The 45,207-nt window shown below is 72.2% G+C and carries 42 protein-coding genes, 1 tRNA gene and 1 pseudogene; 8 read left to right on the top strand and 36 right to left on the bottom strand.

Translation table 11 applies throughout. The annotated features are described in order from the left end of the window. Both BGO91_RS00220 and BGO91_RS00215 read right to left on the bottom strand, forming a co-directional pair. Window positions 1–209: pseudogene (locus tag BGO91_RS00220) on the bottom strand (hypothetical protein); the annotation flags it as partial. 11 nt (window positions 210–220) lie between these two features. Beyond that, window positions 221–1,198: a C-terminal binding protein gene (locus tag BGO91_RS00215; RefSeq protein ID WP_290470880.1), complete on the bottom strand. Its 978-nt coding sequence runs from the start codon at window positions 1,196–1,198 to the stop codon at window positions 221–223. Between the two features lie 78 nt (window positions 1,199–1,276). Here BGO91_RS00215 and BGO91_RS00210 point away from each other — a divergent pair, with 78 nt between their 5' ends. Then, window positions 1,277–2,026 carry an SDR family oxidoreductase gene (locus BGO91_RS00210; RefSeq protein ID WP_290470879.1) on the top strand — a complete coding sequence of 250 codons (750 nt, stop codon included), beginning with the start codon at window positions 1,277–1,279 and terminating at the stop codon, window positions 2,024–2,026. Window positions 2,027–2,072: 46 nt separating this feature from the next. Then, on the top strand, window positions 2,073–2,408 hold the full coding sequence (locus tag BGO91_RS00205; protein ID WP_290470878.1) for an SgcJ/EcaC family oxidoreductase: 336 nt from the start codon (window positions 2,073–2,075) through the stop codon (window positions 2,406–2,408). 18 nt (window positions 2,409–2,426) lie between these two features. Here BGO91_RS00205 and BGO91_RS00200 read toward each other — a convergent pair whose 3' ends face one another. The 15 genes from BGO91_RS00200 to BGO91_RS00130 form a co-directional block, all read right to left on the bottom strand. Next, window positions 2,427–3,230, bottom strand: a complete 804-nt coding sequence (locus tag BGO91_RS00200) for an SDR family oxidoreductase (RefSeq protein WP_290470877.1) — start codon at window positions 3,228–3,230, stop codon at window positions 2,427–2,429. Then, window positions 3,227–4,309 carry an enolase C-terminal domain-like protein gene (locus tag BGO91_RS00195; RefSeq protein WP_290470876.1) on the bottom strand — a complete coding sequence of 361 codons (1,083 nt, stop codon included), beginning with the start codon at window positions 4,307–4,309 and terminating at the stop codon, window positions 3,227–3,229. Before BGO91_RS00195 ends, BGO91_RS00200 begins: the two co-directional genes overlap by 4 nt. Next, the gene (locus BGO91_RS00190; protein ID WP_290470875.1) at window positions 4,306–5,097 is read right to left on the bottom strand and encodes an SDR family NAD(P)-dependent oxidoreductase; all 792 of its coding nucleotides are present in this window, start codon (window positions 5,095–5,097) and stop codon (window positions 4,306–4,308) included. The genes BGO91_RS00195 and BGO91_RS00190 overlap by 4 nt, the downstream gene beginning before the upstream one ends. A 47-nt stretch (window positions 5,098–5,144) precedes the next feature. Beyond that, window positions 5,145–7,349: a peptidase C14 gene (locus BGO91_RS00185; protein ID WP_290470874.1), complete on the bottom strand. Its 2,205-nt coding sequence runs from the start codon at window positions 7,347–7,349 to the stop codon at window positions 5,145–5,147. 18 nt (window positions 7,350–7,367) lie between these two features. Continuing rightward, a complete protein-coding gene (locus BGO91_RS00180; protein ID WP_290470873.1) occupies window positions 7,368–9,539 on the bottom strand; it encodes a peptidase C14 in 2,172 nt (723 codons plus the stop codon). Further along, window positions 9,536–10,915, bottom strand: a complete 1,380-nt coding sequence (locus tag BGO91_RS00175; RefSeq protein WP_290470872.1) for a hypothetical protein — start codon at window positions 10,913–10,915, stop codon at window positions 9,536–9,538. Before BGO91_RS00175 ends, BGO91_RS00180 begins: the two co-directional genes overlap by 4 nt. A 43-nt stretch (window positions 10,916–10,958) precedes the next feature. Beyond that, window positions 10,959–11,882 (bottom strand): GNAT family N-acetyltransferase, encoded by a 924-nt coding sequence (locus BGO91_RS00170; RefSeq protein WP_290470871.1) that lies wholly within the window; start codon window positions 11,880–11,882, stop codon window positions 10,959–10,961. Beyond that, window positions 11,879–12,814 (bottom strand): hypothetical protein, encoded by a 936-nt coding sequence (locus BGO91_RS00165; RefSeq protein ID WP_290470870.1) that lies wholly within the window; start codon window positions 12,812–12,814, stop codon window positions 11,879–11,881. Before BGO91_RS00165 ends, BGO91_RS00170 begins: the two co-directional genes overlap by 4 nt. Further along, window positions 12,811–13,824: a hydroxyacid dehydrogenase gene (locus tag BGO91_RS00160; protein WP_290470869.1), complete on the bottom strand. Its 1,014-nt coding sequence runs from the start codon at window positions 13,822–13,824 to the stop codon at window positions 12,811–12,813. Before BGO91_RS00160 ends, BGO91_RS00165 begins: the two co-directional genes overlap by 4 nt. Beyond that, the gene (locus tag BGO91_RS00155) at window positions 13,824–14,861 is read right to left on the bottom strand and encodes a dihydrodipicolinate synthase family protein (RefSeq protein ID WP_290470868.1); all 1,038 of its coding nucleotides are present in this window, start codon (window positions 14,859–14,861) and stop codon (window positions 13,824–13,826) included. The genes BGO91_RS00160 and BGO91_RS00155 overlap by 1 nt, the downstream gene beginning before the upstream one ends. Next, window positions 14,861–15,883, bottom strand: coding sequence for an epimerase (locus tag BGO91_RS00150; RefSeq protein WP_290470867.1), 1,023 nt, complete (start codon window positions 15,881–15,883; stop codon window positions 14,861–14,863). The genes BGO91_RS00155 and BGO91_RS00150 overlap by 1 nt, the downstream gene beginning before the upstream one ends. Window positions 15,884–15,913: 30 nt before the next feature. After that, window positions 15,914–16,780, bottom strand: a complete 867-nt coding sequence (locus BGO91_RS00145; protein WP_290470866.1) for a carbohydrate ABC transporter permease — start codon at window positions 16,778–16,780, stop codon at window positions 15,914–15,916. After that, window positions 16,777–17,730, bottom strand: a complete 954-nt coding sequence (locus tag BGO91_RS00140; protein WP_290470865.1) for a carbohydrate ABC transporter permease — start codon at window positions 17,728–17,730, stop codon at window positions 16,777–16,779. Before BGO91_RS00140 ends, BGO91_RS00145 begins: the two co-directional genes overlap by 4 nt. A gap of 65 nt (window positions 17,731–17,795) precedes the next feature. Continuing rightward, window positions 17,796–19,040 (bottom strand): extracellular solute-binding protein, encoded by a 1,245-nt coding sequence (locus tag BGO91_RS00135; protein WP_290470864.1) that lies wholly within the window; start codon window positions 19,038–19,040, stop codon window positions 17,796–17,798. Between the two features lie 59 nt (window positions 19,041–19,099). Beyond that, complete coding sequence (locus BGO91_RS00130; protein WP_290470863.1) at window positions 19,100–20,374, bottom strand: Gfo/Idh/MocA family oxidoreductase; 1,275 nt, start codon at window positions 20,372–20,374, stop codon at window positions 19,100–19,102. 254 nt (window positions 20,375–20,628) lie between these two features. On the opposite strand from BGO91_RS00130, the gene BGO91_RS00125 reads away from it, so the two are divergent. Next, on the top strand, window positions 20,629–21,324 hold the full coding sequence (locus BGO91_RS00125) for a GntR family transcriptional regulator (protein WP_290470862.1): 696 nt from the start codon (window positions 20,629–20,631) through the stop codon (window positions 21,322–21,324). A gap of 25 nt (window positions 21,325–21,349) precedes the next feature. Here BGO91_RS00125 and BGO91_RS00120 read toward each other — a convergent pair whose 3' ends face one another. Beyond that, on the bottom strand, window positions 21,350–22,207 hold the full coding sequence (locus BGO91_RS00120; protein ID WP_290470861.1) for a siderophore-interacting protein: 858 nt from the start codon (window positions 22,205–22,207) through the stop codon (window positions 21,350–21,352). A 58-nt stretch (window positions 22,208–22,265) separates the two neighbouring features. Between BGO91_RS00120 and BGO91_RS00115 the strand changes: the two genes are divergently transcribed. Together BGO91_RS00115 and BGO91_RS00110 are read left to right on the top strand one after the other, a co-directional pair. Further along, a complete protein-coding gene (locus tag BGO91_RS00115) occupies window positions 22,266–23,192 on the top strand; it encodes a Ppx/GppA phosphatase family protein (protein ID WP_290470860.1) in 927 nt (308 codons plus the stop codon). A 169-nt stretch (window positions 23,193–23,361) separates the two neighbouring features. Continuing rightward, window positions 23,362–23,637, top strand: a complete 276-nt coding sequence (locus tag BGO91_RS00110; RefSeq protein ID WP_290470859.1) for a hypothetical protein — start codon at window positions 23,362–23,364, stop codon at window positions 23,635–23,637. A 33-nt stretch (window positions 23,638–23,670) separates the two neighbouring features. On the opposite strand, the gene BGO91_RS00105 is transcribed toward BGO91_RS00110, so the two are convergent. From BGO91_RS00105 to BGO91_RS00070, 8 genes are all read right to left on the bottom strand, one after another. Continuing rightward, complete coding sequence (locus BGO91_RS00105) at window positions 23,671–24,357, bottom strand: SDR family oxidoreductase (protein ID WP_290470858.1); 687 nt, start codon at window positions 24,355–24,357, stop codon at window positions 23,671–23,673. A 118-nt stretch (window positions 24,358–24,475) separates the two neighbouring features. After that, a complete protein-coding gene (locus BGO91_RS00100) occupies window positions 24,476–26,782 on the bottom strand; it encodes a cell wall-binding repeat-containing protein (protein WP_290470857.1) in 2,307 nt (768 codons plus the stop codon). A gap of 210 nt (window positions 26,783–26,992) precedes the next feature. Next, window positions 26,993–27,064, bottom strand: a tRNA-Gln gene (locus tag BGO91_RS00095). Between the two features lie 58 nt (window positions 27,065–27,122). After that, window positions 27,123–28,076 carry an NAD(P)/FAD-dependent oxidoreductase gene (locus BGO91_RS00090; RefSeq protein ID WP_290470856.1) on the bottom strand — a complete coding sequence of 318 codons (954 nt, stop codon included), beginning with the start codon at window positions 28,074–28,076 and terminating at the stop codon, window positions 27,123–27,125. 9 nt (window positions 28,077–28,085) lie between these two features. Then, window positions 28,086–29,603 (bottom strand): glutamate--tRNA ligase, encoded by a 1,518-nt coding sequence (gltX, locus tag BGO91_RS00085; protein ID WP_290470855.1) that lies wholly within the window; start codon window positions 29,601–29,603, stop codon window positions 28,086–28,088. 41 nt (window positions 29,604–29,644) lie between these two features. After that, a complete protein-coding gene (locus BGO91_RS00080; protein WP_290470854.1) occupies window positions 29,645–30,412 on the bottom strand; it encodes a fumarylacetoacetate hydrolase family protein in 768 nt (255 codons plus the stop codon). A 1-nt stretch (window position 30,413) separates the two neighbouring features. Further along, window positions 30,414–31,283 carry a ketopantoate reductase family protein gene (locus tag BGO91_RS00075; protein WP_290470853.1) on the bottom strand — a complete coding sequence of 290 codons (870 nt, stop codon included), beginning with the start codon at window positions 31,281–31,283 and terminating at the stop codon, window positions 30,414–30,416. After that, window positions 31,280–32,224 (bottom strand): LysR family transcriptional regulator, encoded by a 945-nt coding sequence (locus BGO91_RS00070; protein ID WP_290470852.1) that lies wholly within the window; start codon window positions 32,222–32,224, stop codon window positions 31,280–31,282. The genes BGO91_RS00075 and BGO91_RS00070 overlap by 4 nt, the downstream gene beginning before the upstream one ends. A gap of 81 nt (window positions 32,225–32,305) precedes the next feature. Between BGO91_RS00070 and BGO91_RS00065 the strand changes: the two genes are divergently transcribed. Continuing rightward, entirely contained in the window at window positions 32,306–33,346 is a 1,041-nt protein-coding gene (locus BGO91_RS00065) for an aminotransferase class V-fold PLP-dependent enzyme (protein WP_290470851.1), read from the top strand. Between the two features lie 133 nt (window positions 33,347–33,479). Here the strand turns inward: BGO91_RS00065 and BGO91_RS00060 are convergent, their stop codons facing one another. The 3 genes from BGO91_RS00060 to BGO91_RS00050 form a co-directional block, all read right to left on the bottom strand. After that, window positions 33,480–34,613 carry a branched-chain amino acid aminotransferase gene (locus BGO91_RS00060; protein WP_290470850.1) on the bottom strand — a complete coding sequence of 378 codons (1,134 nt, stop codon included), beginning with the start codon at window positions 34,611–34,613 and terminating at the stop codon, window positions 33,480–33,482. Between the two features lie 38 nt (window positions 34,614–34,651). Next, entirely contained in the window at window positions 34,652–35,707 is a 1,056-nt protein-coding gene (locus BGO91_RS00055; protein ID WP_290470849.1) for a 3-isopropylmalate dehydrogenase, read from the bottom strand. A gap of 73 nt (window positions 35,708–35,780) precedes the next feature. Further along, on the bottom strand, window positions 35,781–37,313 hold the full coding sequence (locus tag BGO91_RS00050) for an MFS transporter (RefSeq protein WP_290470848.1): 1,533 nt from the start codon (window positions 37,311–37,313) through the stop codon (window positions 35,781–35,783). A gap of 61 nt (window positions 37,314–37,374) precedes the next feature. Here BGO91_RS00050 and BGO91_RS00045 point away from each other — a divergent pair, with 61 nt between their 5' ends. After that, a complete protein-coding gene (locus tag BGO91_RS00045; protein WP_290470847.1) occupies window positions 37,375–37,926 on the top strand; it encodes a TetR/AcrR family transcriptional regulator in 552 nt (183 codons plus the stop codon). Between the two features lie 51 nt (window positions 37,927–37,977). On the opposite strand, the gene BGO91_RS00040 is transcribed toward BGO91_RS00045, so the two are convergent. The 3 genes from BGO91_RS00040 to serA all read right to left on the bottom strand — a co-directional run bounded on the left by BGO91_RS00040 (window position 37,978) and on the right by serA (window position 41,353). Next, window positions 37,978–39,225 (bottom strand): sigma-70 family RNA polymerase sigma factor, encoded by a 1,248-nt coding sequence (locus BGO91_RS00040; protein WP_290470846.1) that lies wholly within the window; start codon window positions 39,223–39,225, stop codon window positions 37,978–37,980. A 34-nt stretch (window positions 39,226–39,259) separates the two neighbouring features. Further along, the gene (locus BGO91_RS00035; RefSeq protein WP_290470845.1) at window positions 39,260–39,625 is read right to left on the bottom strand and encodes a YciI family protein; all 366 of its coding nucleotides are present in this window, start codon (window positions 39,623–39,625) and stop codon (window positions 39,260–39,262) included. A 135-nt stretch (window positions 39,626–39,760) separates the two neighbouring features. Further along, window positions 39,761–41,353 carry a phosphoglycerate dehydrogenase gene (serA, locus tag BGO91_RS00030; RefSeq protein ID WP_290470844.1) on the bottom strand — a complete coding sequence of 531 codons (1,593 nt, stop codon included), beginning with the start codon at window positions 41,351–41,353 and terminating at the stop codon, window positions 39,761–39,763. A 140-nt stretch (window positions 41,354–41,493) separates the two neighbouring features. Here serA and BGO91_RS00025 point away from each other — a divergent pair, with 140 nt between their 5' ends. Next, entirely contained in the window at window positions 41,494–41,883 is a 390-nt protein-coding gene (locus BGO91_RS00025; protein WP_290470843.1) for a DoxX family membrane protein, read from the top strand. 10 nt (window positions 41,884–41,893) lie between these two features. On the opposite strand, the gene BGO91_RS00020 is transcribed toward BGO91_RS00025, so the two are convergent. From BGO91_RS00020 to BGO91_RS00005, 4 genes are all read right to left on the bottom strand, one after another. Then, window positions 41,894–42,631 carry a copper homeostasis protein CutC gene (locus BGO91_RS00020; protein ID WP_290470842.1) on the bottom strand — a complete coding sequence of 246 codons (738 nt, stop codon included), beginning with the start codon at window positions 42,629–42,631 and terminating at the stop codon, window positions 41,894–41,896. 113 nt (window positions 42,632–42,744) lie between these two features. After that, a complete protein-coding gene (gene ilvC / locus BGO91_RS00015) occupies window positions 42,745–43,773 on the bottom strand; it encodes a ketol-acid reductoisomerase (RefSeq protein ID WP_290470841.1) in 1,029 nt (342 codons plus the stop codon). 72 nt (window positions 43,774–43,845) lie between these two features. Next, a complete protein-coding gene (ilvN, locus tag BGO91_RS00010; protein WP_021762446.1) occupies window positions 43,846–44,358 on the bottom strand; it encodes an acetolactate synthase small subunit in 513 nt (170 codons plus the stop codon). Window positions 44,359–44,363: 5 nt separating this feature from the next. Then, window positions 44,364–45,207, bottom strand: an 844-nt coding sequence (locus tag BGO91_RS00005) for a thiamine pyrophosphate-dependent enzyme (RefSeq protein WP_290470840.1), incomplete at its 5' end; no start/stop codon positions are given.

Genomic DNA, 45,207 nt, shown 5'->3' with positions numbered 1-45,207 from the left:
ACCGGGGGTCCGATGCGCAGGGCATCGGCCCCCGGCCCGGCCTCGGTCAGTTCGCCCGCCGCGAGGGCGGCCGCGGTGCGCGCGACGCCGTCGGAGGCGAAGAATGCCGGGTCGATGTCCGGGGCGACGGGGTCGAGCTCGTAGAGCCGGCCGTCGGCGCGGACGAACGGACGTTCGGCCCCCGCGGGGCCGAGGCGCAGGAATCGCATCGGAGGTCCTCTCAGTCGGCCGCGGCGGCGACCCGGTTGACGATCGCCGGGACGGCGCGGCCGGCCCAGTGGTCGATGATGTTGTCGGCGGCGTGCAACGGCAGGTCGACGAGCGCCTCCGGCGAGTACCAGGCGGCGTGGGGGGTGAGCAGCACGCTGTCGATCGCGCGCAGCCGGCTCGACGCCGGCAGCGGCTCGTTCTCGAACACGTCGATCGCGGCGCCGGCCAGGCGGCCGGCCTCGAGCGCGCCGGCGAGCGCCTCCTCGTCGACGAGCGGTCCGCGGCAGGTGTTGACGATCACGGCGTTCGGCTTCATCGTCGCGATCGCGGCGCTGTCGACCAGGTGCCGTGTGGCGTCGGTGAGCGGCGCGTGGAGGGTGAGCACGTCCGCGCGCGCGACGGCCTCGGCCAGCGGGGCCGGTTCGAGACCGTCGGCCAGGATGTCGGCGTCGGGCACCATCGGGTCGGCGACGACGACGTGGAAGCCGAGGGCGGCGCAGCGGCGCGCGACGAGCGACCCGATCCGGCCGTACCCGACGACGGAGACCGTGGTCGCCGACGGGCGGAAGCCCATCGGGCGCGCATCCACGGCCGACCATTCCCCGGCGCGCACGGCGCGATCGTAGGAGACGAGCCCGCGGCCGAGGGCGAGGATCATGGCCAGCGTGTGGGTCGCCACCTCGTCGAGGCAGTAGGCGGGGGTGTTGGCCACGAGGATGCCGCGCTCGGTCGCCGCCGCGACGTCGATCATGTCGTAGCCGATCCCGAGCCGGCTGATGAAGCGCAGGTTCGGGAGACGGTCGAGCAACTCCCCCGTGATCGGCGCCCACTGCACGATGAGGGCGGAGGCGTCGGCCGCGGCGGCGACGATGTCGTCGGCCGACGGCGAGGCGGCTCGGCGCACCCGGAGGCCGGCGGCGGTGAGCGCGTCGTCGGCGGCGGTGCCGGGCAGATCGCAGTCGGTGATCACAACGAGATCGGAGGTCATGCCCAAAACGCTATAGCATCTAGCGTTTTCAGGCCAGTCCGCTCGCCGTCCGGCACGTTCTTGCTATAGCGTTTTCCCATGACTCTCCGACGCAGCCTCATCACCGGCGCCAGCTCCGGCATCGGATCCGCCACCGCCGTCGAACTCGCCTCCGCGGGCCACGCCGTCTGGCTCACCTTCACCTCCGGCGGTGCCGCCGCCGAGCGCGTCGCCGCGGAGTGCCGCGCCGCGGGAGCCGCCGAGGTCCGCGTCAGCCGGCTCGACCTCCGCTCCCCCGACTCCGTGTCCGCCCTCGTCGCCGAGGTCGCCGACGCCTGGGGCGAACTGCACGTGCTGATCAACAACGGCGGCGTGTGCCCCTACCGCCACTACGACGACATCGAGCTCGACGAGTGGGACTCCGTCATGGAGACGAACGTGCGCGGCACCTTCCTGCTCACCCGCGGGATGCTGCCGCTGCTGCGCGCCGCATCCGGCGACCGCAGCGTGGTCAACCTGTCGTCGATCGCGGGCCAGGTCGGCGCGCTCCAGACGGGCATGCACTACGCCGCCAGCAAGGGCGCACTGCTCGCCCTCACCCGCAGCTTCGCCCGGCATCTGGCGGCCGAGGGCATCCGGGTCAACGCGGTCACGCCCGGCCCCGTGACGAGCGCGATCACCGACCAGCTGACCCAGGAGGGGCACGACGCGCTCGAGTCCTCCATCCCGCTCGGACGGTTCGGCACGCCGGCCGACGTGGCCTGGACGATCGCGTCGCTGGCCTCGGAGCGCGCCGGGTTCGTCACCGGCGCCACCTACGACGTCAACGGCGGCGTCCGGATCGACTGACATCGTCGTCCGCGCCCATCCACTCGATCTCTTCAGGAGGATCCCCATGACCGCACTGGATGCGCTCCGCGTCGTCACCGAGCAGGTCGACGCGTTCAACGCCCACGACCTCGACGCCTTCGTCGCCACCTATGCCGAGGATGCCGTGGTGACCGGCGTCGGAGACGCTCCCCTGGCGGGGCGGGACGCCATCCGCGCCTTCTACGCCGACCGCCTCTCGTACCCCGGGCTCAGCTGCAGCGTCGCGACGCACGCGCTCTTCGGCGAGCGGTGGGTGGTCGCGCAGGAGTACGTGGTGCGCGACGGCGTGGCGACCGAGACGATCGCGACCTTCGACGTGCGCGACGGCCTGATCCGGCGCGCGTCGATGGTCAAGGCCTGAGCGTCGGGCCCGGCCGCGTCAGCGGCCGAGCCCGTACCGCTCGGCCAGCGCGGCGTCGGCTCCCGGGCGGCCGAAGGAGGCCGTCCAGGCGCCGTCCACCGCGATGGACTGGCCGCTGATGTAGGACGCCTCGTCGCCGAGCAGGTACGCCGTGAGCGACGCGACCTCGGCGACCGTGGCGATGCGGCGCAGCGGCGGACCCTCGGCGAGCCCGCGCTCCTCCGCCTCGGGGTCAGCGGCGTTCGCGATCTGGGCGTCGAGGTGCGGTGTGCGCACACCGCCCGGCGCGACCGTGTTCGCGCGGATGCCGAACGGGCCGTAGGTCACGGCGACGCTGCGGGTGAGCGCGTCGATGCCGCCCTTGGTGAACTCGTACGCCGCGTGGTCGACGAAGCTCGCGCGGCCGTGGATGGAGCCCACGTTCACGATCGCGCCTCCCGACGTCTGCCCGGTGAACGCCGTCACGGCGGCCGAGCAGCCCCACAGGTAGCCGAGGCCGTTGATCTCGACCACCCGCCGCACCTCCCGCTCGTCGAGGGCGTGCAGCGGCGTGCGGACGGTGATGCCGGCGTTGTTCACCCAGCCGGCGAGCGGGGCGAGCTCCATCGCCCGGTCGGCCGCCCGCGTGTGGATGTCCCGCTCGACGGAGTCGCCGCGGACGACCGCCGCGCAGATCCCCGCCTCGACGGTGTCGGAGGCGGAGCGCTCGACGCCGACGACGATCCAGCCGTCGGCGGTGAGCCGCTCGGCGATCCCGCGGCCGATGCCCTTGCCGCTCCCGGTGACGACGACGCTGCGCTGCTGCGCGGCACTGCTGCTCATGACGACCTCCCGAAATCGAACGTACCGGGCGCGAAGCCGAAGCCCAGCCCGGACCCGGCCGGCGGGGTCGCGAATCCGCCGGAGAACGACGGGCCTCCCGTGACGAGCACGGGCGACGGGTCGTACGGGTTCGGCCGCGGTCCGCGCGCGAACGTCTCGACCTGCACGCCGGGCAGGTGCACGCTGATCTCCGGGCCGATGTGGCACGAGACGGGGAGGCCGCGGTCGGCCGCCCAGGCGAGGAACGCCCGCGACGGGGTGATCCCGCCGAGGGCGACGACATCGAGTCGCGCCACGTCGATGCCTCCGCCCTCGGCGAGAGCCTGCAGGACGGTCGGGTCGGTGACCTCGTCGCCGACCGCGACCGTCAGTCCGGTCTCCCGGCGGATGCGCGCGCAGCCGGCGACGTCCTCCGGGAGCAAGGGATCCTCCAGCCAGGCGAGCCGCGGACTCCCCCAGTCGGCGAGCTCGTCCAGCGCCTCGTCGGCGTCACCCCAGCCGAAGCCGACGTCGACGACGAGCCCGCAGCCGGCCGGCAGCTCGCGGTCGAGCTCGGCGAGCAGGTCGCGCATGAGGGCGCGGTCGGGCGAGCGGGAGATCTTGACCTGCGGCCAGCCGTCCCGCGCCTGCCCGACGACCTCCTCGACGAGGCTCTCGACGGTGCGGCCGGGCGTCGGATAGGCCGCGACGAGCATGGTCGGCCGCGGCGCGTCACCGGAGCCCAGGAGGCTCCACACCGGTTCGCCGAGGAGCCGCGCGTGCAGATCCCACAGCGCGACATCCACGAGCCCCAGCGCGCGCCGGACCAGACCGACCCGGCCGACGATCGCGCTGCCGCGGAACGCCCGCTCCCAGAGCGCCTCCGGATCGAGGTCGCCCGCGAGCACGTGCGGGGCGATCAGTCGCTCGACAATCTCCGCCATCGGCGCCTCGCGGGTGAGCCCGTAGGCGATGCCGGTCTCGCCGTCCTGCTCGACCTGGACCGCAGCGAACTCCCGCCGCGTGACCGTCATCGCACCGAGCTGGAGCGGGGCGGGCAGGGGCAGCGCGGTCGTCGCGGTGCGCAGCTCCCGCGTCACGGCTTCGGGACCGACGCGAGCGGAACGCCGTAGTCGACCATGAAGCCGCCGTCGGCGTAGAGGGTCTGCCCGGCGAAGTAGCTCGCCTGGTCGGAGAGGAGGAACGACACCGTCGCGGCGATCTCGGCCGCCTGCGCGAGCCGCCCGGCCGGGATGCGGGCCAGGATGGTCTCCTCGCTCAGCGTCCCGGCCGCGACGCCCTGCCGGAAGACGCCCGTGTCGACGTACCCCGGCGCGACCGCGTTGACGCGCACGCCCCGCGCCGCCCACTCCGCGCCCGCCGTCGCGGTCAGTCCGATCACCGCCGCCTTGGTCGAGGCGTACGGCGCCCGGCCCGCCGAGCCGCGGGACGAGATCGACGAGATGTTGACGATCCGGCCGCCGCCGGCCGCCAGCATGTGCCGGCCGGCGACCTGGAGGCAGAGGAAGACGCCGTGCAGGTTGACGTCGACGACGGCCTTCCACTCGTCCCACGCGAGGTCCTCGATCGCGCGGTGGCGCTGGATGCCGGCGTTGTTGACGACCGCATCCAGCCTCCCGAACTCGGCGACGACGCCGCCGAACACGGCCTCGACGTCCGCCGGGTCCGTGACGTCGAGCCGACGGTGCACGATGCCGGCCTCCGATTCGGTCGCGGTCAGCCCCGGCACGAGGTCGGCGGCGACGACGCGGTAGCCGTCGGCCACCAGTCGCTTGCCGATCTCCCAGCCGATGCCGGCCGCGCCCCCGGTGACGAGGGCGACGGGCGCGCCGGGAGCGGCGGCGGATTCGGATGCGGATGCGGGCATGGGGGTTCCTTCCAGTGGTGCCGTGGTGCGGCGGTTCAGGCGGTGATTCAGACGGTGAGGTTGCCGGCGGTCACGACGCGCGCGGAGTCCGCAGGGAATCCGCTGCGCGTCACCGAGCTTTCCACGTTGACGGTGTGCAGCAGGGTCGACGACCCGCCGAACCCGCCGGACGTGAGCTCGAGCGCGCCGCCCTCGAAGCGGCAGCCGGTGGCGCGGTAGTGGTTCGTGCCGCCGGTGAGCGAGATGTGCTTGCCTCCGGCCTCCGAGCGGGCGAACGAGCTGTCGGCCAGCAGGAGGGTGAGGGGCTTGTCTCCGGCGCGCCCGATGGCCGTTCCGCCCGCGCCGGTGACGACGCTGCCCGCCGTCACCTCGATGGTCTGCTCCGCGGTCCCGGCCGCCTGCAGCGAGACGTCGTCGAGCCTCGTGCCGGTGAGGCGGGTGCGCGCCGAGGCCGTCTGCACCGCGTCCGACCCGGCCTTCGCCGTGAGCGTCGACCCGCGGAACGTGACCTCGCCCGCGCCCAGGATCTTCATGCCGCCGACGTTGTCGAGCGTCGTGTTCTCGAAGGTCACGGGCACCTTCACGCTCGCGTCGGTGAGGGTGCCCGGCGCGGCGAAGCCGAACCAGGAGTCGCGGATGACGGTCGGGCGAGTGGAGGCCGTCGACGACTGGGTGATCACCAGGGTGCTGTCGGCGGTGCAGCCGCGAAGCTGAGCGCCGTCGGCGTTGATCCACAGCATCCCGGACCCGGCCAGGCTGGGCTTGCCGATGACGCGCACGTCCTCGAGCGTCAGGTCGGTGATCCGCACCCGCGCGACGAACCACGAGCAGATGTGCTTGCGCACGGTGATGCGCTTGGCCGCCGAGCCCCACGCCGCACCGGAGTTGGCGAACGTCATCAGGCCCGAGTTGCCGGTGTAGGTGAGGTCGTGCTCGTACTGCCCGTGCGTCACGAACGGGCCCTCGTCGTCCCCGTCGCCGTGGCAGTTCTCGACCATCGAGTACGCGCTCGCGGTGAAGTCGTTGAGGTGCCGGGCGTTGGAGGTGTGGCAGTTGGCCACGTAGCCGTAGAGGCAGTAGATCTGCTGCGTCAGGTAGCCCGCGCCGCCGTAGGTGACGGACGTCGGGTTCGAGAGCGTGCAGCCGATCGTGGAGTAGAAGGTGTTCCAGCGCCGCATGATCAGCGGCCAGAAGGTCAGCGAGCCGACGATGTTCTCCACGTCGCAGCGCACCGCGAACTCGAACGCGATCGGGTGCGACCCGGTGTACTGGTCGGTGCCCTTGCCGCGGAACACGAGGTTGGCGATGCGGATGCCCTCGACGGGCTTCACGCGCGTCCAGGTGATCGTGCGGCCCTTCGCCAGCGGCCAGCCGTTCTTGTAGTCGACGCGGATGTGCGTGCCGTCGACGATCTGCGTCACCTGCACGAGCTTCTGCAGCTCCCGCTCCCAGCGACCGCTGAGCGCGTTCACCTCGGCCGTGTACCAGGAGTCGACCGCGAACCAGGAGGAGTCCGCCACCTCGAAGATGTCGCCGAGGTCCGGGATGGCCGCCGACAGCGTCGCGGTCTGCGTCTCGGACGAGAGGACGCCTTGGAAGAACATCACGGCGGCGAACGGGTCGTCGGTGCCGGCGTTCTCGATGCCCTCCGTCGTCATGAGGTGGCCGCCGAAGTCGAGCTCGAGGTGCGAGCGGACCAGCTTGTGGCGCTTCACGAAGTTGAGGTCGGTGTGCCCCTCGATGCGGGCGATGGAGGTGTCGGCGACCATGGCCTCCAGCGCAGCGTCGGCCGGAGAGTCCGGACCCATGATCCCGAATTGGCGGAACTCGACGGTGCCCTGGTGCACGAGCATCCACACGGTGCCGTTCTTGCCGGCCAGCACGGTCCCGCCGTTGGGCGTCGAGCCCTGGCCGGACGCGCCCCGGTAGATCAGGCCGCCGACGTCGCCGGGCTGGTGGTAGCCGGAGGCGATGGCGATCTCGCCGTCCTTGGCCTTGACCTTCGCGAGGTCCGCCACGAGGCGCACCTGGCGGAGCGAGCCGGAGGCCGCGGCGGTCGCGGGCACGGCAGCGGCCGTGGCGGCGTCGGCCGGGCCCAGGCCGCCGACCGCGGTGACGCCTCCGATGGCGGCGGCCCCCAGGCCGACGAGGAGGCCGCGGCGGGTGCCGGAGCGGGGCGCGTCCGGAACGGGAGCCGCGTCGGAGCGACGGCCGCGGCGGGTGCCGGTGGGTGGAACCGAGGAGCTGGTCATGGAGCAGGGTCCTTTCGGTCAGTCGGCGACGACGACGTCGCCGACGAGGATGCGGTTCGTCGGTTCGGGTAGGGTCCGCTCGACGCGGCGCTCGGTGGCGCCGTCGTAGAGCAGGGTCGAGCCGGAGCCGAACCCCGCCGCCGGGAGTCTCAGGGCGCCGCCGGTGAGCTCGGCGCCCGTGAGGCGGAGGTGGTTCGTCCCGCGCTCGATCGCGAGGTGCGGCGTCCCGGCGGGCGCGTCGGACGCGATCCCGTCGATCCGCCAGGAGACCGTGCCGGTGCCGTCGCCGCGGGCGATGGTCGGCGCGGACGTGCGGGTGGTCGAGAACCGGGTGCCCGCGATGGTCACCCGCTGGTCGCGCGCGGCCGTCGCGACGAGGGCGACGCCGTCCACACTCCCGCCCTGCACGGTCAGCTCGGCGCTGGCGACCTGGAACGGGTCGCCAGCGGCCGGACCGCTCAGCGCGCAGTCGACGAACCGGAGGGCTCCGGCTCCGCGTGCCACGGTGCCGTCGACGCCGTCGATGCGGCAGCCCGAGAACGTGACCGGCGCCGTCACCGGGGTCTGCACGAGCACCTGCCCCTTCGGCAGCGAGAACGTGCATCCCTCGATCAGGGTCGGCCGGTTCGACCGGGAGCTGCGCTGCCCGACCGCGAAGAGCCCGGCCGTGCAGCCCCGCAGCTGGGCCCCGTCGGCGTTGATCGTCAGCGTCGCCTGCGGGTCGAAAGTGCTGCGCGGGAGCACGCGCACGTTCTCCAGGGTCAGGTCGGTGATCTTCGTGCTCGCCACGAACCACGAGCAGGTGTGGTCGCGCACCGTGATCCGCTTGGCGCTCGTCCCCCACTGCGCGCCGGAGTTGGCGATGTCCATCAGCCCCGAGTTGCCGACGAAGGTGAGGTCGTGCTCGTACTGGCCGTGGGTCGTGAACGGGTTGCCGCCCTGGTCGTCCCCGTCTCCGTGGCAGTTCTCGACCAGGCAGTAGGCGCTCGCCGTCAGGTCGTTGAGGTGGCGCGCGTTGGAGCTGCGGCAGTCGCGCACGGTGCCGTACAGGCAGTAGATCTGCTGGGTGAGGTAGCCCGCGCCGCCGTAGAAGACCGTCGGCGGGTTCTCGAGCGAGCAGCGCTCGGTGACGAAATGGCTGTTCCACCGGCGCATGATCACGGGCCACCAGGTCTGCGACGCGTGGATGTCGGCGACGTCGCAGTGGACGGCGTACTCGAACGCGACGGGATGCGACCCGGTGAGCTCGCGGGGATCGGGGAACGACCCGTCGGTCGGCCCGTCGAAGGGGCCGGCGCCGACGAACCGCATGCCGTGGATGCGCACCCGCTCGACCGGCGCCACCCCGCGCCAGCGCAGCCGGCGCCCCTTCTCCAGCGTCCAGCCGTTGAGGTAGTCCACCCGCACGTGCGTCGCGTCGATCCGCTGGGTGACGCGCACGAAGCGCTGGAGCTCGCGCTCGTCCGCCCCGCCTCCCGCGACCTCGTCGGACTGGAGCGCCCACCACGAGTCGAGCGGGAGTGCGTTCGCGTCGGGCACCGCCACGGCGTCGGTCAGCTCGGCCCACGCCTCCGGGAGCGCGTACTCGATGGTCGCCCCGGTCGGCTTCCCCGTGAAGTACAGCACGGCGCCGAACGGGTTGTCGTGGGTGTTCGGCTCGATGCCGTCGGTGGTGACGAGGTGACCGCCGAAGTCGAGCTCGATCCCGGAGCGGCCGGAGGTGTGCCGCCGGACGAAGTGGAGGTCGGTGCGCGCCTCGATGCGCTGCACGGCGGGGTCGGCGAGCAGCGCGTCGAGCGCGTCGTCGGCGGGGGTGTCCGCGCCGAGCACTCCGAAGACGCGGAAGTCGACCGTGCCGTCGTGCAGCAGCCGCCACACGCTCCCGTTGCGGCCGGCGACGATCGTGCCGCCGTTCGGCCGCGCGTCGGAGCGCTGCGCACCGACGTACAGCAGCGTCCCGGCGTCACCGGGTGCGCGGTAGCCGGACGCGATCGCGAGCTGGCCGGTCTGCGCCTTCTCCCGGCCGAGGTCTGCGACGGTGCGGACGACCTTCGGCGATGCCGCGCCGCCGGCGGAGGCGGTCGACGTCGCGGCCGCGGGCTCGGCGGGCGCCTGCGACAGCATCCCGGCGCCGCCCAGCGCCACCGCGCCGAGCCCGACGAGCAGCCCGCGACGCGTACCGTCGGTCATCGCTCCCCCTCCACGAGATCCTGGAGGGTCGCTGCCACCGCGGACGTCAGCCGGTCGAGACCGCCCGGTGCGAGCGGGGTCTGCCAGGCCTGGTAGGCGCCGCGACGGTAGGCCTCATCGGTCGGCAGGTAGACGAAGCCCGGACCGTTCGCGAGATTGAGCACGACGACGGGGTGATCCCCGGCCGCGGCCCGCACGCCCGTCTGGAACGCCGAGTACGCCTCCCCCGGATGCCCGACGAGCAATGCGTCGCCGAGCCGCCAGGCCCAGAACGGATGCTGCACGGTCGGGCCGTCGATGTAGCCGTCGCGGAGGTTGCGTGCGCGGCCGAGGCGCTCCTCGCGGCTGCGCGGGTCGATGTCCGCCCAGCGCCGCGCGAGCTCGTCGAGGGTCGGCAGCTCGTTCAGCTCCAGCTCGACCTCCGCCCGTGCGGCGGCGATGGTCGTCGCGGGTTCCTGCGCGGTCTCGGTCCACATCCCGAGCGGCGCGCCGGACTCGATCACATTGCTCAGCTCGAGCTCGGCGGCGGGCGCGGGAAGCAGGGCGAGGGCGGCGAGCACGGCATGGCCAAGCGCGCGCCCGTGCCGGTCCGCGATGCCCGTCTCGCCCGTGTACTGCTGGCGCGGAGCCAGCTCGCCCGACGCTCCCTGCAGGAAGAGCACCGGCGCTCCGGTCTCCGCCTCCACGAGTTCGCGCATCGCGCCGACGTAGTCCGGCGACACGAGACGGTTCTGCCAGGCCAGGGTCGTGGGATGGCAGGCGTAGTTGACGAGGGTGGCCAGCGGTCGTCCGGACGCGTCCGTGATCCGTCCGACGATCACCGTGTCGTCGGCCGGCGCCGCGTCGGGGTTGTAGCCGACCAGGGCGCGGCCGTCGATGTCGAGCTCGCGGTCGGCGGCGAGGGCGCAGCGGCCCGTCGTCCAGTCGACGTGGCCCGGCGCGCGGGCGTCGAGGGCCTCGCGAGCCGCGGCGGCGATGCCGTCGGCGAGCGCATCGAGATAGCCGGGGATCAGCTCGCCACCGGGCAGGCCGGCGTCGGCGCTGCAGAGCACGGCTCCGGCATGCGTGTGCGAGAGCGCGATGATCAGGCGCTCCTCGTTCAGCCCGAGGGCGTCGAGCACCCGGCCGCGCACGGAGCGCTCGTCGTCCACGCGTCGCCACCACGTGCCGTCCACCGCGACCAGCACGAGCGGCTCGTCGCCGCCGAGCGCGAGGGCCGTCGCGGTGAACGGCCGGTGCGCGCCCTCGGAGCGCTCCCAGTCGGCCGGTCCCCAGTTCTTCGCCCGGATGCCCGTCGGCGGTGTGACGTCCCGCCGGGCGACGCCCACGGGGGCGTCGGTGCGCGGGACGGCGAGGCGTGCGCCCAGCTCGGTCATGCGTGCTCCGTTCGATCGATGGCGGGTGAGGCGGCGGCGCCGGTCACAGGTAGTCCCCGGTCCAGTGGAAGGCGCGGGGATGGTCGAGGGTCTCCCGCACGACGGCGGCGTCGGCGTCGAGCGGGTGGAACATGCCGGTGTCGTCGGGCGCGGGCACGGCATCGGCGACGAGCCGGGCGACGAGATCGTCGTACGGCTCGCCGGAGGGCACCTCGATGGACACCGTCGCGGCTCCCGAGCGGAGGAGCTCCTCGCGGATCACGTGGCCCAGAGCCGCGAGCGCCGTTCGGTCCCCCGCCGCCTCCAGCAGCGCCGGCTCGTCGCCGACCCGCGTGACCGCGTACGCCGCCGGGGTGCCGTTCGCCCCGTCGAGCACGTGGATGCGGCAGTCCGCGTACCAGGACAGCGTGCGGCGCCAGCCGAGCGCGTCGCGGACGGCGGTCAGGGGCCGGTCCGCGTCGCGGTCGTGCAGGGCGGCGATGCCGGGAGCGGCGAGCAGTTCCGCTCCCCCCGCGCGCAGCCGGGCGGGTCGTCCCGCTGCCTCCGTGTTCGTGAGCAGGGCGCCGACGCGGCGTCGTCGCTGGCCGAACGGCTCGTAGCCGCTCGGCGCGTAGACGCCGGGGGTGCCGGTGAACAGCAGAGACCAGTCGTAGCCGGCGCGGCGCCCGAACGCGACCGACTCGTCCGTGAGAGCGCGCGCGATCCCGCGTCCACGGGCGCGCACGGCCACACCGACGTTGGCCAGGCCGAGCACGGGGGCGATCCGGCCGTTCGCGCTGCGCCTCCGTTGGTCGACGAGGGAGACCGCGCCGAGCACGTCATCGCCGTCGACGGCGACCAGGGTCCAGGAGCGGCGGTTCGGGTCGAGGCGCCAGCGCGGGACCATGTCGGGCTCGCCGAAGGCCTCGTCCCAGACGGCCAGGATGCCCGACTCGTCGGCGGCCGTCGCGACGCGGATCTCCGTCATGCGGCCTCCCCCGTCCCGCGGGCGCGCGCCGCCGCGGCGAGCAGCACCCGGTAGCCGGCCGAGGTCCGGTGCCACGGAACGGGTGCCGGCCCAGCGGTGGCGAAGCGGATCAGGGCGTCGGCGAGCCCCGCGTAGCCGAGGTCGTCGCCGTCGCCGAGCGCCAGCTCGTGCAGGCCGTCGTCGGCCACGACGCGGACCGCGTAGCGATCCGGTCCGGGGACGCCGCTGACCGTGGCGGTCACGGGGACGCCGCCGGCCGTGACCGCACGAACGACGGCGACGGCCTCCGACCGGGTCGGGAGGTCACCGGCCGCGGCATGGGCGTCGACCAGCGTCGCTCCCGCGAGCGCGGCACCCTCCGACGCCGGGAGCACCGCGTCGACGAGGTCCACCGCGTGGACGCCGATCGAGACCAGGGTGCCGCCGCCGCTCGCCGGATCGTCCTGCCAGGCGCGCTCGGGCACGAGGAAGCCGGCGATGTCGTGCTGGGCGACCACCTCCACCGCCCGCACCCGGCTCCCTGCGAGGCCGGCTGCGAAGGACACGACCGCCGGCGCGAAACGCAGCACGGACGATGACGCGACGCGCGCGCCGGACGCCGCTGCCGCGTCGAACGTCGTCAGCGCATCCGCAGAGGCGGCGACGGTCTTGTTGAAGAAGACGGGGACCCCCGCTGCGGAACAGGCCGCCATCACCGCTGGGGCGCGCGGCGTCCGGGGCGTGGCGACGACGAGATCGGGGCGGTCGGCGAGCAGGCGGTCGAGCGTGTCGTGCTCGGTCGCCCCGAACCGCGTCGCGAAGTCGCGGCGCCGGTCGGCGTCGTCCGCTTCCCACACGCCGGTCACCGCGGCGCCCCGCGCGATCAGATTCGCCGCGTCCGCGAACGGATGGGAGTGCGCCGCGCCCGCGAACGCCACCGTCGGCCCGCTCACGCCATCCGCTCCAGGTCCTGCTCGGTGACCGCGTGCTCGAGGGCACGGCCGGCGGCGTGCCGCTCGACCTCGCCGACCACCGTCGCACCCTGGCGCAGTCGGCCCTCCCGGGTCCCGGCGGCCTTGTGCGGCACGAGCAGCGCGTTGGGGAGCGCGCGGAAGGGGCTGTCGACGGGCAGCGGTTCGTCGTCGAAGACGTCGATCGCGGCGTCGAGACGACCGCTGCGCAGCTCGCCGAGCAGCGCCGCCTCGTCGACCAGCCACGAGCGCGCCGTGTTGACGAGGCCCGCGCCGTCGGGCATCAGGGCGAGCTCGTGCGCGCCGATCATGCGGTGGGTCTCGGGGAGGCTCGGGGCGTGCAGCGCGACGATGCGGCTGCTCGCGAGCAGCGTGTCGAGCGTCACCGGCTCTGCGCCGAGCGCCAGCGCCTCGTCGGCGTCGATCGTCGGGTCCGCGAGCAGCGGGCGTGCCCCGAGCGCGCTCAGCAGGGCCAGGTACGCGCGGCCGGTGCGGGAGGCGCCCACGACGCCGATCGGCGCGTCGAGCAGCTCATGCTGCACAGGCGCGCTCTCCGCCGCCTCCCACTCGGCCCCGGCGTGCAGCGCGTGGTCGAAGTGCGGGAGGCGGTGGAGCAGGGCGAGCGTGAACGCGAGCGACACCTCGGCGACCGACCGCGCCATCGCCGCGCCCGCCTGCGTGACGAGCACACCGCGCGCGAACAGCTCCGGGGTCGCGAACGGCCGGATGCTCGCGCCGCAGTGCGCCACGACCTCCAGCCTCGGCAGCCGGTCCAGGATGCCCGCGTCGAGCGGCGGGACGCCCCACGCGACCACGAGAACGCGCACGGCCGCGAGGTCGAGCTGCGCGAGGGCGTCCCCGAGGGATTCGGCCAGGGCCAGGTCTCCCCCGAGGCGCGCAGCCGCGTCCGCGAGCCGCTGCTCGTCGCCGTCGGCGAAGAACTGCGGGCGCAACGCGGCGGGGACCGCGACGAGCACGACGGGAGCGGTCATCAGCGCAGCCACTCGTCCCGGTGCTCGGCGATGAACGCGTCGTCGCTGAGCCGCGGGTAGGCCAGGCGCACCCGCTCGATCTCCTCCGCCTGCCCGGGCGAGAGCGTCTCCCCCGGGTCCAGGCACCAGATGCCCTCCAGGAGCCCCTGCTGGCGAAGCACTTCGTGGACGCCGGCGATGACGCCCGCGAACCCGTTGGCGGGGTCGAAGACCGCCGCGTTCAGGTCGGTCAGATCGGCGGCGAGGTCGGCGAGTTCCAGGGCCGCCGCGCCGTCGCCCTCCTGCGCCCGCTTGGCGAGGGCGAGAACGCCGGTCGCCGCCTGCGTGCCCACGGCCCACTGGCCGAGCAGGCCGCCGCGGAAGCGCAGCTCCCGCGTGCCGGTCGCGGTTCGCACCCGGTGCACGGCGGTCAGGTCGGCGACGATCGCGTCGTCGTTGCCGGTGTAGAGCGCGACATCGGCAGCGCGGTCGGACTCCCCCACCCCGCGGACGAGCTCGATCGTGCGGTACCGATCGAACGGCGCCGCCTTCACGGCGACCACGGCGGGGAGGTCGGCGAACCGCCGCCAGAAGCCGCGCGACAGCACCGGACCGCCGATCGCCTCCTGCAGGTAGAAGCCGATCACCGGCAGCACCTCGCCCACCGCGCGGGCGCGCTCGATCAGCGCGTCCTCCGTCGCCCCGGCCAGGCGCGGGCTCAGCAGCACGGCGTCGTAGCCGAGCCGGGCGGCGAGCTCGGCCTCGGCGACCGCCTGGACGGTGGGTCGGACGACGCCCGCGATGCGGACCAGGTCGCGGTCCGCCTCGCGGTCGAGCACATCGGCGGTCAGCGCGAGCACGGGCTCGAGGAGGCCGCGCTCCGGCTCGTGGATCTCGAACTGCGTCGTGTGCACCGCGATGGCGATCCCGCCCGCGCCCGCCGCCAGGTAGTAGCGGGTCAGGGCGCGCTGGCGGCGCTCGTCGAGCCTGCGCTCCGCCGTGAGGGCGAGGGGATGCGCCGGGACGACGAGGCCCTCGGCGAGGAGTTCCGCGCCCATCAGAACTTCCCGTCCCGCACGGCCCACTTGGTCGGCTTGCCCGACGTGGGCAGCCCCTCCCGAAGCCAGTCCGCTTGCCACTCGATCAGCGTCCCGGCGGGCACCGTCGGGTAGCCGAACAGCTCGAAGCAGCGCCCGGCGTTGTTGAGCAGCGCCGACGGCGCGGGCTCTCCCACGAAGGAGACCTCGCGGTCGAACAGCGCGCCGAACCGGTCCGCGATGCCGCGGACGCTCAGCAGCTCGGGGCCGGTCAGGTTGACGGTGAAGACGGCGTCGCTGGCGTGCCCGAGCGACCGCAGCACGACCTCGTTCGCATAGCCCTGCCACACGACGTTCACGGCGCCGGTGGTCAGATCGACCGGCGCCCCCGACAGCACGGTCGACCCGATGTCGGCGAGCACGCCGTAGCGCAGGTCGACGGCGTAGTTGAGGCGCACGATCGACACCCGGGTCCCGCGCGTCACGGCGCCGAACTCGAAGACGCGCTCGCGCCCCAGGCACGACATCGCGTACTCGCCGACGGGTCCCGGCACGTCCGACTCCACCGAGCCGCCCGAGCCTGGCGCGACGAAGGGGTAGACGTTGCCCGTGGACATCGCCGTGATGGCGCTGTCGCGGTAACGCCGCGCGACGCGGTCGGGCAGCGCGGCGTTGACCTCCCATGCCCACGAGGCGTTGGTGGCCGCGCCGAACTTCGCGCCCACCATGAACACCACGTTCGGCGCATCCGGCAGCTCCGCCAGGTCGCGGTCGGAGAGCAGGTCGAAGGGCACGACCTCCACCCGCTCCGCCTCGAGCCGGCGGCGCGCCTCGTCGCTCGAGAACCGCGAGACCGCGTAGACCGCGTCGGAGCCGCGCCCGGCCTCGTCGAGCGCCCGGCGCGCGAGCACCGACAGGCTCGGGCCCATCTTGCCGCCGGCGCCGAGCACGACCAGGTCGCCGCTCGACGTCGCGAGGTCGGCCACCAGGGCCGCGCTCGGCGTGGCCAGCGCTTCTTCGAGCTCGTTCTCACTGCTGAACATGTCTGCCTTTCGCTTCGGTCGGGGCGGGCGTCAGCCCTTGATCCCCGCGGAGGTGACGCCTTCCTGCACGTAGCGCTGGGCCACGACGTAGGCGAAGAAGATCGGGACGAGCGCGACGACCGAGCCGGCCAGCATCACGCTCAGCGGCACGTTCTGCTGCTGGAGCGACGCGATGCCGACGGTCAGCGTCCACATGTCGGAGCTCTTGGCCATGATCAACGGCCAGAGGAAGTCGTTCCAGTGCCACAGGAAGATGAAGATGCCGAGCGTCGCCAGCACCGGCTTGCACAGGGGCAGGACGATCGTCAGGAAGATGCGGAACTCCCCCGCGCCGTCGATCCGTGCCGCCTCGAACAGGTCGTCGGGCAGCCCCTCGATGAACTGCCGCATCAGGAACACGGCCTGCGCGTTCGCCAGCGTCGGGAGGATGAGCCCCCAGTAGGTGTCGACGCCGCCGAGCTTCGCCAGCACGATGAAGGTCGGGATGAGCGTCACATGGAAGGGCACCATCACCATGGCGAGGAACGACCAGAACATCGTCTCCTTGCCGCGGAACCGCTTCTTGGCGAACGCGTACCCGGCCATCGCCGACAGCAGCAGCACCGCCACCACGCTGACGATCGCGTAGATCAGCGTGTTGCCGAGCCACACCAGCAGGTTCTGCCCGCCGAGCACCTGCTCGTAGGACGCCGTGGACAGGTTCCACGGCAGCAGGCTCTGCGGGAACTGGACGGCGAGGCCCGGCTTCAGGCTGAGCACCACCATCGCGTAGAACGGGAAGAAGCACAGGACGGCGGCGATCGACAGCCAGATGTAGCGGACGACGAGTCCGCCGCGCGTCGGCTCGAGGGCCCGGAAGGAGCGGGCGCGCTTGAGGCGCGGGGTCGCGGTGGTCACTTCTGCCTCCCGATGACGCGGCGCTGGATGAGCGCGACGACGAGTGTCATGACGAAGAGGGCGACGCCGATCGCGGCGGCGTACCCGTAGTCGGTGTACTTGAAGCCCTGGTCGTAGAGCATGTAGACGAGCGAGTAGCTGGCGTGCGCCGGACCGCCCTGCGTCATCACGTAGACGAGGTCGAAGACCTGGAACGACGCCGTCGTCTCGATCACTGCCAGGAAGAACAGGGTGGGCTTCAGGCGCGGCAGCACGATGTAGCGGAAGCGGTTCCACGCTCCGGCGCCGTCCATCAGGGCGGCCTCCTCGTGCTCGCGCGGCACGTCCTGCAGCGCGGCGATCACGATGAGCATCCCGTAGCCGAACCGCGACCACACGCCGACGATCACGAGGGCGGGGATGACGAGCACGGTCGAGTTGAGCCAGGAACCGCCGAGCCCGAGCGGGGCCATGATCGCCGACCACGGGCCGTCGGTCGAGAAGATCCACTTGAAGATGGCGCCAGCCAGCACGAGGGAGGTGATCACCGGGAGGAAGAACACGGAACGGAAGAAGCGCGAGCCGCGGAACGCACGGCGCACGCCGAGCGCCATCGCGACCGAGAGCGCGAGCGAGATCGGCACGGCCAGGACCGAATAGGCCAGGGTCACGCCGAACGCCTGCCAGAACGTCGGGTCGGCGAGCATCCGCTCGAAGTTCTTCAGACCCTCCCAGTCGAGCTCGCCCGAGATGTCGTAGTCGAAGAAGCTCAGGCCGACGCCGGCGATCGCCGGGCCGAACCGGAAGGCCAGGAACAGCAGGAACGCGGGCAGCACGAAGAGCAGCGCGATCCGCGCCTCCCGGCGGGCCAGGACGCGCTTGGTCAGCCCGGGCGGGCGGCCGTCGCGGCGGTCGCCGTCCGGTCGTCCGCCGACCGCCGGCGGCCGTGGCTGGGTGGGGGTGGTGGTCACGGGGGCGTCTCCTCGGGTCCCGGGACCGGCCGGGGCGCGCGAGGCGCCCCGGCCGGTCCCGTCTGTCACTTGATGAGCGGCTGAGCGGCGGCGGCCGCGTCCTTCAGCGCCTGCTCCGGCGTCTTCGTGCCGAGCAGGGCCGCCTGGATCTCCGGTGCGAGCACGCCCATGACGGCGCGGGCGCTCGGCTGCAGCTCGCCGACCTTGCTGGTCGGGATGGTCTTCTCGATCGCGCTCTGGATCGGGTCGTCGGCGTACAGCTCGCCGGTCGACTTCAGCGGGGAGAAGAAGTTGGACGCGAGGTCGAACTTCTTCGAGTTCTCGGCGTCCGTGGCGAACGCGGCGAACTCGCCGGCGGCCTCCTTGTCCTTGGCGCCCTTCAGCATGGCCAGCGAGCCGACCGTGCCGTAGGAGACCTGCTTCTCGTCGGTCAGCGGCGGGAGGATCTTGATGGCGTCCTCGCCCCAGAACGACGTGACGTCGCTCGGGCCCGACTGCCAGGTGCACGCCACGTTGTTCGTCGCGAGCGCCGTCTGCTCGAGGGCCGGCATCGTCGAGATGAGGTCCTTCTCGATATAGCCCTTGGCCGCGAAGTCGGAGATCAGGCTCAGCGCCTTCGTGCCGGCCGTGCTGTCGAAGGCGACCTTGCTGCCGTCCTTGTTGTAGACGGAGCCGCCGGCCTGCCAGAGCAGCGGGTAGAAGGTCATGTTGAGCGTCACGTCCGGCGAGCCGAAGTACTGCGTGACGTAGATGCCCTTCTCCTTGAACGTCGGGGCCAGCTTCTCCAGGTCGTCCCAGGTCTTCGGGTAGTCGGTGACGCCCGCGGCCTCGAACGCCTTCGCGTCGCACATGAGCGCGTTCGCGCTGGTGAGGATCGGCGCCGCCATCAGCTTGCCGTCGATGGTGACCGACTCGGCGACGTTGTCGAGGATGTCCTTCTTCTGCGCGCTCGGCAGGTAGGAGTCCATCGGCTCGATCGACTTCTGGTAGGTGCTGAGCTGGTCCGGGATCAGGTAGACGAGGTCCGGGCCCTTGCCGGCCGCGATCGCGGTCGAGAGGGACTCGTCGCGGTTGGCCCAGGGGTAGATCTCGTACTTGACGGTGATGTCCTTGTGCTCGGCCTCGAAGGCCTTCACCGTCTCGTCCCAGAAGCCCTTGTGCTTCGCCTCGTCGGCGATCACCGGGTAGATCCACATGGTGACGGTCTTCTTCGATCCGTCCGAGCCGCCGGAGCTGCCGCTGCAGCCGGCCAGCGCGAGCGCCGCCGTGGCTGCCACGGCGGCCGCCGTGATCGTCTTCGTGTACCGCATGCTGCTCCTTCGTGCGTGGTGGGGGTTCGCGGCGGGTGCCGCAGGATGGAGTGGTGCTGTCAGTAGCGCGGGACCGCCTCGACCGTCCCGGCGTGCCGCGAGCGCTCGGCCGCGAACACCGCCAGGTGGCTGTCGAGGGACTCGCGCGGACCGGACCGGATGAGGTCCGGGTCGCCGGCGGCGACGGCCGCGACGAAGGCGCTCATCACGCCGCCGTCCCCGCCGCCGTGGTCGCCTCCGGCGTTCGCCGCCCCGGTCGGCCCGGTCTCGTGGACCGTGGACTCGCCGGTGCGGAAGTCGGTGACCCTGACGCGCTCACCGTCGCCGTCGAGCATGCCGTGGGAGCCGAAGAGCTGGGTCTTGCGGTGCTCCTGCTCGCTGAAGGCCGTCATCGTGAAGGTGCCGGCGGTGCCGTCCTCGAACTGGAGTGCGACGACCTGGTTGTCGACGACCGTGTTGTCGGCCGCGTACACGCACACCCCGTACGGGCCGGTGCGGAGCGCCTCGATCACGCCCTCCTCGGTCGCGTCGTCGGTGATCACCGTGACCGGCCAGACCGCGCCCTCCTCGCGCACGACCGGCAGGTAGAGCTTCTGCGCGGCGTACGGGCAGGTGTCCTGGAGGGGGCAGTCGAGGCAGCGGTCGGCGGCCAGCGCCGGCTTGTTCTCGTGGCGGAAGTGGTGGCGGGAGCCGAAGCTCGCGACCGCGGCGATGCGCTTGCCCGTCACGTAGCGGATCCAGTCCAGGTCGTGGCTCGACTTGGCCAGCAGCATCGGGGTGGCGAGGTCTTCGCGCCGCCACGGCCCGCGCACGTACGAGTGGGCCATGTGCCACCAGCCGACCGGCTCCAGGTGCTGCACGTTGATGATGTCGCCGAGCACGCCCGAGTCGACGACGCTCTTCACCAGATCCGTGTAGGGCATGTACCGCATCACGTGGCAGACGCCGAAGAGCACGCCGGCCGACTCGATCGCGGCGACGATGCGGCGCGACTCCTCCTCGGTCGGGGCGAGCGGCTTCTCCATGAGGATGGCGTAGCCGCGCTCGGCGCAGGCGACCGCCGGCTCCACGTGCTGGCGGTCCTGCGTGGAGACGATGACCATATCGGCGACCCGCTCCGGTTCGGCGACGAGCTCGCGCCAGTCCTCGAAGTGCCGGACGTCCGGGTCGCCCGCCGCGATCACGCCGCGCTGGAACGGCCGGGGGTCGGCGACGGCGACGATGCGCGCCCGGTCCGGGTTGGCGTGCACCCACCTGGCGTACGACTGACCGCGGTTGCCGGCGCCGATGACGGCGATCCGCACGGGGCGGCCGACTACGGGGGTGTGCTGCATCGTTCCTCGCGCTCTCTCATCTGCTGTGCCCGGGGGTCCGGGCCGACGGCTTCGCTGGGAGCGGTTCGCCGTCGAACGGTCCCACGATAGCATTATTGCTATAGCATGTAGCAAATGACGAGCTGAGACGGAAAGCTTTACCCGCTCGAAACAATCGGGTCCCCCTCACGGGAGACACGGAGCGATGTATTGCGCGAATCCATCCTCTCGTCCTATAGCTTGTAGCGAAACCACCCACGCCAGGAGGGAGTGCGATGACATTCGGGAGCGTCTCCGACCGGAACATCTCGGCCAAGGTCGCCGACGAGCTCCGCGACGCCATCCAGAACGGCCGGCTCGAGCCGGGCGAGCGTCTGGTCGAGCGCAAGCTCGCCGACAGCCTCGGCGTCAGCCACATCCCGGTGCGGGAGGCCCTGGCCAAGCTCAGCGAGGAGGGTCTGGTCGAGCGCACGCCGCGCCGTGGCGCCCGCGTCGCCTCCCTCACCGACAAGGAGCTGCAGGAGATCACGGGCCTGCGCATCGTGCTGGAGCAGTACGTCGCGCGCAGCGTGCAGCAGTCGTGGACGCCGAAGTCCGATCAGACCCTGCGTCGCATCGTCCGCCAGATGGTCGCCGCCGCCGAGAAGGAGCAGGTCGAGAGCATGTTCGCCCTCGACAGCCGGTTCCACGAGACCCTCTGGGAGCTCGCGGACAACCGCACGCTGCTCACCACCGTCTCGCAGCTGCGCAGCCGCATCAACGGGTTCCTCCGCGCCGCCAACGGCTCGCTCGCCGCGGACGAGCTCGTCGCGCACGCACGCTCGCACGAGGCGCTCATCGACGCGCTCGCCAGCGGAGACCCCGCCCGCGCCGAGGCCGCGATGGCCGACCACGTCGAGATCGCCGCCCACCGCATCAACGCCGTGTCGCACGCGAACGACGGCGACCGCGCCGCCGACCCCGCCGTCTGACGCTCGCGGCCGGCGGAGTCCGCGGTCAGGCGAACAGGTCGCCGACCGGCAGCCGCTTCTCGGCCTGGAAGGTGTCCTCCGCGCGGCCCAGCGCCCAGTAGGCGGAGAGCGAGAAGTCCTCGCGGGTGAGGCCCCAGCCCTGCAGCACGGCCCGGATGCCCTTCATCGCGGTCCGCTCGCCGTGGGCGAAGACACGCACGCCGCCGGCCGGGCGCGGGAGGTCCTGGACCGCCGCGACCAGCCGCTCCCCCGCCACCGCGCCGTCCCGGTGCACCCAGCGCACCTCGATGCCCTCCGGGTGCGCGAACGGCAGTCGATCCGTGGCGCCGCCGACCTCGATCAGCGCGAGACCCCGGGCGTGCGCGGGCATCGCTTCGAGCGCGGCCGCGATCGCGGGGAGCGCGCTCTCATCGCCGAGGAGGAGGTGCTCGATCGCCGCGTCGTCGCTCGGCGCGTACATCCCGCCCGGGCCCGAGAGCGCCAGCAGGTCACCGGGCTGAGCGGATGCCGCCCACGGCCCGGCGATCCCCTCGTCCCCGTGCACCACGAAGTCGATCGCCAGCGTCCTCTCCTCGGCGTCGAGCGCGCGGACCGTGTAGGTGCGGCGCACCGGCACGTCCTCCGGTGCGAGCTCGGCGCGCAGCGCGTCCAGGTCGTACGGCGGACGCAGCCCGAGGCCGGGCTTGGCCATCAGCAGCTTGACGTACTTGTCCGTCTTGGCGAGCGTCACCGGGTCCGCCTCCGCCACGAAGGCGTCGAACGCCGGGCCGCCCACCACCACGCGCACGAGGTGCGGCGTCAGCCGTTCGGTGCGCACCACCTCGAAGACGTGCTGGCTGCGCGCCGGGCGCGGAGGACGGGTGTCGGAGCGCGGAAGGGTCATGATTTCGATCGTATCGCGCATGTATTTCGGTATGCCGAGTGCCCACTACTGTCGAATCATGCGCCTCGGAGTCCTCGACGTCGGTTCGAACACCATCCACCTCCTCGTCGTCGACGCGCACCCCGGCGCCCGCCCGATCCCCGCCGCCACGCACAAGTCGGTGCTGCGCCTCATGCGCTACATCACGGCCGACGGAGCCATCAGCGACGAGGGCTGCACCGCGATCCTCGCCGCTATCTCCGCCGCCATGCGCGTCGCCGAGCAGGAGGGCATCGAGGAGCTCCTCCCCTTCGCCACCTCCGCCATCCGGGAGGCCGCCAACGGCCCCGAGCTGCTGGAACGCATCCGCACCGAGACCGGCGTCGACCTGCAGGTGCTCTCGGGCGAGGACGAGGCCCGGCTGACCTTCCTGGCCGTGCGCCGGTGGTCGGGCTGGTCGTCCGGCAGCATCCTCCTGCTCGACATCGGCGGCGGCTCGCTCGAGATCGCGTCCGGGGCCGACGAGTACCCCGAGGTCGCGGTCTCCGTGCCGCTCGGCGCCGGACGCAGCACCATCGGCTTCCTCCCCGACGACCCTCCCCGCGACGACCAGCTGGACGCCCTGCGCGACCACGCGCGCAGCACGCTCGCCACGGCCGTCGACCGGTTCCCGCACCGCCGCTCCGACGAGCACGTCATCGGCACCTCCAAGACCATCCGCTCCCTCGCCCGCCTCGCCGGCTCCACCACCGCGGGCCCGGGCGGCACCGAGCGCACGGTGCTCCGCCGCGCCGATCTGGCCGACTGGGTGCCGCGCCTGGCCAAGATGAACGCGGAGTCGCGCACCGCGCTTCCGGGCATCACCGCCGACCGCACGTTCCAGATCGTCGCGGGCGGCGTCGTCCTCCGCGAGACCATGCGCGCCTTCGGCGTCGACGAGCTGGAGGTCGTCCCCTGGGCCCTCCGCGAGGGCGTCATCCTCCGCTACCTCGACCACCTGGACTAGCGGGCCCCGAGGTTCACGTCGTTGCGGTCAAAACCCGCCGAATGAGCGCCACGTCGTGAACCTCGATCGGCGGGATGAGGATGCGCCGCCCGGCCATCGTCTCCCGGTACGACACGGACGGCACCTGCGGCCGATCCGCTCCAGCGGCCGGATCCGTAGCGTTGATGTCATGACCACCACAACTGCTCCCACCTCGATCGGCACCGGACGCGGGACCGCGAGCCTCGTGCTCGGGATCTGCTCCCTGCTGGTCGGCTGGACCTTCTTCGCACCCGTCATCGGCCTCGTCCTGGGCGTCTCGTCCCGCGGACGCGAGCCCTACGCCCGCGGTCGTGCCGGCTGGGGCATCGCCCTCAACCTGCTCGCCATGGGCGTCTGGATCCTGCTGGCGATCTTCGTGATCGCGTTCGGCGGCTTCGCGGCCGTGCAGAGCCTGATCAACTGACGGCCGCGTCCTCCCTCGGCCGCAGCGGCGCGCTCAGCGGCGGTGCATCGGCCGCACGCTGAGCGACTCCACCGTCCCCGACGGCGGCAGGTCGACGGCCGTCCGCACGGTCGCGGCCACCATCTCCGGCGTGATCGTGAACGTCGTGTCGTACGCGTGCCCTTCGCGCGCGACGAGCGCCCGCTGCATGTCCGTGTCGACGCGGCCGGGGTGGATGCTGCTGACCCGCACGCCGTGCGGCCGCTCCTCCTCGCGCAGCGCGTCCGTCAGGGCTCGCGCGGCGAACTTGGACGCCGCGTACGGACCTCCGCCCGCGCCGCTCACCAGCCCCGAGCCACTGTTGATGACCACGACCAGGCCCTCCGCCGCACGCAGGGCGGGCAGGGCGCGCCGGCTGAGCTCCGCCACGGCGAACACGTTCACCTCGAACAGGCGCCGCCAGGTCTCCAGGTCGGTGTCCTCCACCGTCCCGCCGTCCTCCAGCCCGGCCGAGTGCACGAGCACGTCGAGCCGCTCCGGCAGTTCGGGAAGCCCTCCCCCGGCCAGGTCGCCGACGAACGGCTCGGCCGACGGCAGCTGCGCCACCACGGCCTCCACCGCAGCCGCGTCCCGGCCGCCGACGAGAACGTGGTGCGTGCGCCCCAGGTCGAGGGCGATGGCCTTGCCGATGCCGCGGGAGGCGCCGGTGACGAGTGCGAGGGGTCGGGAGGTCGAAGTCACCCTTCGAGCCTAGGCGATCCCGCAACGGCCCAACGCGATCCCGCAACGACGGAGACCCGCCGCCCCGGCGCCGTCGGGCGCGGGTCGACGGGTCTCCGTCCTGCCGTGAGAAGCGGCCTCAGCGCCCCGCGGTGCCGTGCGTGAGCGGGTTCACCGGGAGCGACGAGCCGATCGCGTGGCCGTCGCCGGACGACTCGCCGCCCGACTTCTGGGACGCCGCCTTCCCGAGCGCGAGCGCCGGGTAGTCCGGGGCGATGATGGACCAGCCGCCGCAGCTCGTCAGCGCGGCCACGTCCTCGCCCTGCACGGCCGCGCCTCCGGCCACCGTGACGTGGGTCGCGCCGAGGAAGTACGTGTCATCGAGCGTCCGCTGCGGAACGCAGCCGCCGGGGGTGATGAACAGCGGGGAGGCCGACTTACCTGCCCAGGCCGACGCGCTGAGCGCGTCGGGGAAGTTCAGCCCGTTGGCCAGGATGACCCGGCTGCTGTTCGCGAAGCTCGACTCGATGATCCGCTGCGACGTCTCGAACCGGTCGCCGCCGGCCACCGGGACCACCGTGCCGAAACGGCCGAAGTCCGCGGCCAGCGCCGGGGACATCACCGCCGGGCCGCCGATGACGACGATCGTGGTGGTGCCGAGCGACCGGAGCAGGGAGGCCGTCGCCGCATCCACGGACGACGCGCCGCCGTTGACGAGCAGGAGCGGGGCGTGCTTGGCGCCCGCGGCTGCTCCCGCGCTGAGCGAGTCGGGGAAGTTCAGGCCCGTCGACACGTACACGACCGGCGCCGAGGTGAAGGAGTGCGCGGCCACTGCCCGCGACGTGTCGAAACGGTCGCCGCCGTAGACGCGCTTCACGTCGGGCGAGAGCTTGCCGAGGGCGGTGAGGACGTCGGCGCTGACGACGTTCGGGCCTCCCACGACCACGATGTGCGCGGGGTGGAGGCGGGTGATCTCGGCCTTCACCGTGTCGGGGAGGTAGCCCGGCGCGGTGAGCAGCAGCGGGCCGGAGTCCTGCGCGGCGGCGGGGCCGCCCGAGAGGGCGTCCGGGAACGAGAGCCCGTTGGCGACGTAGACGGTGCCGACCGATGCAGGGTCGGGGTACGCCGCCTTCGAGACCTCGACCGAGGTGCCGAACCGGTCGCCGCCGGAGGTGCGGGTCACGTCGACCACCCGCAGGGTGTAGGTCTGGGTGACGGAGTCGCCGAAGCTGGGAACCGTCGCCTTGAGGCTGAACGTGTAGTTCCCGGGCGTCGTCGCGGTTCCCGTGATCACGCCCCCGTTCAGGGACAGACCGGGCGGGAGCGCCCCCGAGGTCACGGAGAGGCCGATCGGGAAGGCGAGAGCCCACGACCAGACGTTGACCTGCTGCGTGTACGGGGTGCCGGCCGGGACGATGCCCGAGACGCTGCCCAGGAACGAGACGGGCTCCCAGTGCCCGACCACGGCGTTGGACGCGCCGTAGATCACGGTGTTCGTGAAGACGTCGACCGCGATGTCGGGAATCGACACGCTGGCGCCCTGGTCGCTCCAGGACCGCACGCCGCCCGTCTCGGTGTCGACGCGGAAGATCTCGCTTCCGCTCGTGCCGATCACCGTCTGCGTGGAGGGGTCGATGCCCAGCGCGGTGACGCCCAGGCCACCGCCCGGGGGGACGGCGATCGAGGTCGTCGTCAGGGCCGACCCGTCGACCACGGTCACCGCACTGGCGTCGGCGGAGCCGAGGTAGGCCTTGTGGTGCGCGGCGTCCACGGTGATCGCGACGGTGTTGGACGGGATGGCGACCACGCCCGAGATCGCGGAGCTGCCCTCGTCGATGACCGTGACCGAGTTGCCGACGCCGTTGACCACGTACAGGGTTCCGGCGGCCGGGTCCACGCCGATCCGGCCGGCGATCCCGCCGGCCGGTATGGCGGTCCCGACGGCGAGCGTCGTCTCGTCCACGGGCACGACGGTGCCGAGGGTCCCGGTGGTCGCGAACACCTTTCCGGTCGCGGCGTCCACGGCGACATCCCGGGGATCCCCGGGGATGACCACCGAGCCGGTCACGGTGTTGGTGCGCTCGTCGATCCGCGACAGCGTCCTGCTGCTCGAGTCGAGCGCCCACACCAGGGCGCGCGACGGGTCCACATCGAGCGAGACCATGACGGAGCCGGGGAGCGGGATGGAGGTCAGAATCGCGCCGGAGGCCTCGTCGAGGACGTCGACCGCCCCGCCTCGGGATGCGAAGACCTGAGCGGTGTAGGAGTCGACGGCGACGTCGCCCAGGCCCCCGATGACGGGCGTGTTGAACGCCTCCTCGTACCCGGAGGTCCCGGGATTGGCGGAGGCCGGCAGGCCGGTGGCGGCGACCGCGCCCGCGGACAGGGCCGCGATCGCGACCGTCGCGAGAAGCGTTCGTCGCCTCGATGGCGGTGCGGCCTTCATGGAGTCGATGACAGGGACGGAGGCGGCAGCGCGATCACGCAACGGCGGCTCACTTTCGAGTACGGCTCGCTCTGGCAACGAGCATCTCGCTCAGTAAAAACCATCCGCCCGGTTTTCCGTCTCCCCCAGTACGGGGGCCACGCGCCGCATTCATGCCGAATGTCGCCCCGGACAGCAAAAAAGCCCCGGATGAACCGGAGCTTGATCTTGCTGGGGTACCTGGACTCGAACCAAGAACAACGGTACCAGAAACCGCCGTGTTGCCAATTACACCATACCCCAAGGGCTTCGGGCCTAGACCCGGGCACGAGAAACAACTCTAGCCTACCCGCGCGACGAACTACAAAACGGCGCGCTCGTCGACCTGGATGCCGATCAGATCGCGGTTGACGGCGGAGGCGACGACCGCCCCGGAGCCCGCCGCGACGATGAGCTGCTGCGGCCCGGGAGCCGTCGTCTCCCCCGCCGCGTACACGCCAGGGAGGGACGTTCGGCCCTGCCGGTCGGTCACGACGTAGCCGTCGCCGTCCCGATCCAGGTCGAGTCCGGCCGCGAAGTCGAGGGCCGGCGACCACGCGGGCCGCACGAAGCCCCCCGCGCGCTCGACGACGGTGCCATCGGCCAGGCGCACGCCGGTCATGACGCCCTTGTCGCCCACCAGGTCGTCGATCGGGCGCCGCTCGACGCCGACGCCTAGCCGGGCGAGGGCGCGCTCCTCGTCGGCGCTCACGGACGCGATGCCGTTCGTGAACACGATCAGGTCGTCGGTCCACTGGGTGAGCAGCAGGGCGCGCTCGGCGAGGTCGGCGGACTCGCCGATGAGCGCGAGCGGCTTGTCGGCCTTCTCGAAGCCGTCGCACTCGACGCAGCTGTGCAGCTGGGTGCCGTAGTAGGCGCGGATGCTCGGGATGGCCGGCATGGTCTCGGTGACGCCGGTGGCGAGCACGAGCGTGGCGGCCAGGACGTCGACGTCCGCTCCCCCGCGCACGCCGCGTGCGCGCACGCGGAAGCCGGTGCCCTCCACCTCCACCGAGCCGACCTGGGCGAAGACGACCTGCGCGTTGTCGTACGCGTCGACCTCCTCGCGGCCGAGCCGGCGCAGCTCCAGGGGCGGCACGCCGTCCCGCGTCAGGAAGCCGCGCGCGATCAGCGTCGCGGCGTGACGGGGACGGTTGCCGTCGACGACGAGCACCCGGCGCCGCGCGCGGGCCAGGTTCAGGGCGGTCGAGAGGCCGGCGGGACCCCCGCCGACGACGACGACCTCGACGGAGTCGGGCACGCTCTGGTCCGGCACCGCTCCCCCTCAGACCAGGGACGCCGAGAGCCGGTCCAGCCGCGCGATCGTGTCGGCCTTGCCCAGGATCTCCATGGACTCGAACAGCGGAGGCGACACGCGGCGACCCGAGACGGCGACGCGCAGCGGCCCGAAGGCGACGCGCGGCTTGAGGCCCATGGTCTCGATCAGGGCGTCGCGCAGCGCGCTCTCGATGGCGTCGTGCGTCCACTCGGCCACGGGGATGTCCTCGAGGGCGCCGAGGGAGGCCGCGAGCACCTCGCCGGTGTTGGCCGGCAGCGAGGCGCGCGCGTCGTCCTCGACCACGAGGGAGGCCGTGTCGGTGAACAGGAAGCCGAGCATGCCCGGCGCCTCGCCGAGCAGCTGCATGCGCTCCTGGACGAGCGGAGCGGCCTCGGCCAGCACGGTGCGCTGCCGGTCGGTCAGCGGCTCGGTGAGCACGCCGGCGTTCACGAGGTACGGGATGGTGCGCTCGGCGAAGTCGCCGACCTCCAGCAGCCGGATGTGGTCGCCGTTGATCGACTCGGCCTTCTTGAGGTCGAAACGCGCCGGGTTCGGGTTCACGTCGACGACGTCGAACGCCGCCACCATCTCGGCGACCGAGAAGATGTCGCGCTCGTGGCTCAGCGACCAGCCGAGCAGCGCCAGGTAGTTGACGAGGCCCTCGGGGATGAAGCCGCGGTCGCGGTGGTGGAACAGGTTCGACTCGGGGTCGCGCTTGGAGAGCTTCTTGTTGCCCTCGCCCATCACGTACGGGAGGTGGCCGAAGCGCGGAACGAAGGTCGTCACTCCCGCGTCGATGAGCGCGTGGTACAGCGCGATCTGACGCGGCGTCGACGACAGGAGGTCCTCGCCGCGGAGCACGTGCGTGACGCCCATGAGCGCGTCGTCCACCGGGTTCACGAACGTGTAGAGCGGCTGCCCGTTCGGGCGCACCACGACGAAGTCGCTGAACGAACCGGCGGGGAAGGTGATCTCGCCGCGCACCAGGTCGTCGAAGCTGAGATCGTCGTCCGGCACGCGCAGGCGCAGCGCGGGCTCGCGGCCCTCCGCGCGATAGGCGGCCTTCTGGTCGTCCGACAGGTCGCGCTCGAAGTTGTCGTAGCCGAGCTTCGGGTCGCGGCCGAGCGAGACGTTGCGCGCCTCGATCTCCTCGCCGGTCGCGAAGCTCTCGTAGATGTGGCCGGAGGCGACGAGGCGCTCGATCAGGTCGCGGTAGATGTCACTGCGCTGCGACTGCCGGTACGGGCCGTGCGGGCCGCCGACGTTCACTCCTTCGTCCCAGTCCAGCTTCAGCCAGGTGAGGGCGTCGATGATCTGCCCGTAGCTCTCCTCGCTGTCGCGAGCCGCGTCGGTGTCCTCGATGCGGAAGATGAGCTTGCCGCCGGTGTGCCGCGCGTACGCCCAGTTGAAGAGGGCGGTGCGGATCAGCCCGACGTGCGGGGTGCCGGTCGGCGACGGGCAGAAGCGGACGCGGACGTCCGTGCCGGTGGCCGTGGAGAAGGGGTGCGAAGCGTTGTCTGACATACCGCTCCCAATCCTACTGGGGAGCGCCCTGCGCGCGAGCCCTACTTGGGAGCGCGGACGGGGTTGACGAGGGACCCGACGCCCTCGACCTCCACCTCGACGGTGTCCCCCGCCACGAGCGGGCCGACCCCGGCCGGCGTGCCGGTCAGGATGACGTCGCCCGGCAGCAGGGTGAACACGCTCGACGCGTAGGCGATGATCGACGGGATGTCGTGCACCATCTCCGACAGGCGCGCCTCCTGCTTGAGCTCGCCGTTGACCCGCGTGCGCAGGAACGCCTCGGGGTCGAGCTCGGTCTCGATCACCGGGCCGAGCGGGCAGAAGGTGTCGAAGCCCTTCGCGCGCGTCCACTGCCCGTCCTTCTTCTGCAGGTCGCGGGCGGTGACGTCGTTGGCGACGGTGTAGCCGAAGATGTGCTCGTGGGCCTTCGCCTCCGGCACGTTGCGGGCGATCTTGCCGATCACGACGGCCAGCTCGCCCTCGAACTCCACCTGCTGCGACTGCGGCGGCAGCAGGATGGCGTCGCCCAGTCCGATCACCGAGGTGTTCGGCTTGAGGAACAGCAGGGGCTCCTCCGGGGCCTCGCCACCCATCTCGGCGGCGTGCTCCCGGTAGTTCTTGCCCACCGCGACGACCTTGGAGCGCGGGATGACCGGTGCGAGCAGGGCGCCGACCTTACCGAGCGGCACGCGCTCCCCGGTGGTGTCGAATCCGGTGAACAGGGGGTCTCCGGCGAGGACGACGAGGGCGTCCTCGTCGACGATCCCGTAGTCGATTGCGCCATCGTGGCTGAACCGTGCGATCTTCACCCTACGAGCCTAGCGCCGCCACGATGCGGGCGATGGCGGGCGTCGGGACGCCGTGCCGTTCGCCGATGCGCAGGAGCGCCCCGCCGATGGCGTCGAGCTCGCTGGGCGCACCGGCCGCGAGGTCCTCCTGCAGGGAGGTGCGCATGCCGCCCGGGACGCTGCCGAGCACCCGCATGACGTCGAGGGCCGTCGCCGGCACCCCCTCGGCGGTCGAGCACGCCGCGATCTCCGCGGCCACGGCCTCCGTGAGCTCGGGATCCTCGCTCAGCGCGCTCCCGGCGGGCTGCCGCCAGTACGACGTGAGCAGGGCGAGCCCGGCGAGCATCCGGAACTTCGCCCAGAGCACCTCGGCCTCGGTGCCCCGCGCCCGCACCCGCGGCCCGGCCCCCTCGAGCGCGCGCACCGCCGCGAACCCGGCCGCCGCCGCCGGCGCCTCGATGTTCACGAACGGGCTGCGGTGATCGATCACCGTCGGCGACAGGCGCAGCGCGGAGACGGCGACCGACGCCCCCGCGACCGGCACGCCGGGGAGCGCCTCGCGCAGCGGGTCCACGTGCTCGACGCCGTTCAGGAACGAGACGACCTCGACGGGCCGGGAGGCCGCGATGTCCGGCAGCACGGCGTCGAGCCCGTAGGCCTTCGTCGCCAGCAGCACGCTCGCGCCCGCGGGCACCACCGTGTCGGCGGGCACGCGCTCGACGCCGTCGCCGAACTGCGCACTGCGCACCTCGATGCCCTCGGCGCGGATGGCCTCGACCGTTGCCGGGCGGCCCACCGCCACCACGTCGTGCCCCGCCCGATGCAGCAGCCAGGCCAGCAGACCGCCGACGGCGCCCGGGCCGACCACTGCGAAAACCGTGTCGTCGCTCATCCCACCGATGCTAGCCGCCACTCGTCGACCGCGAGGCCGACGATCGCCTCCACCGTCGTCGCGATGGCCGGGACGACGTCGGCGCCCGCGGCCCCGACGAGGTTGATCGTGCGGTGGTCGCGGTTGCCCGTCGCGCGGAGCACCACGCCGGTCTGCGCCCCCGCCGACCCGACGGCGAGGCCGGGGAGCAGCGCGACGCCCATCCCCTCGGCCACCATGCGCAGCACGGCCACGAAGTTGTCCGTCTCGTAGGCGATGCGCGGCTCGTACCCGCGGCCGGCCGTCAGCTCCAGGAGGTGGCCGCGGCAGCGCGGGCAGCCGCCGATCCAGGCCTCCGCGGCGAGATCGGCGAGGTCCACGCGGTCGTTCGCCGCGAGGGGATGCCCGGCCGGCAGGGCGACCAGCATCTCGTCGTGCCAGAGCGGCGCGACGGCGAGGCCGCGGGCGCTCTCGCGGTGCGGGTCGACGCGGTCGCCCGGGTAGCTGAAGGTGATCGCCAGATCGGCGGTCTGCGCTCGGACGGCCGCGACGGCCTCCGGAGGCTCGGCCTCCAGGTAGGTGATGCGCACGCCCGGATGCGTCGCCTCCATCGTGCTGAGCAGGCGCGGCACGATCGACGACGAGGCGGACGGGAACCCCGCCAGGCGCACCCGCCCGGTGCGGAGGCCGCGCAGGTCGTCGAGCTCGCCCGCGGCCGCGTCGAGGGCGGTGGTGACGGTCAGGGCGTGACGGGCCAGCACGCGCCCCGCCTCGGTGAGCCGCACCCCGCGACCGGCACGGGAGACCACCGGCAGGCCGATGCGCGCCTCCAGCCGGCGCAGATGCTGGCTGATGGCGGGCTGGCTGAAGCCGAGGGCGTCCGCCGCGCGCGTGATCGAGCCCTCGTCGGCGATCGCGCGCACGACGCGCAGGCTGTGGGAGTCGAGGTCGTCGGGCAGCATGCGACAATCATAACCACGGCGAATGATTCGGATTGGATACTTGCTCTGGTGCGACGGATCGGGATCCCGCACGGTGGACTCATGCTCATCCTCCAGGATCGCTTCCCGGCCGGCTCCGGCTATCTCGCCGCCTGCACGCAGGGGCTCCCGTCCCACGAGACGGTCGCCGCCGGACGCGCGGACCTGGAGCGCTGGGCGTCCGGGGAGTCGTCGCCCGCCGGCTACGACGATGCCGTGGGTGCGGCCCGCACCTCCTTCGCCCGCCTCGCCGGCGTCCCCGTGGAGGCCGTCGCCATCGGGTCGCAGGTCTCCGTGCTGGCCGCGCTGATCGCCGCCTCCGTCCCGGACGGTGCGACGGTGCTCTGCGCCGAGGGCGATTTCGCCTCGATGGTCGCCCCGTTCCACGCGCAGGCGCACCGCGGCGTGTCCGTGCGGTCGGCTCCGCTTGCGGCGCTGGCGGACGCGGTCGACGAACGCACCTGGCTCGTGGCGTTCTCGCTCGTGCAGTCCGCCACCGGCGAGATCGCCGACGCCGACGCCGTGCTCGACGCCTGCGCCCGCACCGGGACGCGGACCTTCGCCGACCTCACCCAGGCGCTCGGCTGGCTCCCGGTCGACGCCTCGCGCTTCGACGCGACCGTGACGCACGCGTACAAATGGCTCTGCGCTCCGCGCGGCTCCGCATTCCTCACCGTGGGCGGGAGGATGCTCGACGCACTCAACCCGGTGCAGGCCGGCTGGTTCGCCGGGGAGGACCCGTGGAGCTCGTGCTACGGCCCGCTCGCGGCCCCCGCCTCCAGCGCCCGCCGGTTCGACGTCTCCCCCGCCTGGCCGGTCTGGCCGGGCACGGCCGCAGCGCTGAGCCTGTTCGAGGAGCTGGACGCGGCCGACGTGCACGCCCACGCCACCGGCCTGGCCGCCGCCTTCGCCGACGGGCTGGGCGTGGACGCCGGCGGGAGCGCGATCGTCAGCTGGCCGGACCGCGAGGGCACGGCGCTGGCCGCCCTCACCGCCGCCGGCCTCCGCGCGTCGGGACGCGCCGGTCGCGCCCGCGTCGCCTTCCACCTCTGGAACTCGCCGGACGACGTGCGATCCGCCCTCCACGCACTCGGCCGTCGCTAGCGGAGGAGATCCCGCCGCCGAGCGCCGCCCGCACCCACAAACGGAGGAGATCCCGCCCGATTCGGGCGGGATCTCCTCCGTTGCCTGCGATCGCCCGGTGCGTCGGGCAAGGACTCCTCCGGTACCGGCGGCCTCAACCGTCGAGGCGCGTCATCCAGTTGTGGCGGTCGTGCACGCGGCCGTACTGGATGTCGGTGAGCTCCTGGCGCAGCGCCATGGTCAGCTCGCCGGGGGGCGCGGTGATGTCGCCCACCGTGAACGTGTCGGACTTGAGCTCGCCGATCGGGGTGATCACCGCGGCCGTGCCGCACGCGAACACCTCGACGATGTCCCCGCTCTCCACGCCGTCGCGCCACTCGTCGATGGTCACCTTGCGGCGCTGCACCGTGTGACCGCGGTCGCGGGCGAGCTGGAGGATGGAGTCGAGGGTGATGCCGTCGAGGATGCTGTCCGACTCGGGCGTCACCACGGTGCCGTCCTTGTAGACGAGCACGACGTTCATGCCGCCGAGCTCCTCGAGGTACTTCCCCTCCACCGAGTCGAGGAAGAGCACCTGGGCGCAGCCGTGCTCGGCCGCCTCGGCCTGGGGCAGCAGGCTGGAGGCGTAGTTGCCGCCGGTCTTCGCCGCTCCCGTGCCGCCGTGGCCCGCGCGGGACCAGCGGTCGGAGAGCCAGATGGAGACGGGGGCGACGCCGCCCGAGAAGTAGGCGCCGGCCGGGCTCGCGATCAGATAGTACGCGACCTTGTTCGCCGGACGCACGCCGAGGAACGCCTCCTTGGCGAACATGAACGGCCGCAGGTAGAGGCTCGTCTCCGGCGCGGTCGGCACCCAGTCGCCGTCCACCGCGACCAGCTGCTTGATCGAGTCGAGGAAGTGCTCGACCGGCAGCTCGGGCAGCGCGAGACGGTAGGCGGAGCGCTGCATGCGGGCCGCGTTGGCCTCCGGGCGGAAGGTCCAGATCGACCCGTCGGCGTGCCGGTACGCCTTCAGGCCCTCGAAGATCTCCTGCGCGTAGTGCAGCACCGCAGCCGACGGCTCGAGCTGGATGGGGCCGTACGGCGAGACGCGCGGCCGGTGCCAGCCTCCCTTGGCCGACCAGCAGATGTCGACCATGTGGTCCGTGAAGTAGTTGCCGAAGCCCGGGTCGGCGAGGATCTCCGCACGCTCGGCCGCACTGCGGGCGGCCTCATTGCGCGTGACCTGCCAGAGGAGACCGCTGGTCTCGGTGGGGCCGCTGGTGAGGGTGATGCTGGTGGAAGCGTTCATGAGAGTCCTTTGCGCTGCATGCGGTGAAGCACGGTGATCTAATTCTGCGCCACCCGGGCGGCGATCGCGTCGCCGATCTCGGCGGTCGTACGCTGCGCCCCGCTGCGGGAGGCCAGGTCGGCGGGCACCGCCTGCTCCACCCGGGTCGCCTGCTCCTGGGCGCCGAGGTGGCGGAGCAGGAGTGCGACGGAGAGGATCGCGGCGGTGGGGTCGGCCTTCTGCTGGCCGGCGATGTCCGGAGCCGATCCGTGAACCGGTTCGAACATGCTCGGGAATGCGCCGGCGGGGTTGATGTTGCCCGACGCTGCCAGCCCGATGCCGCCGCTGATCGCGGCCGCGAGGTCGGTGAGGATGTCGCCGAAGAGGTTGTCCGTGACGATCACGTCAAATCTAGCAGGATCGGTGACCAGGAAGATCGTCGCGGCATCGACGTGCAGATAGTCGACCGCGACCGCGGGGTGCTCGGCGGCGACCGCGTCCACGATCCGCTTCCAGAGGCCGCCGGCGAAGGTGAGCACGTTGGTCTTGTGCACCAGCGTGAGCTTCTTGCGGCGCAGCTCGGCCTGCTCGAACGCGAAGCGGACGACGCGCTCGACGCCGTACGCCGTGTTCACCGAGACCTCGTTCGCGATCTCGTGCGGCGTGCCCTGGCGAATGGCGCCGCCGTTGCCGACGTAGGGGCCCTCGGTGCCCTCGCGGACGACGACGAAGTCGACCTCGCCCGGGTTCGCCAGCGGGCTGGCGATGCCGGGGAACAGCGTGGTCGGACGGAGGTTCACGTAGTGGTCGAGCGAGAAGCGGAGCTTCAGCAGCAGACCGCGCTCGATGTTCGCGCCGGCCAGCCGCGGGTCGCCCGGCGTGCCGCCGACAGCGCCCAGCAGGATCGCGTCGTGGGAGGAGATCGACGCGAGGTCCTCGTCCGTCAGCACGTCGCCCGTCGCGAGGTAGCGGTCGGCACCGAGCGAGAAGTGCGTCTTCTCGAACGCGAGCCCGCTGCCGGCGCTCACCGCATCCAGGACCTTGACCGCCTCCGCGATCACCTCGGGGCCGATTCCGTCTCCGGGGATGACGGCGAGCTTGACGGTCTGGGACATGGCACTCCTGCGTGGTCGATGCGGGCGGACACCCCCACATTACCGGCCGGGCGGCGCTCCCCGGGCGCCGCCGTCAGCCGCGCAGCTTGCGCAGCGAGACCACGGCGAGCACCGCGGCCGCCACCATCAGACCGACCCCGATCCCGGCCGTCAGGCCGACGCCCGAGTCGAAGGCGGCGCGCGCCGAGGCGAGCAGCTGCTCCCCCAGCCCGGCAGGCAGCTGACCGGCCACCGTGGTCGCCCCGCCGAGGGTCTCCCCCGCCGCGTGCGCCTGCGCCGCCGTCAGCCCGTCGGGCAGCACGACCGCCGACCGGTAGGAGGCGGTGAGGATGGTGCCGAGGGTCGCCGTGCCGAGCACCGCGCCCAGCTCGTACGCCGTCTCCGAGACCGCCGACGCGGCGCCGGCCTTCTCCGCGGGCGCACTGGTCAGGATGAGTTCGTTCGACACGGTCTCGGCCGCGCCGATCCCGAGGCCGAGGAGCACGAACGACAGGATCAGCGTCCCCGCCTGGGCGTCGCCGCCGGACAGGGCGACGACGAGGTAGCCGACGGCCGAGATCGTGAGGGCGATGGGCACGACGATGGACGGCCGCACCCGGCGCGCGATCGGCACGACCACGAGTCCGGCGACGATCATCGTGGCGAGCCCGGGGATGAGCACCAGGCCCGACTCGATCGGGCTGAGCCCCAGCACGAGCTGCAGGTGCTGCGAGACGAAGAACAGGTAGCCGACGAGCGACACCACGCTCAGCAGGTTGATCAGCACCGCACCGCTGAACGACCCGCGCCGGAAGAGGCGCATGTCGAGCATCGGGATCGGGCGCCTCAGCTGACGGCGCACGAACAGCCAGCCCGCGACGACGCCGATCACGATCGCCAGCACCCCGGTCCAGGAGAAGCCGTCGGAGGCGAGCGTCTTGATGCCGTAGACGATGGGCGCCATGGTCAGCAGGGAGAGCAGGATGCTGGGCACGTCGATGGGACCCGGGTTCGGGTCGCGCGACTCGCGAACGAGCAGCGGGGTGAGCACCAGCAGCGGGATGAGCACCGGCACGGCCAGCAGGAACACGGAGCCCCACCAGAAGTGCTCGATCAGCAGGCCGCCGACGATCGGACCGAGCGCCGAGCCGGCCGCGAAGCCGGAGGCCCACACCGCGATGGCCAGCCGGCGCTGCTCGCGATCGGTGAAGACGCTCCGCAGCAGGGACAGCGTGGAGGGCATGAGCATCGCGCCGAAGAAGCCGAGGCTCGCACGGGCGGCGATCAGCAGCTCGGTCGTCGGAGCGAAGGCGGCGCCGATGGAGACGAGCGCGAAGCCGGTCGCGCCGATCAGCAGCAGCTTCCGGCGCCCGATGCGGTCGCCGAGGCTGCCCATCGAGACGAGGAGGCCGGCCAGCACGAGCGGGTAGGCGTCGATGATCCAGAGCATCCCGGTGCCGCTCGGCTCGAGGGCCTGGGAGATGGCGGGCAGCGCGAAGCTCAGCACGGTGTTGTCGACCGAGACGAGGAGCACCGGCAGCATCAGAACGGCGAGCGCCGCCCATTCGCGCACGCCGGCGCGCGGGGCGGCGGGGGGCGCGGGCAGGGTGATGTTCGACGTGGACATGCATCCTACTGTACCGTCTGGACGGTACAGTAATCAACTCCGAGCGGCTAGCATGGGCGGCATGGCCGAAACCCCCTCCGCCCGTGACCGCATCCTCGACGCCTTCGAGGAGCTGCTCGGCGAGCAGAGCGAGCGCGCGGCGACCCTCGACGCCGTGGCGGCGCGCGCCGGCGTCTCGAAGGGCGGGCTGCTCTACCATTTCGCCTCGAAGGACGCGATGGTCGACGGCGTCCTCGCCCGGCTGAGCGACCACGTCGAGGCCGACCTCGAGCGGATGCGCACGGCGCCGGAAGGGCCGGTCGACTACTTCATCCGCACCTCCATCCCCACCGACAACGACCTCGAGCGCTCCATCGTCGCCGTCGCCCGGCTGGCGCAGAGCGCGGACAGCCGCGCTCGGGATGCGCTCGCCTCGATGCAGCGCGCCTGGCTCGGCATCCTCGAGTCCTCGGTGGGCGATCCGCTCGTCGCGCGGATCATCATGCTCATCGGCGACGGGATGTACTACAACACGGCGTTGCTCCCCGACACGAACGCGGTGCTCCGGGGCGAGACCGACCTGGACCGGGTGATCGAGCTCGTCAAGCGGCTCGCGGACGACCCGACCGACTGACCGGGCGGCCAGCGCCGTGACCGAAGCCAGACCGAGGCCCGGGCCTGGCCGTCAGGCGTCCCGCTGCTCCGCGAGCCTGCGGCGAAGGAACCGCCGGATGCGCTCGTCCGTCGTCGCCTCCAGCGCCTCCGCGTAGGCGTCCGCGGCGCTCGACGTCTCCCCCGCCGCTCGCAACAGGTCCGCTCGCACGGCGAGCGCCTGCGCGGCGACGATCCCCTCGAACAGCTCGGGCCGTGTCGCCAGTTCGGTGAGCGCGGCCTCCGGCCCGACGTCGGGACTGTAGCCCCGGGCGACGATCCGCCCGAGCTGCGCGGTGGCCGACGGCCAGACCTGCACCAGCCCGTCATACAGGCGTGCGATGGCCGGCCAGTCGGTCGCCGTCCACGTCGGCGCGATCCCGTGCAGCCCGGCGACGGCGGCCTGCAGCGCGAACCGCCCCGGCGGCTCCCCGCGGCTCCCGGTCAGAGCGTCCGTCGCCAGGCGCTCCCCCTCGTCGAGCAGCGCGCGGTCCCAGCGCGAGCGGTCCGCCTCCGCGAGGGTGACGAACTCGTCCAGCTCCGACAGCCGCGTCGTCTGACGCGCCTCGGTCAGCAGCAGCAGCGCGAGCAGTCCGGCGGCCTCCGGGTCGGCGGGTCGGATGCGCCGCGCATCCCGTGCCAGCTCGATCGCGTCCGTCCGCAGCCGGCCGTCGGCGCGCGCGTGGCCGATCGTGTAGAGCAGGTACACCGTCGTGAGCGCGTCGGGCAGCCGCGCGGAGAGGTCGCCAGGATCGTCGGCCGCGAAGCGCAGCCGCGAGTCGTGGATGCGTTTCTTCGCCCGGGTCAGGCGTGCCGCCATCGTCGGCTCGGGCACCAGGAACACCTCGGCGACCTGCGCCGTCGGCACCCCGCACACGAACCGCAGGGCGAGCGCGACCCGCGTCTCCTCCGCCACCTCCGGGTGGCACACCAGCAGGATGAGCTCGAGCCGCTCGTCCCCGGTGAACACGTCGTCCCTCAGCATGTCGGCCTCCGCCGCCTGCGCCGCCTCCCGTCCGGCCTCCTCGGCGGCCAGCGCGGGGAGGGCGCGCATCGCCGTCGCCTCGCGGCGCCGCAGATCGACGGCGATCCGGCGCGCGACCGTGGTGATCCACGCCGCGGGGTTCGCGGGCTCACGTCCGGCGGCCGCCTCGGCGACGGCGCGCGCGAACGCCTCCTGCACCGCGTCCTCCGCGAGCTGGAGGTCGCCGACCGATCGTGCGACGGCACCCAGGATGCGCGCCGCCTCGGTGCGGTATGCGCGCTCGATGGCGGTGGTCACAGCTCATTCAAACAAGCTGCGACCACCGGCACAATCAGCTGACGCGGTCCATGACGAGCACCGGGTAGAGCTCGACCCAACCCTCCGTGGGCACCAGCGCGGCGAGCTCGCGCGCCTGCTCCGGGCTCGACGCGGTGAACCCGTAGAAGCCGGTGACGACCTCCCGGGTCTCGCCGAACGGTCCGTCCGTGAACAGGGGCGCCTCGCCGGCGCGCGGGGTGATCTTCGTCGCGGCGCTCACGGGCTGCAGGGCGTTGCTCGCGAGGATCTTCTCCCCCGCCGCTGCCACCGCCTCCTGGAACGCGCGGTGGCCGGCCATCCCGGCCTCCCACTCCTCGGCGGTCATCGCCGTCGGATCCCAGTTGGGCTCCTTGATGAGCAGGACGTACTCCTCGGCCATGATGTCTCCTTACGTCTCGAGCGCGGGTGCGCTCTTTCCGATGCGAACACCAGTACGACGTCAGTCAACCGCGGAAATCGACAGCCCGCCGGAAAAACTTCTCCGGCGGGCTGTCGAACGGTCGATCGAGGTCGATCAGGACTCGGTGATGTCGATCTCCTGCATGAGGTCGGCGTCGATCGCGACGCGCACCTTCTCGAGCAGGCCCTCCGGCACGCGCGAGTCGACGGTCAGGACGCTGAGCGCCTTGCCGCCGGCCGAGGTGCGGGCGATCTGCATGCCGGCGATGTTGATGGACGACTCGCCGAACTCGCGGCCGTAGACGGCCACGATGCCGGGGCGGTCGTCGTAGACCATGACGATGAGGTGCTGGGCGACCGGCACCTCGACGTCGTAGCCGTTGATCTCGACGATCTTCTCGATCTGCTTCGTGCCGGTGAGCGTGCCGGAGACCGAGACCTGCGAGCCGTCGCTGAGCGCGCCGCGCAGGGTGATCAGGTTGCGGTACTCCTCGCTCACGGAGTCGGTGATGAGGCGCACCTCGATGCCGCGCTGGTCGGCGAGGAGCGGCGCGTTCACGTACGAGACGGTCTCGCTCACGATGTTGGTGAAGATGCCCTTGAGCGCCGCGAGCTTCAGCACGCTGACGTCGTAGTCGACGAGCTCGCCGCGCACCTCGACGTCGATGCTGGTGAGCGGGCTGTTCGCCAGCCCCGAGAACACCTGGCCGAGCTTCTCCACCAGCGGGATGCCGGGACGCACGTACGGGTCGATGACGCCGCCGGCGACGTTGACCGCGTCGGGCACCAACTCGCCCGAGAGCGCGAGGCGCACCGAGCGCGCGACGGAGACGCCGGCCTTCTCCTGGGCCTCATCGGTCGAGGCGCCGAGGTGCGGGGTGACGATGACGTTCTCGAGCGCGAGAAGGGGCGAGTCCGTCGGGGGCTCGCTGACGAACACGTCGAGGCCGGCGCCGGCGATCGCACCGGAGGTGAGGGCGCGGTAGAGGGCGTCCTCGTCGATCAGGCCGCCGCGGGCGACGTTGACGATGTAGGCGGTGTCCTTCATCAGGGCGAGCTGGTCGTCGCTGATCATGCCGGTCGTCTCGGGCGTCTTCGGCATGTGGATGGTGATGAAGTCGGCCTCGGCGAGGAGCTCGTCGAGCGTCACCAGCTGCACGCCGAGCTGCTGGGCGCGGGCCGAGGTGACGTAGGGGTCGTACGCGATCACCTTGGTGCCGAAGGCCTGCAGGCGTGCGGTGATGAGCGCGCCGATGCGGCCGAGGCCGATGATGCCGATGGTCTTCTCGTAGAGCTCGACACCCGTGTACTTCGAGCGCTTCCACTGGCCCTGCGCGAGGGCGCTGTGCGCGGCCGGGATGTGGCGGGCGAGGCTCAGGATGTGGCCGACGGTGAGCTCGGCGGCGGAGATGATGTTGGAGGTCGGGGCGTTCACGACCATGACGCCGGCCGTGGTGGCCGTCTTGATGTCGACGTTGTCGAGCCCGACGCCCGCGCGGGCGACGACCTTGAGCTTCGGCGCGGCCGCGATGACCTCGGCGTCGACCTTGGTGGCGGAGCGGACCAGGATCGCGTCCGCGTCGGCCACCGCGGAGAGCAGCGCAGGACGGTCAGTGCCGTCCACGTTGCGGATCTCGAAGTCGGGCCCCAGGGCGTCGACGGTGGCGGGCGAGAGTTCTTCGGCGATCAGGACGACCGGCTTTGTCACGTGGCAGATTCCTTCGAGATGCAGGGCTGGCTTGGGAGAGAAGAGCGCCACTGGCGTCGGGGCGCGGGTCCGGCTTAACTCTAGCGGGCGCGCGGGGCGTGCTTTCGCCGCGTTACGCCCGGGCGGGAGAGGATGGGGCGGTGACCGTCTTCGAGATCGTGCAGCTCGTCATCCGAGTGGCCTTGGCCGTCGTCTTCGTCGCGATGGGCGTCCTGCACTTCGTGCCGGGCCCCGCCCGCGGGATGGCGGCGATGATCCCGCCGGGCCTGCGCGGCACCGGCGTGCTCGCCCCTCCCGTGCTCGTCGCGTTCACCGGCGTCTGCGAGCTGGCGGGCGGCATCGGCCTGCTCGTCCCGGCGACGCGCGTCGCCGCGGCCGTGTGCCTGATCGTGTTCCTGATCGCGGTGTTCCCGGCCAACGCGTACGCGGCCCGGCACCCGCAGAAGTTCGGTGCGTTCGGGACGCCGCTCATCCCGCGTGCGCTGCTGCAGCTGCTGCTGATCGCCCTCTGCGTGGTGTGCGCGCTCTGACGGTCCCGCGCTAGGCGCGCGCCGCGCGGGCGGCCGTCACCGCGGCACGCACCACCGACGGGTCGGTGATGTCGTGGGCGGCGTCCCCGCCTCCCGGTCCGCTGGGCCCACCCTGCACCGAGTCGCGCGCCGAGAGGTGCACGGCGTCGACGCCGGCGGCCGTCAGCGCGGGGATGTCCTCCACGCGCACTCCCCCGCCCGCCATCACCTGGATACGTCCGGCGGCGCGCTCGGCCAGGGCGGCGAGCACATCCCGTCCGTCGATGCTGCGGGACGCACTGCCCGAGGTCAGCACGCGGGTGACTCCGCGGTCGGCCAGCGCCTCCAGTGCGGCGGCGGGGTCGGACACGATGTCGAGGGCGCGATGGAAGGTGACGGCCAGCCCGTCGGCCGCAGCGACGAACCGCTCGACCGCGGCGAGGTCGACCCCGCCATCGTCGTCCAACGCGCCGATCACGACGCCGGAGGCACCGGCCTCGCGCGCGAACCGGATGTCGGCGACGATCGTGGCGAGCTCGTCCTCGTCGTACACGAACCCGCCGCCGCGCGGGCGCACGAGCACGTGCACGAAGTCCGGACGGGAGGCCGCCTCGGCCGCGTCGACCGCGGCGCGCAGCAGCCCGGCCGACGGCGTCAGCCCGCCGAGGCCGAGCGCGGAGCAGAGCTCGATGCGGTCGGCGCCCTCCGCGAGGGCGATGCGCACACCGGGCAGATCCTGGACGGCGATCTCGACGGCCGGACGGGGCATGGGTGTTCCTCTCGACGACGAAGGGGTGCCGCGCTCCCCTCCCGTTCGAAACCGGAGGAGCGCGGCACCCCTCAGGCTAGCGTGCCGTCAGACGGCACTGACCGGGCGCTGGATCAGCGCGCGACCTCGCCGTCCACGTAGTCGTCGTCGTTCGAGGCGTTCCAGGCGAAGAGCTTGCGCAGCTCGCGGCCGGTGGCCTCGATCGGGTGCTGCTCGCCCTTCTTGCGCAGGGCGAGGAACTCCGGCGCGCCGGCGTCCTGGTCGGCGATGAAGCGCTCGGCGAAGGCGCCGGACTGGATGTCCGCGAGCACGGCCTGCATGTTCTCCTTGACGTGCGGGTCGATGACGCGCGGGCCCGAGACGTAGTCGCCGTACTCGGCGGTGTCGGAGACGCTCCAGCGCTGCTTGGCGATGCCGCCCTCCCACATCAGGTCCACGATGAGCTTGAGCTCGTGCAGCACCTCGAAGTAGGCGACCTGCGGCTGGCAGCCGGCCTCGGTCAGGGTCTCGAAGCCGTACTGGACGAGCTGCGAGACGCCGCCGCAGAGCACGGCCTGCTCGCCGAACAGGTCGGTCTCGGTCTCCTCGGTGAAGGTCGTCTTGATGCCGCCGGCGCGCAGGCCGCCGATGCCCTTGGCGTAGCTGAGGACGAGCGGCCAGGCGTTGCCGGTCGCGTCCTTCTCGACGGCGACGATCACGGGGACGCCACGGCCGGCCTCGTACTCGCGGCGCACGGTGTGGCCCGGGCCCTTCGGGGCGACCATGATCACGTCGACGCCCTCGGGCGCCTCGATGTAGCCGAAGCGGATGTTGAAGCCGTGACCGAAGACGAGCGCGTTGCCCTCTTCGATGTTCGGCTGGATGTCCTCGGCGTAGAGGTGGCGCTGCACCTGGTCGGGGGCGAGGATGACGACGACGTCGGCCCACTTGGCGGCCTCGGCCGCGCTCAGGACGCGGAAGCCCGCCTCCTCGGCCTTCGGCTTCGACTTCGAGCCGTCCTTCAGGCCGATGACGACCTCGACGCCCGAGTCGCGGAGGTTCTGCGCGTGCGCGTGACCCTGCGAGCCGTAGCCGATGACGGCGACCTTCTTGCTCTGGATGATCGAGAGGTCCGCGTCGTTGTCGTAATAGATCTCAGCCACTGGTGGATTCTCCTTCGTAGGTGGTTCTGACTAACTCTGAGTTCTGACTGCTGGTGCCGCCGGGAGGGCGGGTCAGTTCTTGAAGACGCGCTCGGTGATCGACTTGGAGCCGCGACCGATCGCGAGCAGGCCCGACTGGGCCATCTCTTTGATCCCGTAGGGCTCGAGCACCTTGAGCAGCGCCTGGGTCTTGCCGGAGTCGCCCGTGACCTCGATCACGAGCGCGTCCGTGGCCACGTCGACGACGCGGGCCCGGAACAGGTTGACCGCCTCCAGCACTTGGGAGCGGGTGGAGTTGTCGACGCGCACCTTGATGAGCAGGTGCTCGCGCTGGACCGACTGGGCCGGGTCCAGCTCCACGATCTTGATGACGTTGATCAGCTTGTTGAGCTGCTTGGTGACCTGCTCGAGCGGCAGGCCCTCGACGTCGACGACCACGGTGATGCGCGAGAGCCCTTCGACCTCGCTGGTGCCCACCGCGAGCGAGTGGATGTTGAAGCCGCGCCGGGCGAACAGGCCGGCGACGCGGGTCAGCAGGCCGGGCTTGTCCTCCACGAGGAGGCTCAGGACGTGTGTCGTACTCACTGGGGTCACTCCTCTCCGAAGGCGGGGCTGTGGTCGCGGGCGTACTGGACGTAGCTGTTGCTGACGCCCTGCGGCACCATCGGCCACACCATGGCGTCGGCGCTCACGACGAAGTCGATGACGACCGGGCGGTCATTCGTCTCCAGGGCGAGCTTGATGGCGGCGTCCACTTCTTCCTCCTTCGTGACGCGGATGCCCAGGGCGCCGTACGCCTCGGCCAGCTTCACGAAGTCCGGGACGCGCACGGTGTCGTGCCCGGTGTTGAGGTCGGTGTTGGAGTAGCGGCCGTCGTAGAAGAGCGTCTGCCACTGCCGCACCATGCCGAGCGACGAGTTGTTGATGATCGCGACCTTGATCGGGATGTCGTTCAGCGTGGAGGTGGCGAGCTCCTGATTGGTCATCTGGAAGCAGCCGTCGCCGTCGATCGCCCACACCACGCGGTCGGGCTGGGCCACCTTGGCGCCCATCGCAGCCGGGACCGAGTAGCCCATGGTGCCGGCGCCGCCCGAGTTGAGCCACGAGTTGGGGCGCTCGTACTTGATGAACTGCGCGGCCCACATCTGGTGCTGGCCGACGCCGGCGGTGTAGATCGCCTCCGGTCCGGTCAGCTCGCCGATGCGCTTGATCACGTACTGCGGGGCCAGGAGGCCGTCGCTCGTCTCGGAGTACCCGAGCGGGAACTCCTCGCGGAGGCCGTTCAGATACGTCCACCACTCGACGAGGTCGGGCGCTCCGGACGACGCGGACGCGTCCTGGAACGCGGCGGTCAGATCGACGATGACGTCCTTGGCATCGCCGACGATGGGGACGTCGGCGATGCGGATCTTCGAGATCTCGGCAGGGTCGACG

This window comes from Leifsonia sp. 71-9 (assembly GCF_001898805.1).
In the GTDB taxonomy this organism is placed as follows: domain Bacteria; phylum Actinomycetota; class Actinomycetes; order Actinomycetales; family Microbacteriaceae; genus Leifsonia.
The sequence above is the reverse complement of the archived record's forward strand: the minus strand, read 5'-3'. Positions and strand labels throughout refer to the sequence as shown.

Bases quoted from the DNA above. Each gene is read 5' to 3' on its own strand.
- BGO91_RS00215 (WP_290470880.1), bottom strand. From the start codon at position 1,198: ATGACCTCCGATCTCGTTGTGATCACCGACTGCGATCTGCCCGGCACC.
- BGO91_RS00210 (WP_290470879.1), top strand. From the start codon at position 1,277: ATGACTCTCCGACGCAGCCTCATCACCGGCGCCAGCTCCGGCATCGGA.
- BGO91_RS00205 (WP_290470878.1), top strand. From the start codon at position 2,073: ATGACCGCACTGGATGCGCTCCGCGTCGTCACCGAGCAGGTCGACGCG.
- BGO91_RS00200 (WP_290470877.1), bottom strand. From the start codon at position 3,230: ATGAGCAGCAGTGCCGCGCAGCAGCGCAGCGTCGTCGTCACCGGGAGC.
- BGO91_RS00190 (WP_290470875.1), bottom strand. From the start codon at position 5,097: ATGCCCGCATCCGCATCCGAATCCGCCGCCGCTCCCGGCGCGCCCGTC.
- BGO91_RS00185 (WP_290470874.1), bottom strand. From the start codon at position 7,349: ATGACCAGCTCCTCGGTTCCACCCACCGGCACCCGCCGCGGCCGTCGC.
- BGO91_RS00180 (WP_290470873.1), bottom strand. From the start codon at position 9,539: ATGACCGACGGTACGCGTCGCGGGCTGCTCGTCGGGCTCGGCGCGGTG.
- BGO91_RS00175 (WP_290470872.1), bottom strand. From the start codon at position 10,915: ATGACCGAGCTGGGCGCACGCCTCGCCGTCCCGCGCACCGACGCCCCC.
- BGO91_RS00170 (WP_290470871.1), bottom strand. From the start codon at position 11,882: ATGACGGAGATCCGCGTCGCGACGGCCGCCGACGAGTCGGGCATCCTG.
- BGO91_RS00160 (WP_290470869.1), bottom strand. From the start codon at position 13,824: ATGACCGCTCCCGTCGTGCTCGTCGCGGTCCCCGCCGCGTTGCGCCCG.
- BGO91_RS00155 (WP_290470868.1), bottom strand. From the start codon at position 14,861: ATGGGCGCGGAACTCCTCGCCGAGGGCCTCGTCGTCCCGGCGCATCCC.
- BGO91_RS00150 (WP_290470867.1), bottom strand. From the start codon at position 15,883: ATGTTCAGCAGTGAGAACGAGCTCGAAGAAGCGCTGGCCACGCCGAGC.
- BGO91_RS00135 (WP_290470864.1), bottom strand. From the start codon at position 19,040: ATGCGGTACACGAAGACGATCACGGCGGCCGCCGTGGCAGCCACGGCG.
- BGO91_RS00130 (WP_290470863.1), bottom strand. From the start codon at position 20,374: ATGCAGCACACCCCCGTAGTCGGCCGCCCCGTGCGGATCGCCGTCATC.
- BGO91_RS00125 (WP_290470862.1), top strand. From the start codon at position 20,629: ATGACATTCGGGAGCGTCTCCGACCGGAACATCTCGGCCAAGGTCGCC.
- BGO91_RS00120 (WP_290470861.1), bottom strand. From the start codon at position 22,207: ATGACCCTTCCGCGCTCCGACACCCGTCCTCCGCGCCCGGCGCGCAGC.
- BGO91_RS00115 (WP_290470860.1), top strand. From the start codon at position 22,266: ATGCGCCTCGGAGTCCTCGACGTCGGTTCGAACACCATCCACCTCCTC.
- BGO91_RS00110 (WP_290470859.1), top strand. From the start codon at position 23,362: ATGACCACCACAACTGCTCCCACCTCGATCGGCACCGGACGCGGGACC.
- BGO91_RS00100 (WP_290470857.1), bottom strand. From the start codon at position 26,782: ATGAAGGCCGCACCGCCATCGAGGCGACGAACGCTTCTCGCGACGGTC.
- gltX (WP_290470855.1), bottom strand. From the start codon at position 29,603: ATGTCAGACAACGCTTCGCACCCCTTCTCCACGGCCACCGGCACGGAC.
- BGO91_RS00075 (WP_290470853.1), bottom strand. From the start codon at position 31,283: ATGAGCGACGACACGGTTTTCGCAGTGGTCGGCCCGGGCGCCGTCGGC.
- BGO91_RS00070 (WP_290470852.1), bottom strand. From the start codon at position 32,224: ATGCTGCCCGACGACCTCGACTCCCACAGCCTGCGCGTCGTGCGCGCG.
- BGO91_RS00065 (WP_290470851.1), top strand. From the start codon at position 32,306: ATGCTCATCCTCCAGGATCGCTTCCCGGCCGGCTCCGGCTATCTCGCC.
- BGO91_RS00060 (WP_290470850.1), bottom strand. From the start codon at position 34,613: ATGAACGCTTCCACCAGCATCACCCTCACCAGCGGCCCCACCGAGACC.
- BGO91_RS00055 (WP_290470849.1), bottom strand. From the start codon at position 35,707: ATGTCCCAGACCGTCAAGCTCGCCGTCATCCCCGGAGACGGAATCGGC.
- BGO91_RS00050 (WP_290470848.1), bottom strand. From the start codon at position 37,313: ATGTCCACGTCGAACATCACCCTGCCCGCGCCCCCCGCCGCCCCGCGC.
- BGO91_RS00045 (WP_290470847.1), top strand. From the start codon at position 37,375: ATGGCCGAAACCCCCTCCGCCCGTGACCGCATCCTCGACGCCTTCGAG.
- BGO91_RS00035 (WP_290470845.1), bottom strand. From the start codon at position 39,625: ATGGCCGAGGAGTACGTCCTGCTCATCAAGGAGCCCAACTGGGATCCG.
- BGO91_RS00020 (WP_290470842.1), bottom strand. From the start codon at position 42,631: ATGCCCCGTCCGGCCGTCGAGATCGCCGTCCAGGATCTGCCCGGTGTG.